At 42.1% G+C, this 57671-nt stretch carries 54 protein-coding genes, 2 pseudogenes and 1 riboswitch (1 of these 57 running past the window's edge); of the genes and pseudogenes, 41 read left to right on the top strand and 15 right to left on the bottom strand.

Features of this window, described 5'->3' with window-relative positions; genetic code table 11:
* Positions 1-152: 152 nt before the first annotated feature.
* The 8 genes from apf (at position 153) to KX728_RS08775 (ending at position 9952) form a co-directional block, all read left to right on the top strand.
* Complete coding sequence (gene apf / locus KX728_RS08810; protein WP_215804253.1) at positions 153-788, top strand: aggregation-promoting factor; 636 nt, start codon at positions 153-155, stop codon at positions 786-788.
* Between the two features lie 277 nt (positions 789-1065).
* Complete coding sequence (locus KX728_RS08805) at positions 1066-1872, top strand: ABC transporter substrate-binding protein (RefSeq protein WP_215804254.1); 807 nt, start codon at positions 1066-1068, stop codon at positions 1870-1872.
* A gap of 15 nt (positions 1873-1887) precedes the next feature.
* Entirely contained in the window at positions 1888-3084 is a 1197-nt protein-coding gene (locus KX728_RS08800) for an argininosuccinate synthase (RefSeq protein ID WP_215804255.1), read from the top strand.
* Between the two features lie 27 nt (positions 3085-3111).
* Complete coding sequence (gene argH, locus KX728_RS08795; protein ID WP_219108637.1) at positions 3112-4503, top strand: argininosuccinate lyase; 1392 nt, start codon at positions 3112-3114, stop codon at positions 4501-4503.
* A 159-nt stretch (positions 4504-4662) separates the two neighbouring features.
* Positions 4663-5784, top strand: coding sequence for a tRNA 2-thiouridine(34) synthase MnmA (gene mnmA / locus KX728_RS08790; protein WP_049538060.1), 1122 nt, complete (start codon positions 4663-4665; stop codon positions 5782-5784).
* A gap of 246 nt (positions 5785-6030) precedes the next feature.
* The gene (locus KX728_RS08785; RefSeq protein ID WP_215804257.1) at positions 6031-6486 is read left to right on the top strand and encodes an NUDIX hydrolase; all 456 of its coding nucleotides are present in this window, start codon (positions 6031-6033) and stop codon (positions 6484-6486) included.
* An 8-nt stretch (positions 6487-6494) separates the two neighbouring features.
* Positions 6495-8408: a tRNA uridine-5-carboxymethylaminomethyl(34) synthesis enzyme MnmG gene (mnmG, locus tag KX728_RS08780; RefSeq protein WP_215804258.1), complete on the top strand. Its 1914-nt coding sequence runs from the start codon at positions 6495-6497 to the stop codon at positions 8406-8408.
* Positions 8409-9370: 962 nt separating this feature from the next.
* On the top strand, positions 9371-9952 hold the full coding sequence (locus tag KX728_RS08775; RefSeq protein ID WP_215804259.1) for a hypothetical protein: 582 nt from the start codon (positions 9371-9373) through the stop codon (positions 9950-9952).
* A 197-nt stretch (positions 9953-10149) separates the two neighbouring features.
* Here the strand turns inward: KX728_RS08775 and rnjA are convergent, their stop codons facing one another.
* Both rnjA and KX728_RS08765 read right to left on the bottom strand, forming a co-directional pair.
* Positions 10150-11832, bottom strand: a complete 1683-nt coding sequence (gene rnjA, locus KX728_RS08770; protein ID WP_215804260.1) for a ribonuclease J1 — start codon at positions 11830-11832, stop codon at positions 10150-10152.
* A 1-nt stretch (position 11833) separates the two neighbouring features.
* Complete coding sequence (locus tag KX728_RS08765; protein WP_000639585.1) at positions 11834-12067, bottom strand: DNA-dependent RNA polymerase subunit epsilon; 234 nt, start codon at positions 12065-12067, stop codon at positions 11834-11836.
* A gap of 1004 nt (positions 12068-13071) precedes the next feature.
* On the opposite strand from KX728_RS08765, the gene KX728_RS08760 reads away from it, so the two are divergent.
* The 16 genes and pseudogenes from KX728_RS08760 to dltD all read left to right on the top strand — a co-directional run bounded on the left by KX728_RS08760 (position 13072) and on the right by dltD (position 26283).
* Entirely contained in the window at positions 13072-13287 is a 216-nt protein-coding gene (locus tag KX728_RS08760) for a hypothetical protein (protein ID WP_215804261.1), read from the top strand.
* A 254-nt stretch (positions 13288-13541) separates the two neighbouring features.
* On the top strand, positions 13542-14225 hold the full coding sequence (tsaB, locus tag KX728_RS08755) for a tRNA (adenosine(37)-N6)-threonylcarbamoyltransferase complex dimerization subunit type 1 TsaB (RefSeq protein ID WP_215804262.1): 684 nt from the start codon (positions 13542-13544) through the stop codon (positions 14223-14225).
* Positions 14222-14659, top strand: a complete 438-nt coding sequence (gene rimI / locus KX728_RS08750; RefSeq protein WP_215804263.1) for a ribosomal protein S18-alanine N-acetyltransferase — start codon at positions 14222-14224, stop codon at positions 14657-14659. The genes tsaB and rimI overlap by 4 nt, the downstream gene beginning before the upstream one ends.
* A complete protein-coding gene (gene tsaD / locus KX728_RS08745; protein WP_215804264.1) occupies positions 14649-15659 on the top strand; it encodes a tRNA (adenosine(37)-N6)-threonylcarbamoyltransferase complex transferase subunit TsaD in 1011 nt (336 codons plus the stop codon). Before rimI ends, tsaD begins: the two co-directional genes overlap by 11 nt.
* Positions 15660-15755: 96 nt before the next feature.
* Positions 15756-15893: pseudogene (locus tag KX728_RS08740) on the top strand (MutR family transcriptional regulator); the annotation flags it as partial.
* 35 nt (positions 15894-15928) lie between these two features.
* A complete protein-coding gene (locus tag KX728_RS08735) occupies positions 15929-16597 on the top strand; it encodes a CPBP family intramembrane glutamic endopeptidase (RefSeq protein WP_215804265.1) in 669 nt (222 codons plus the stop codon).
* A 203-nt stretch (positions 16598-16800) separates the two neighbouring features.
* Complete coding sequence (locus KX728_RS08730) at positions 16801-17409, top strand: hypothetical protein (protein ID WP_215804266.1); 609 nt, start codon at positions 16801-16803, stop codon at positions 17407-17409.
* Between the two features lie 137 nt (positions 17410-17546).
* Entirely contained in the window at positions 17547-18242 is a 696-nt protein-coding gene (locus KX728_RS08725; protein WP_000659754.1) for an AzlC family ABC transporter permease, read from the top strand.
* Positions 18232-18555, top strand: a complete 324-nt coding sequence (locus KX728_RS08720) for an AzlD domain-containing protein (RefSeq protein ID WP_000253936.1) — start codon at positions 18232-18234, stop codon at positions 18553-18555. The genes KX728_RS08725 and KX728_RS08720 overlap by 11 nt, the downstream gene beginning before the upstream one ends.
* Positions 18556-18657: 102 nt before the next feature.
* A complete protein-coding gene (locus tag KX728_RS08715) occupies positions 18658-19500 on the top strand; it encodes an amino acid ABC transporter substrate-binding protein (protein WP_219108634.1) in 843 nt (280 codons plus the stop codon).
* 154 nt (positions 19501-19654) lie between these two features.
* Positions 19655-20509 (top strand): MetQ/NlpA family ABC transporter substrate-binding protein, encoded by an 855-nt coding sequence (locus KX728_RS08710; RefSeq protein ID WP_061421490.1) that lies wholly within the window; start codon positions 19655-19657, stop codon positions 20507-20509.
* Between the two features lie 118 nt (positions 20510-20627).
* Positions 20628-22001, top strand: a complete 1374-nt coding sequence (locus tag KX728_RS08705) for a M20 family metallopeptidase (RefSeq protein WP_215804268.1) — start codon at positions 20628-20630, stop codon at positions 21999-22001.
* Positions 21994-23055: a methionine ABC transporter ATP-binding protein gene (locus KX728_RS08700; RefSeq protein ID WP_215804269.1), complete on the top strand. Its 1062-nt coding sequence runs from the start codon at positions 21994-21996 to the stop codon at positions 23053-23055. The genes KX728_RS08705 and KX728_RS08700 overlap by 8 nt, the downstream gene beginning before the upstream one ends.
* 1 nt (position 23056) lies before the next feature.
* Entirely contained in the window at positions 23057-23749 is a 693-nt protein-coding gene (locus KX728_RS08695; protein ID WP_000137507.1) for a methionine ABC transporter permease, read from the top strand.
* 159 nt (positions 23750-23908) lie between these two features.
* Positions 23909-25063, top strand: coding sequence for a D-alanyl-lipoteichoic acid biosynthesis protein DltB (dltB, locus tag KX728_RS08690; RefSeq protein WP_215804270.1), 1155 nt, complete (start codon positions 23909-23911; stop codon positions 25061-25063).
* Positions 25064-25110: 47 nt separating this feature from the next.
* Positions 25111-26283 carry a D-alanyl-lipoteichoic acid biosynthesis protein DltD gene (gene dltD / locus KX728_RS08685; protein WP_215804271.1) on the top strand — a complete coding sequence of 391 codons (1173 nt, stop codon included), beginning with the start codon at positions 25111-25113 and terminating at the stop codon, positions 26281-26283.
* 174 nt (positions 26284-26457) lie between these two features.
* On the opposite strand, the gene KX728_RS08680 is transcribed toward dltD, so the two are convergent.
* Positions 26458-27027, bottom strand: a complete 570-nt coding sequence (locus tag KX728_RS08680) for an MptD family putative ECF transporter S component (protein ID WP_215804272.1) — start codon at positions 27025-27027, stop codon at positions 26458-26460.
* Between the two features lie 133 nt (positions 27028-27160).
* Here KX728_RS08680 and KX728_RS08675 point away from each other — a divergent pair, with 133 nt between their 5' ends.
* From KX728_RS08675 to nrdI, 5 genes are all read left to right on the top strand, one after another.
* Positions 27161-27775 (top strand): YesL family protein, encoded by a 615-nt coding sequence (locus KX728_RS08675; RefSeq protein WP_215804273.1) that lies wholly within the window; start codon positions 27161-27163, stop codon positions 27773-27775.
* Positions 27753-29423 carry a sensor histidine kinase gene (locus tag KX728_RS08670; protein ID WP_215804274.1) on the top strand — a complete coding sequence of 557 codons (1671 nt, stop codon included), beginning with the start codon at positions 27753-27755 and terminating at the stop codon, positions 29421-29423. The genes KX728_RS08675 and KX728_RS08670 overlap by 23 nt, the downstream gene beginning before the upstream one ends.
* 11 nt (positions 29424-29434) lie before the next feature.
* A complete protein-coding gene (locus KX728_RS08665) occupies positions 29435-30721 on the top strand; it encodes a response regulator transcription factor (RefSeq protein WP_215804275.1) in 1287 nt (428 codons plus the stop codon).
* A gap of 58 nt (positions 30722-30779) precedes the next feature.
* Positions 30780-31313: an ABC transporter permease gene (locus tag KX728_RS08660; RefSeq protein ID WP_215804276.1), complete on the top strand. Its 534-nt coding sequence runs from the start codon at positions 30780-30782 to the stop codon at positions 31311-31313.
* A 77-nt stretch (positions 31314-31390) separates the two neighbouring features.
* Complete coding sequence (gene nrdI, locus KX728_RS08655; protein WP_000724244.1) at positions 31391-31861, top strand: class Ib ribonucleoside-diphosphate reductase assembly flavoprotein NrdI; 471 nt, start codon at positions 31391-31393, stop codon at positions 31859-31861.
* Positions 31862-31942: 81 nt separating this feature from the next.
* On the opposite strand, the gene KX728_RS08650 is transcribed toward nrdI, so the two are convergent.
* The 3 genes from KX728_RS08650 to argS form a co-directional block, all read right to left on the bottom strand.
* Complete coding sequence (locus KX728_RS08650; protein WP_125391887.1) at positions 31943-33205, bottom strand: NRAMP family divalent metal transporter; 1263 nt, start codon at positions 33203-33205, stop codon at positions 31943-31945.
* A 197-nt stretch (positions 33206-33402) separates the two neighbouring features.
* Positions 33403-33648 carry a hypothetical protein gene (locus KX728_RS08645; RefSeq protein WP_000084865.1) on the bottom strand — a complete coding sequence of 82 codons (246 nt, stop codon included), beginning with the start codon at positions 33646-33648 and terminating at the stop codon, positions 33403-33405.
* A 509-nt stretch (positions 33649-34157) separates the two neighbouring features.
* On the bottom strand, positions 34158-35849 hold the full coding sequence (gene argS / locus KX728_RS08640) for an arginine--tRNA ligase (RefSeq protein ID WP_215804277.1): 1692 nt from the start codon (positions 35847-35849) through the stop codon (positions 34158-34160).
* Positions 35850-36003: 154 nt separating this feature from the next.
* Between argS and argR the strand changes: the two genes are divergently transcribed.
* Positions 36004-36450: an arginine repressor gene (gene argR / locus KX728_RS08635; protein ID WP_001231483.1), complete on the top strand. Its 447-nt coding sequence runs from the start codon at positions 36004-36006 to the stop codon at positions 36448-36450.
* 50 nt (positions 36451-36500) lie between these two features.
* Positions 36501-39035 (top strand): DNA mismatch repair protein MutS, encoded by a 2535-nt coding sequence (gene mutS, locus KX728_RS08630; protein WP_215804278.1) that lies wholly within the window; start codon positions 36501-36503, stop codon positions 39033-39035.
* Between the two features lie 39 nt (positions 39036-39074).
* On the opposite strand, the gene KX728_RS08625 is transcribed toward mutS, so the two are convergent.
* Together KX728_RS08625 and KX728_RS08620 are read right to left on the bottom strand one after the other, a co-directional pair.
* Positions 39075-39533: a DUF3021 domain-containing protein gene (locus KX728_RS08625; RefSeq protein ID WP_215804279.1), complete on the bottom strand. Its 459-nt coding sequence runs from the start codon at positions 39531-39533 to the stop codon at positions 39075-39077.
* Positions 39530-39970: a LytTR family DNA-binding domain-containing protein gene (locus KX728_RS08620; protein ID WP_215804280.1), complete on the bottom strand. Its 441-nt coding sequence runs from the start codon at positions 39968-39970 to the stop codon at positions 39530-39532. The genes KX728_RS08625 and KX728_RS08620 overlap by 4 nt, the downstream gene beginning before the upstream one ends.
* A gap of 208 nt (positions 39971-40178) precedes the next feature.
* Between KX728_RS08620 and mutL the strand changes: the two are divergent.
* Positions 40179-42128: pseudogene (gene mutL, locus KX728_RS08615) on the top strand (DNA mismatch repair endonuclease MutL).
* Positions 42129-42268: 140 nt separating this feature from the next.
* On the opposite strand, the gene KX728_RS08610 reads toward mutL, so the two are convergent.
* The gene (locus KX728_RS08610) at positions 42269-42766 is read right to left on the bottom strand and encodes a helix-turn-helix domain-containing protein (RefSeq protein ID WP_084856514.1); all 498 of its coding nucleotides are present in this window, start codon (positions 42764-42766) and stop codon (positions 42269-42271) included.
* Between the two features lie 159 nt (positions 42767-42925).
* Between KX728_RS08610 and ruvA the strand changes: the two genes are divergently transcribed.
* Together ruvA and KX728_RS08600 are read left to right on the top strand one after the other, a co-directional pair.
* Positions 42926-43519, top strand: coding sequence for a Holliday junction branch migration protein RuvA (ruvA, locus tag KX728_RS08605; RefSeq protein WP_000273410.1), 594 nt, complete (start codon positions 42926-42928; stop codon positions 43517-43519).
* A gap of 9 nt (positions 43520-43528) precedes the next feature.
* Positions 43529-44092, top strand: a complete 564-nt coding sequence (locus KX728_RS08600; protein WP_215804281.1) for a DNA-3-methyladenine glycosylase I — start codon at positions 43529-43531, stop codon at positions 44090-44092.
* A gap of 82 nt (positions 44093-44174) precedes the next feature.
* On the opposite strand, the gene KX728_RS08595 is transcribed toward KX728_RS08600, so the two are convergent.
* From KX728_RS08595 to KX728_RS08575, 5 genes are all read right to left on the bottom strand, one after another.
* Positions 44175-44438 (bottom strand): SemiSWEET family transporter, encoded by a 264-nt coding sequence (locus KX728_RS08595; protein WP_000166113.1) that lies wholly within the window; start codon positions 44436-44438, stop codon positions 44175-44177.
* A 105-nt stretch (positions 44439-44543) separates the two neighbouring features.
* Complete coding sequence (locus KX728_RS08590; RefSeq protein ID WP_215804282.1) at positions 44544-45578, bottom strand: S66 family peptidase; 1035 nt, start codon at positions 45576-45578, stop codon at positions 44544-44546.
* A 313-nt stretch (positions 45579-45891) separates the two neighbouring features.
* The gene (locus tag KX728_RS08585; protein WP_000331825.1) at positions 45892-46239 is read right to left on the bottom strand and encodes a TfoX/Sxy family protein; all 348 of its coding nucleotides are present in this window, start codon (positions 46237-46239) and stop codon (positions 45892-45894) included.
* Between the two features lie 15 nt (positions 46240-46254).
* Positions 46255-46932 carry a DUF1129 domain-containing protein gene (locus KX728_RS08580; protein ID WP_215804283.1) on the bottom strand — a complete coding sequence of 226 codons (678 nt, stop codon included), beginning with the start codon at positions 46930-46932 and terminating at the stop codon, positions 46255-46257.
* 11 nt (positions 46933-46943) lie between these two features.
* Entirely contained in the window at positions 46944-47888 is a 945-nt protein-coding gene (locus tag KX728_RS08575; RefSeq protein WP_000815619.1) for a magnesium transporter CorA family protein, read from the bottom strand.
* A gap of 136 nt (positions 47889-48024) precedes the next feature.
* Here KX728_RS08575 and uvrA point away from each other — a divergent pair, with 136 nt between their 5' ends.
* On the top strand, positions 48025-50850 hold the full coding sequence (gene uvrA / locus KX728_RS08570; protein WP_215804284.1) for an excinuclease ABC subunit UvrA: 2826 nt from the start codon (positions 48025-48027) through the stop codon (positions 50848-50850).
* A gap of 37 nt (positions 50851-50887) precedes the next feature.
* Here the strand turns inward: uvrA and KX728_RS08565 are convergent, their stop codons facing one another.
* Positions 50888-51643, bottom strand: a complete 756-nt coding sequence (locus KX728_RS08565; protein WP_215804285.1) for a hypothetical protein — start codon at positions 51641-51643, stop codon at positions 50888-50890.
* Positions 51644-51790: 147 nt separating this feature from the next.
* On the opposite strand from KX728_RS08565, the gene KX728_RS08560 reads away from it, so the two are divergent.
* The 6 genes from KX728_RS08560 to ruvX form a co-directional block, all read left to right on the top strand.
* Complete coding sequence (locus KX728_RS08560) at positions 51791-52852, top strand: M24 family metallopeptidase (RefSeq protein WP_215804286.1); 1062 nt, start codon at positions 51791-51793, stop codon at positions 52850-52852.
* Positions 52853-52907: 55 nt separating this feature from the next.
* Positions 52908-53059, top strand: a riboswitch (M-box (ykoK) riboswitch).
* 195 nt (positions 53060-53254) lie between these two features.
* Complete coding sequence (mgtA, locus tag KX728_RS08555; RefSeq protein ID WP_215804287.1) at positions 53255-55915, top strand: magnesium-translocating P-type ATPase; 2661 nt, start codon at positions 53255-53257, stop codon at positions 55913-55915.
* 134 nt (positions 55916-56049) lie between these two features.
* On the top strand, positions 56050-56448 hold the full coding sequence (gene spx, locus KX728_RS08550; protein WP_000591165.1) for a transcriptional regulator Spx: 399 nt from the start codon (positions 56050-56052) through the stop codon (positions 56446-56448).
* A 66-nt stretch (positions 56449-56514) separates the two neighbouring features.
* A complete protein-coding gene (locus KX728_RS08545; RefSeq protein WP_215804288.1) occupies positions 56515-57084 on the top strand; it encodes an SP0191 family lipoprotein in 570 nt (189 codons plus the stop codon).
* 86 nt (positions 57085-57170) lie between these two features.
* On the top strand, positions 57171-57437 hold the full coding sequence (locus KX728_RS08540; RefSeq protein ID WP_000507059.1) for an IreB family regulatory phosphoprotein: 267 nt from the start codon (positions 57171-57173) through the stop codon (positions 57435-57437).
* Positions 57438-57440: 3 nt separating this feature from the next.
* Positions 57441-57671 carry the 5' portion of a Holliday junction resolvase RuvX gene (ruvX, locus tag KX728_RS08535; RefSeq protein ID WP_215804289.1) on the top strand. It continues 189 nt past the right edge of the window, so 231 of the gene's 420 nt are visible here — the first part of the coding sequence; it begins with the start codon at positions 57441-57443; the stop codon falls past the right edge of the window.

The raw sequence follows: 57671 nt of genomic DNA, 5'->3' as shown, positions 1-57671 counted from the left end.
AAGAGAGTATAAAATAAGGCCTTTTGTGACAAAAACCTCCTTAAAACGGTAAATATAAAACATTTTTGTAATATTTCTACATAAAACCGTTAAACAACGGTAACATTTAAAAGGTATCATAGATATATCCAATGGAAGGAGAATTTTTAGATATGTCATTAACAACTAAAAAAATTAAAACAACTATCGCAGGAGTAGCAGCTTTGCTTGCTTTCTTTGCTCCATCACTTGCATCTGCACAAGAAACTGTAACTTACACAGTTAAATCAGGTGACACTCTTTCAGAAATTGCTGAGAAGTACAACACAACTGTTGAAAAATTGGCAGCAAAAAACAACATCAAAGATATTCACCTTATCTATGTTGACCAAGTTTTGGTTATCGAAGGAACAGCTCCATCGACAGCAACTGCAACCGCTGCAGCTTCAACAACAACTTATGAAGCACCAGCAGCTGCGGAAGAAACTGCAGAAGAAGTAACTGAAACAACAACTTATGAAGCGCCAGCTGCACCTGCAGCTCCAGCAGCAGAAAGCAACACTGCAGCAACTTCTACTGTAAGTGGTTCTGAAGCAGAAGCCAAAGAATGGATCGCTCAAAAAGAATCAGGTGGTAGCTACACTGCTACAAACGGACGTTACATCGGACGTTACCAATTGACAGATTCATACTTGAACGGTGACTACTCAGCTGAAAACCAAGAGCGTGTAGCAGATGCCTACGTTGCAGGACGTTACGGTTCATGGACAGCTGCCAAGAACTTCTGGCTTAACAACGGTTGGTATTAAGAATACAAGAGTCCTTTAGGGCTCTTTTTTTGTTTCTCTATAACAAAAAGTGTAAGGATCTTCTCAGTAATGCTCTGTTTGTATAATTTCGACTAAATTCTTCAAATTGTTTTAAAACTCAAATAGTATAAATAAGCTTATTATGTGTAAAATATATCATATAATAAGCTTTTTCTTGATTTAAATGAAATAAAATACAGTTTTTTCTTGACAAACGAGAACGGTAAGAGTATTATTTATACAATAATAAAGTATAAAAATAAAAGGAGGCTCTTTTATGAATAAAGTGAAGAAGGTGTTGATGACGATGTTTGGTTTGCTTATGTTTCCCTTATTATTTGCTTGTAGTAACACTCAATCCCAAGGTGTTGAAGCCATTAAAGCTAAAGGAAAATTGGTGGTGGCCCTAAATCCAGAGTTTGCTCCATTTGAATATCAGAAATTGGTCGATGGGAAAAATCAGATTGTAGGTTCAGATGTTGAGCTAGCCAAAGCCATCGCAAAGGAACTGGGTGTAGAAGTGGAGTTCTCTCCAATGAGTTTTGACAATGTACTGGCTAGTCTTGATTCAGGTAAGGCCGATCTTGCCATATCAGGTGTTTCTAAAACGGAAGAGAGAAGTCAAGTTTACGACTTTTCAATTCCCTACTACACTTCGAAAAATAAGGTTATCGTAAGAAAATCTGAATTAATGAATTACCAATCAGTGAAGGATTTGGCTCAGAAAAAGGTTGGAGCGCAGAAAGGTTCTATCCAGGAAACTCTGGCTAAAGAAACCTTGCAGAATTCTTCTCTCGTTTCACTTCCTAAAAATGGAAATTTGATAACAGATTTAAAATCAGGGCAACTGGATGCGGTTATCTTTGAGGAACCAGTGGCAAAAGGATTTGTAGAGAATAATCCAGACCTAGCCATCGCTGAGTTTGATTTTGACAATGACAAAGAAGATTCCTACGCTGTTGCGATGAAAAAAGACAGTAAAGAATTAAAAGAGGCGGTTGACAAAACCATCCAGAAGTTGAAGGATTCTGGGGAATTGGACAAATTGATTGATGATGCTTTTAAAGCCTCTATCGAAAAATAGAAAGAAGGAAGAGAAATGAGTAAGGAAAAAGTCATTTTAGCCTATTCAGGTGGATTGGATACATCAGTTGCTATTACATGGTTAAAAAAAGACTATGATGTGATCGCTGTTTGTATGGATGTGGGTGAAGGAAAAGATTTGGAGTTCATCCACGATAAAGCTCTCAAGGTTGGGGCTGTAGAGTCTTATGTCATTGATGTTAAGGAAGAATTTGCTAATGACTATGTTTTAGTGGCCCTTCAGGCTCATGCCTACTATGAACAGAAGTATCCCTTGGTATCTGCTCTGAGTCGCCCTCTTATTTCAAAAAAACTCGTTGAAATAGCTCATCAGACGGGGGCAACCACAATTGCCCATGGTTGTACAGGTAAGGGAAACGACCAAGTTCGGTTTGAAGTCTCTATTGCAGCTTTGGATCCCAATCTAAAAGTAGTTGCGCCTGTTCGTGAGTGGAAATGGTCTCGTGAAGAAGAAATCCAATATGCCAAAGAAAACGGTGTTCCAGTTCCTGCTGACCTAGACAATCCTTACTCTGTCGATCAAAATCTTTGGGGACGTGCAAATGAATGTGGTGTCTTGGAAAACCCTTGGAACCAAGCGCCAGAAGAAGCATTTGGAATCACATCTTCTCCAGAAGAGGCGCCAGACAGTCCAGAATTTATTGACATTGAGTTTAGCTGCGGGGTGCCCATCTCCCTCAATGGTGAGAAGATGAAAGTGGCGGATTTGATTCAAAAACTCAATGAAATTGCGGGCAAACACGGTGTCGGTCGTATTGACCATGTGGAAAATCGCCTAGTCGGTATTAAGTCAAGAGAGATTTATGAGTGCCCAGGTGCTGTGACTTTATTGGCAGCTCATAAGGAGATTGAAGACTTGGCTCTTGTGAGAGAAGTGGCTCATTTCAAACCTATTATCGAAAATGAGTTGTCCAATCTCATCTATAATGCCTTGTGGTTTAGCCCAGCAACTCAGGCTTTGATTGCCTATATCAAGGAGACACAGAAAGTTGTCAATGGAACTGCAAAAGTTAAACTTTATAAGGGGAACGCCCAGGTAGTGGCTCGGAAATCACCAAATTCTCTTTACGATGAAAACTTGGCGACTTATACCAGTGCGGATACCTTTGACCAAGATGCGGCTGTCGGATTTATCAAGCTTTGGGGGCTTCCGACTAAGGTTTATTCAGAAGTTCAGAAAAATGTTGAGTAGTGACGCGATAGAAAGGGACGACAGGATATGTCGAAAAATACAAAATTATGGGGTGGTCGATTTGAAGGCACTGTGGAAGATTGGGTAGAGCGGTTCGGTGCGAGTATTTCCTTTGACCACCAGCTGGCAAAATTTGATTTGATGGGCTCCTTAGCTCATGTTCAAATGCTAGGACAGACTGGCATTTTGAGTTTGGAAGAGGCAGAGCAGATCCAAGATGGTCTGAAAGCTTTGTTGCGAGATTTAGAGGCAGGAGAGCTTCATTTTGATATTGCAAATGAAGATATTCATATGAATATGGAAGTGTTGCTGACAGAGAAAATCGGTCCTCTGGCTGGGAAACTACACACAGCTCGTTCTCGGAATGACCAAGTCGCAACGCATATGCACTTATATCTAAAGGAGCAGCTTGGCCATGTCTTGGATAAGTTGGCGAATCTGAACAGTGTTTTGCTGGACTTGGCTGAAAAACATGTGGAAACCATCATGCCAGGCTATACTCATTTGCAACACGCCCAACCGATTAGTTTTGCCCACCATCTCATGGCTTATTACAATATGTTTCAAAGGGATAGCGAGCGATTCGCATTTAACTTGAAACATACGGACCTATCTCCACTGGGTGCGGCTGCCTTAGCGGGGACAACTTTTCCAATCAATCGTCAATTATCGAGTGATTTACTGGGCTTCCAACACCCCTATACCAATTCCTTGGATGCTGTGAGTGACCGTGATTTTATCTTGGAATTCCTGTCAAATGCCAGCATTTTGATGATGCATATGAGTCGTTTTTGTGAAGAAATCATCAATTGGTGCAGTTTTGAGTATCAGTACATTAGCTTGTCTGATAGCTTTTCAACGGGTTCGTCTATCATGCCCCAGAAGAAAAATCCTGATATGGCGGAATTGATTCGAGGGAAGTCAGGACGGGTTTACGGGCACTTGCTTGGGCTATTGACCGTCATGAAGTCTTTGCCTCTGGCCTACAATAAGGATTTGCAAGAGGACAAGGAAGGCATGTTTGATACAGTAGACACGATTTTGAATTCTCTGGATGTGTTGGCAGGTATGCTATCGAGCATGCAGGTTAATAAGGCCAAAATGCAGCAATCTACAGAGAATGATTTTTCGAATGCAACCGAACTGGCAGATTATTTGGCTGAAAAAGGCCTCCCTTTTAGAGAAGCTCATGAAATAGTAGGGAAATTGGTTCTAGACTCTATCAAGCATAGTAAAAATATCCAAGATTGGGATTTGGAGGAGTTGCAAGTCTACCATCCCTTGATTGAAGAGGATATTTATATCTACTTGCGCCCAGAAACCGCTGTTCAGAGGCGGAATTCCTTAGGAGGAACCGGCTTTGAGCAAGTGAAATACCAGATAAAACAAGCGAAGAAAGAACTTAAAGGGGAAAATTGATTCGTTTGCAAAGAAGAAAGAGAGGTTGAGATGATTTATCAGCCTCTTTCTTGTCTTCTCTAACCAAGCGTGTTATAATGAATACTGCTCAAGCGACCTTCAATCGTGAAGCACACACGACCTTCAATCGTGAATAAACGAATAGATGGGAGACTTACCATGAGTGATAACTCTAAAACACGTGTTGTCGTGGGTATGAGTGGTGGTGTCGATTCGTCGGTGACGGCTCTCTTGCTCAAGGAGCAGGGCTACGATGTGATCGGTATCTTCATGAAGAACTGGGACGACACAGATGAAAACGGCGTCTGTACGGCGACCGAAGATTACAAGGATGTGGCTGCGGTGGCAGACCAGATTGGCATTCCCTACTACTCTGTCAATTTTGAAAAAGAGTACTGGGACCGCGTTTTTGAGTATTTCCTAGCGGAATACCGTGCAGGACGTACGCCAAATCCAGATGTTATGTGCAACAAGGAAATCAAGTTCAAGGCCTTTTTGGATTATGCTATGACCTTAGGGGCAGATTATGTTGCGACTGGGCACTATGCCCGAGTAGCGCGTGATGAGGATGGCATCGTTCATATGCTTCGTGGCGTGGACAATGGCAAGGATCAGACCTATTTCCTCAGCCAACTTTCGCAAGAACAACTCCAAAAAACCATGTTCCCATTGGGGCATTTGGAAAAGCCTGAAGTACGAAAACTAGCAGAAGAAGCAGGTCTTGCGACTGCTAAGAAGAAAGACTCGACAGGGATTTGCTTTATCGGGGAAAAGAACTTTAAAAACTTCCTCAGCAACTACCTACCAGCTCAGCCAGGTCGCATGATGACTGTGGATGGACGTGATATGGGTGAGCATGCTGGTCTGATGTATTATACGATTGGTCAGCGTGGCGGACTTGGTATCGGTGGCCAACATGGTGGTGACAATGCACCGTGGTTCGTTGTCGGAAAAGACCTAAGCAAGAATATCCTCTATGTTGGCCAAGGTTTCTACCATGACTCGCTCATGTCAACCAGCCTAGAGGCCAGTCAAGTTCACTTTACTCGTGACATGCCAGAGGAATTTACGCTAGAATGTACAGCTAAATTTCGCTACCGTCAGCCTGATTCTAAGGTGACAGTACATGTCAAAGGAGATAAGGCAGAGGTCATCTTTGCGGAACCGCAACGCGCCATCACACCAGGACAGGCAGTTGTCTTTTATGATGGTGATGAGTGTCTCGGTGGCGGTTTGATTGATAATGCTTATCGAGATGGACAAGTTTGTCAGTACATTTAGATTGACAAATTTTCTCAATTTGTTACAATAATAACAGCAATAGAAATGATGGTCAAAGCTCATGGATGTTGCAGGTCTTTTTGTCCTGCACTTCTTACGAGTTTTGACTGTTTTTGTGTCGTTTAATACTCTTCGAAAATCAAATTCAAACCACGTCAGCTTCACCTTGCCGTACTCAAGTACAGCCTGCGGCTAGCTTCCTAGTTTGCTTTTTGATTTTCATTGAGTATAAGGGAAAGGATAAAAATGAGTCAGCAAGACTTTCGGACAAAAGCAGGAAATACAGTTCTTGGTGTTCGGGCGACAGCCTTGATTGTCCAAAATGGCAAGCTCCTAGTCACCAAAGATAAGGGCAAGTATTACACTATCGGCGGTGCGATTCAAGTCAATGAAAGAACGGAGGACGCGGTAGTCCGCGAAGTGAAGGAAGAACTGGGTGTCAAAGCTCAAGCTGGGAAACTAGCTTTTGTGGTTGAAAATCGTTTTGAACAAGACGGTGTTTCCTATCACAACATCGAGTTTCATTATCTGGTTGATCTACTTGAGGATGCACCTTTGACCATGCAAGAAGATGAGAGAGAGCAACCTTGTGAGTGGATTGACTTGGATGAGTTAGAAGATTTCCAACTAGTTCCAGCCTTTTTAAAAACAGCCCTACCAGATTGGGACGGCCAGCTAAGACACATCCATCTTGAGGAATAGGAGAGAAAATGAATTATAATTTTACGGAAGAATACGATATTATTGTAATCGGTGCGGGGCACGCTGGGGTGGAGGCATCCCTAGCTGCTAGCCGTATGGGCTGCAAGGTCTTGCTTGCGACCATCAACATTGAAATGCTGGCTTTCATGCCTTGTAACCCTTCTATCGGTGGTTCTGCCAAAGGGATTGTTGTGCGTGAAGTCGATGCTCTTGGTGGTGAAATGGCTAAAACCATTGACAAGACTTACATCCAGATGAAGATGCTCAACACTGGGAAAGGTCCAGCTGTCCGTGCCCTTCGTGCGCAGGCTGACAAGGAACTTTACTCTAAGGAGATGCGCAAGACAGTTGAAAATCAAGAGAACCTGACCCTTCGTCAAACCATGATTGATGAGATTTTGGTGGAAGATGGCAAGGTTGTCGGTGTTCGTACAGCTACTCATCAAGAGTATGCTGCCAAGGCTGTTATCGTGACGACAGGGACTGCCCTCCGTGGGGAAATCATCATCGGAGACCTAAAGTACTCATCAGGACCAAACCACAGCCTAGCTTCGATCAACCTAGCTGATAATCTCAAGGAACTTGGGCTTGAAATCGGTCGTTTCAAGACAGGAACCCCTCCACGTGTCAAGGCTTCCTCTATCAACTACGATGTGACAGAGATTCAGCCAGGGGACGAAGCGCCGAATCACTTCTCATACACTTCGCGTGATGAGGACTATGTCAAAGACCAAGTGCCATGCTGGTTGACCTATACCAATGGTACCAGTCATGAGATTATCCAAAATAACCTCCACCGTGCGCCTATGTTTACAGGTGTGGTTAAGGGAGTGGGCCCTCGTTACTGTCCATCAATTGAAGACAAGATTGTGCGCTTTGCCGATAAGGAACGCCACCAGCTCTTCCTTGAGCCAGAGGGGCGTAATACAGAGGAAGTCTATGTCCAAGGCTTGTCAACCAGTCTGCCTGAGGATGTCCAACGTGAGCTGGTTCATTCCATCAAAGGTTTGGAAAATGCAGAGATGATGCGAACTGGTTATGCGATTGAGTACGACATGGTCTTGCCTCACCAGTTGCGTGCGACTCTGGAAACAAAGAAAATCTCAGGACTTTTCACAGCTGGTCAGACAAATGGAACGTCAGGTTACGAAGAAGCTGCTGGCCAAGGGATTATCGCGGGTATCAATGCGGCTCTGAAAATCCAAGGCAAGCCTGAATTGATTTTGAAGCGCAGTGACGGTTATATTGGGGTGATGATTGACGACTTGGTGACCAAGGGTACCATTGAACCCTACCGTCTCTTGACTAGTCGTGCTGAATACCGTCTCATCCTCCGTCATGACAACGCCGATATGCGTTTGACCGAGATGGGTCGTGAGATTGGTCTTGTCGATGATGAACGCTGGGCTCGTTTTGAAATCAAGAAAAATCAATTTGACAATGAGATGAAGCGCCTAGACAGTATCAAACTCAAGCCAGTCAAGGAAACTAATGCCAAGGTTGAGGAAATGGGCTTCAAGCCGTTGACAGATGCAGTGACAGCCAAAGAATTTCTCCGTCGACCAGAAGTTTCTTACCAAGATGTAGTGGCCTTTATCGGACCAGCTGCTGAGGATTTGGATGACAAGATTATCGAATTAATTGAAACAGAAATCAAGTACGAAGGTTATATTTCCAAAGCCATGGACCAGGTTGCCAAGATGAAACGCATGGAAGAAAAACGCATTCCAGCCAATATTGATTGGGATGATATTGACTCGATTGCGACAGAAGCCCGCCAGAAGTTCAAGCTCATCAATCCAGAAACCATCGGCCAAGCCAGCCGTATTTCGGGAGTAAACCCAGCAGATATTTCTATTTTGATGGTGTATCTTGAAGGTAAAAACCGTAGTATTTCTAAAAATCAAGAAAAAAAAGCATAGAGAAAAACAGCTCCGAAGACGGGGCTGTTTTTTTGACGGACTCTGGATTTATATTGCACATTTAAATATTAAATTAAAAGAAATCTTTTATGCCACTGATAAAACATTATTAAAATATTCAAAGTAATGATTAAATATACTATTGGTGGAAGAAATACTGATCTGAGATTGGCCGTTGTAAAAGCAATGATACTAATATTGAATATTGAATACAAGAGAATAAGGGTTTTAGAAACATAAGTGATAAATATTCTAAAAGTTTTTTGCTTTTAATTTCTAGGACATTTGTTACTTATTATAATTTATAGAGCTATATTCATAAATAAATTTGACATTGAAATTATTTTATGATAAAATGAAAGCGTTAACAAAAGTATTTAGCTAAACTAGAAGGGAGGGGTCTGTCAGTAGTTGTTTTGCTGAATACACTATTCGTCTTTTAGTTTATATTTTATACTTTCAAAATTGGGAGATATATACAAATTTCAAATGTAGGTGCGGAGGTTGACCAGAGAATAGTACCTATCACTTGGTAGCTGAAACGATTGTCTCGCCTAAGATTCTTTGAGCGGATTTTAGGCGAGACATCGTTACACTAACCCTAGTCCTTGCATTTTATCACGAATAAAAAGACACTTCTCTCTATAAGAAGTTCCCATTTTTTGAAAAAATAAAGTATTGTGGAAGGGGATGATTAAAATTAGAAAAATAAATCCAGATATCTTATTTCTATGTGGTGTTTTGGTCATATGTTGCTGTCTTTTGCTTTTTCATATAAATCCTTACCATGTAGTTGATGATGAACCAATGTTAAAAATACAATCTATATTTTGGAGTTTGTTGTGGCGTCCAGTTCCATCTTTAGGAATGATGGTAGGGGTAATCATGATTTTTAAGAGTTTGAAAAAATAATATCATTTTATTTTTCGTCTTCGATTTTCTAGTTAGAATGGAGATTGGATATGAACAGACTTAAGTTGATATTCTTATTGTTGTTTAGCTTGCTCACTTTTGGAATATTTTTAGATGTCAAAGCAGATACTATTCCAGGTTCTGATTTTGAAGTGGTATCAGAGTTGGTATTAAAAGAAAATAAAACTGGGGTAATTTATGAGTTTGAAAATTTAGAAACTAGAGAACAATTTTTAAAATCTAGAAACACAACGCCTTCTAGTGCAAGTTCATTCCGTTCTTATGGAGTGAGTAGTGTCCGTAGAACATACCTCAGCTCTTACCGTGATACAGCGGTTTCTGGACGAGTTTCTTATACTGTTTATGGGGGGAGCTCAGGAGCTAGTGTGTCAATATCATCAGGACAAAGTTTTTCTTCTTCTGAGTATGGAATAGGTTTTACTTATGGAAGCGCAGCCACTCATTTTGTTCCGCCTTATAAATATGGTTATATAGTTTTGAAAGCTTCTTTTACAGTTAATATTTATAAATTAGAGGTTAAATATCAAGGAACTAATGAATGGCGTCCAGCTGGACGAATTAAGACATTTAGTAATAAAAATGTTTGGACCGAGTTGAGAACTTACAGTTAACTACTTTATAAAAATAAAAGAAAAAATATAACAGACTAGAATAACGAAGATGTGGTGCATAAGCACATCAAATTCCTGAGGAACTGATAGTCCTCAGGAATTTTTACTTAAATAAAGCTCACACAATAATGAAGCACACCCCAAAAGTTGGATTTTACTCTTACTTTTTGGGGTGTGCTTCATGGGTGAGGGATGATTTATTCTTCTTCATCTGGTGTGAGGATCATCGGGATGATGATTGGTTCACGTTCTGTATTTTCATAGAGGAAAGGACGAATGGCGTTGACAATAGCACCATTGACGGATTGTATGCTGGCGTCCTTATTTTTCAATGCGATACGAATTGCATTGAAGAGGATGCGCTGGCTTTGGCGAATCAAGTCTCCAGATTCCCTCATGTAGACAAAGCCTCGGCTGAGAATATCTGGACCAGACAAGATCATTTTAGACTTGAAGTCAACAGTTGCGACTGCTAGAACGACACCATCTTCAGATAAATCTCTACGGTCTTTGAGGACAGCCGCACCGATTTCACCGATACGATTTCCATCGACATAGATGTCTTGGGCGTTGAAATGACCTGCGATACGAGCTGAGTTAGCAGTAAGGGCAAGCACATCACCATTGCTCATGATAAAGATATTATCCTTCTCGACACCTGTATCCACCGCTAGTCCAGCGTGGACTTTCTGCATACGATATTCACCGTGGACAGGCATGAAGTATTTCGGCTTAATCAAGCGGAGCATGAGTTTTTGCTCTTGCTGACCACCGTGTCCAGATGTATGGATATTGTTCACCTTACCGTGGATAACTTCGACACCAGCTTCAGAAATGATGTTAATTAACTTGTTGACGCTAGTGGTGTTTCCAGGGATTGGGCTAGAAGAGAAGATGACCGTATCGCCGGGTTGGAGTTGCACCTGACGGTGGGTTCCATTAGCGATACGAGAGAGGGCTGCCATTGGCTCGCCCTGACTACCTGTACAGAGGATAAGAACCTCGCCTGCAGGATAGTCTTTGATTTCATTTGGCTCGATAAAGGTTCCCTTAGGAGCTTTTATGTAGCCAAGCTCGATCCCGTTGACAATGGCCTTTTCCATCGAACGTCCAAAGATAGTAATCTTGCGTCCCGTCTTAACAGCAGCATCCGTTGCTTGCTGGAGACGGAAGATATTTGAAGCAAAGGATGCAAAGATGATGCGTCCTTCGATGCCTTGGATGATTTTCATGATGGACTGACCAACGACTTTTTCAGAGTTGGTAAAGGTTGGTACTTCTGCATTCGTCGAGTCAGACAGGAGACAGAGTACGCCTTCTTCACCAAGGGCTGCCATCCGGTGCAAGTCCGCTGGTTCACCAACTGGTGTAAAGTCAAACTTGAAGTCACCTGTACAGACGATTTTTCCTTGAGGAGTATGAATAACAATCCCCAAAGGCTCTGGAATAGAGTGAGTCGTTCTAAAGAAAGTTGCCTTGAGATTTTTAAAGGTCAACTCAGTGTTGTGATTGATTTCGTAAAGTTTGGCGTTGCGCAAGAGGCCGTGTTCTTCGAGTTTTCCACGGATCAAAGCTAAGGCAAGCGGTCCAGCGTAGATAGGGACATTTGCTTGCTTGAGCAGGAAGGGAATCCCACCAATGTGGTCCTCGTGTCCGTGTGTAATCAAAACAGCCTTGACGCGGTCGATATTGTCCACGATGTAAGAGTAATCAGGAATGACATAGTCGATACCTAGCAAGTCATCTTCCGGGAATTTAATCCCAGCATCGACGATGATAATCTCGTCTTGGTATTCAATTCCGTAAGTGTTTTTCCCGATTTCTCCCAGACCACCGATGGCAAAAACGCCGACTTCTTCAGGTTTAAGAGTATAGGCCATATTAGAACTCCGTAATCTCGAAAGCGCCAGTTTCTTTTTCGTAATCTAGCAATTTGTCAGACAAGAGTTCGATAAATTCGATGTTGTACTCTGGGCGGTTTTCTTCGACAAGTTGGCGAGCAGCGATACGGCCTTCAAGTTCTGAGCTGGCATCGATGTCTAGGTAAAGTGAGCGTGTTGTTTCACGACGTGGGCTACGTTCTTTTGTTTCTTGATAAAAAACTTTGTAAATCATATAGTTCCTTTCTATTTACAGGTCAGCTTATTCCAAACTTTTAGCAGAGATTTGCTTGATTTCATTCCATTTTGTGTCTAGATTGACCTTGATTCGTTACAATTATTTCAATTATACCACAAAATGAAAAATTAGTAAAAGACGGAAATGGAGAAAGTCGGGAGGGGAAGAAGGAGTAAAAAGACAGGTAGGATTTGGTCGGAGAGCGCTTAGGTGTTATAATGAAAGGGGGAATCTAAAGAGATAGTAGATTTAAGGAAGAATACAGTTTTAGTTTCATTAATCGTTGGAGTGGATGGTTGGGACAGAATGATATCTTTGAAAAAAGAAAAAGCTCTTGAGAAATCTCGAGAGCAAACAAAAAGGCTGAGACAAAATTAAGGGATCTTTCTGAGCAAGCTCAAGGGGCAACACCATTACCTGAAGTGATTGAATCACAACCTTTGAAAGACTTGTCACCAAGTCAGACCAAATCTCAACCTTTACTCTATTTTATCATCTATGAGGCTAAGAAGTCAATCTATAAGTATAACGATGTAGAAATAGCAAGATGGAGTGGAGTGCTTACTAAACAGGCAAAGAAAAGCCCTTAATTTAAGAGTAAGCAAAAAGAGAGGACCAATGGTAGTCAGGGGTCTTTACAACTCAAAGCTGAAGGCAGTCCCACACCCGTACCAGAAGTTGGTATCTTTGAACGCTCTGTCACCAGTCGCCCTATGTTATCCTCTCGATATCTATACTTTACTATAACTTACTGAGGGAATCAACTTTAAAAGCATCAAAAAGCTCCTGACCGAAGTCAAGAGCCGTCAAACACTGGGGGCGAACTAATCAATCGCAATTTCAGTTCTTTAGAAACCAAAGTTTCAGGGATAGCACTGCAACCCGAAGAGTCAACGACTCAACCTGATTTTCCTACCAGTGTTGAATTACATTTTAACATTGATAGACCGATACTGTCAACAGTTTATATAAAAATAGGAATACCAAAAGGAGGATCAAGAATGTTTAGTTTGTTTGAATTTGCAGTAGGGGTTCGCCTCTTGATGTTTGTAGTCTTTGTAGCTTTTGTTTATGGGGGGAATGCCCTGTTTGTGCATCTGGAACACCGCAAAACAAAATTCCTTTGGAAGCTTGCTTTTGTGACTCTCTATTCAATTTTTCTCCTCCTTGTAACCTATGTTGTCTGGCTCGTTTTCTACTTTGGTTTAAATGCCTAAAGTCAATTATTCCTCTAGATATACAGAAAATCCACCTCGTCTTGATAGATGGGATGGATTTTTCTATTTTTAGGTGCTATCTTTATTGTTATGACGATGATTTCTAACGTCGAAAATCGAGTTAAGGCATATATGACTTATTTACACTTCTTTTTGTCTAAGTGGCAGGCCTCTTTTGTTTCAAAACAAAGAAAATTCCCATGCGCTGGCTTTTGTAGTATAATAGTAAACAGACAAAAAGATAGGAATGTGTTATGAAAGTATTAGCTTTTGATACGTCTAGCAAGGCTCTTTCTCTAGCCATTTTAGAGGACAAGCAAGTTCTTGCCGAGACTATGATCAATATCAAGAAAAATCACAGTATTACCCTCATGCCTGCCATCGATTTTTTGATGTCGAGTTTGGACCTGACGCCCATGGACTTGGATCGCATCGTGGTGGCAGAGGGACCAGGTAGCTACACAGGTTTACGAATTGCGGTAGCAACTGCCAAGACCTTGGCTCATACTCTGAACATTGAGTTAGTTGGGATGTCTAGTCTATTGGCTCTGGTGCCACGCCAAAAAGAAGGCTTGGTGGTTCCTATCATGGATGCGCGTCGTAACAATGTCTATGCAGGCTTTTATGAAAATGCCAAGCCAGTCTTGCCTGAAGCGCACCTGTCTTTTGCGGAAGTGCTAGAGCAGGTCAAGGATGCTGAACAGGTAACCTTTGTCGGAGAAGTTGGAGCCTTTGTGGAACAAATACATGAACAACAACCACAAGCTAGCTACCAAGAAACCTTGCCAAATGCAGCCAATCTAGCCCTTTGGGCCTGGGACAAGGAAGCAGACTCCTTGCACGACTTTGTGCCAAATTACCTCAAACGAGTTGAGGCTGAGGAAAACTGGCTCAAGAATCACACCGAGTCTGGCGAGTCCTACATTAAACGCTTATGATAAAGATCAAACGAATCCAACAGCAGCCTGACATGGCTCAAGCTATCTACACAGTCATGACAGATGTTTATCCGGTCAGTCCTTGGACGTTGGAACAAATCCAAGCAGACCTGTCCCAAGACCAAACTTGGTATGCAGTAGCTTATGATGGGACAGAAGTAATTGGCTTTCTAGCTGTGCAGGAGAATCTCTTTGAAGCAGAAGTCCTGCAAATCGCTGTCAAACAAACTTATCAGGGTCAGGGAAATGCGTCAGCCTTGTTTGCAACATTGCCGACAGATAAGGAGATTTTCCTAGAAGTCAGAAAGTCAAACCAACGAGCGCAAGCATTTTACAAGAAAGAAAAGATGGCGGTCATCGCTGAGAGAAAGGTCTACTACCATGACCCAGTCGAGGACGCCATTATCATGAAGAGAGAAATAGATGAAGGATAGATATATTTTAGCATTTGAGACATCCTGTGATGAGACCAGTGTCGCTGTCTTAAAAAACGACGACCAGCTCTTGTCCAATGTCATTGCGAGTCAAATTGAGAGTCACAAACGTTTTGGGGGCGTAGTGCCAGAAGTAGCTAGTCGTCACCATGTCGAGGTCATTACAGCCTGCATCGAGGAGGCGCTAGCAGAAGCAGGGATTACCGAAGAGGACATAACAGCTGTGGCGGTTACCTATGGACCAGGATTGGTCGGAGCTCTGCTAGTTGGTTTGTCAGCTGCCAAGGCCTTTGCTTGGGCTCATGGACTTCCGCTGATCCCCGTGAATCACATGGCTGGTCACCTCATGGCAGCTCAGAGCGTGGAGCATTTGGAATTCCCCTTGCTAGCCCTCTTGGTCAGCGGTGGACACACCGAGTTGGTCTATGTGTCAGAGGCTGGCGATTACAAGATTGTTGGGGAGACACGAGACGATGCAGTTGGGGAGGCCTATGACAAGGTCGGTCGTGCCATGGGCTTGACTTATCCAGCAGGTCGTGAGATTGACGAGTTGGCCCATCAAGGTCAGGATGTTTATGACTTCCCTCGTGCGATGATAAAAGAAGACAATCTGGAGTTTTCATTCTCAGGTTTGAAGTCTGCCTTTATCAATCTTCACCACAATGCCGAGCAAAAGGGAGAAAGCTTGTCTACAGAGGACTTGTGTGCTTCCTTCCAAGTAGCTGTCATGGATATTCTCATGGCAAAAACCAAGAAGGCTTTAGAAAAATACCCTGTTAAAACCCTTGTCGTGGCAGGTGGCGTGGCAGCCAATAAAGGTCTTAGAGAACGCTTGGCAGTCGAAATCACTGATGTCAAGGTCATTATCCCACCCCTGCGTCTCTGTGGAGACAATGCAGGTATGATTGCCTATGCCAGTGTCAGCGAGTGGAACAAAGAAAACTTCGCAGGCCTGGACCTCAATGCCAAACCAAGTCTCGCCTTTGATACCATGGAATAAAGAGTCAGCTTGAAGCTGGCTTTTTTGCTAAAATATTTTATAATATGTTAAAAAAGGAAAAGTTTTTACGAATAGAATAGTAAAGGGAGTTTGGCTATGATTGAAAAAATGGAATTGGGAGAATTTTACAAGGAATTGCGTCTGGCGAGAAAACTCAAGCAGTCAGATGTTGCTTGTGATGGACTGACAGCATCCCAGCTATCCAAGTTTGAACTGGGACAGTCTATGCTGTCCTTATTTCATACTTTCATAGTATAGGAGAAAATAGAATGAAAAAAATAATCTCACTCTACTACTTTATTATAGCAGTTTTGCTTGTCATTGCTGACCAGTTCTTGATTCGTCTGATTTTACACAGCGACCTTGCTACGGGTCTATGTGACTTTTCCTATTATTTGTCGGATATGATGTTGAATTTTCTTGTGGTTCTGCTTGCTATTATTGTTATGGTTTGGTCAGGGAAATGGCAGAAAATCAATAGTAGAAAATTTAAGGGATCCTATCTTTTTTATTCCTTCCTAGCCCTCCTAGCTTTTGTTATTTGGAATTTTGTAACCTTTTTTATTTTCCCCCCTACCAAAAATGAAATTGCTTATCAACTCGCCATTCCGACTTTTACAGGGGCTACAGCATTTTTGATGTATTTTTTCTATCCTGTAATTGCAGGTCCCATTTTTGAAGAGATAATTTATCGTGGATTGGTGATGACCGCTCTGGAAAAAGGGAAGAAATGGGGACTGGATGTGCTTGGATCTGCTGCTTTGTTTGGAATCTTGCACATTAGTAATCATGGTTGGGTTTTGACAGACTTTTTCTCATATATGGGTGGTGGTCTCATATTTGCAGTCTTATTTAGAGTAACCAAGTCCATTTATTGGCCTATTGGACTGCATATAGTCTACAATGGTATTGGTCAAATTCTGTCCTTGTTGTTTTAGAGTTTCTGCCAATCATAAAAACAAAAGAACTGACTAGCTAAGTATTATAAATAAGACTGTTTTTTCAGTCTTTTTTATTTTGACTGTCTGTTACTAATTTTTGATTAGTCCTTTGTTTCCTCATAATTCAGAGAACAAATCTCAAAATGTAATCGGAAAATCCAAAGTTTGTCAGTCTGAGACTTTTTTTGTATAGTAGAAATATGAAATCTACAAAAATAATCAGTAGTCTGCTTGCTCTTGGAGCTTTACTCATGCTTTTATCAGCTTGCCAGAATATCAAAAAGACACAACTGGTCTTGTTTGAATCCCTTTCTTTCGGTATGCCTGTTAAATCTTTTGAAGAAGTATTGGGAGAGGCTAGCCAAGTGGTGGAAGAAGAGGAAATGGCTTATCGCGATACTTGGCGTGCAGAAGATCCTTATTTCTATAAAACAGGCCGCCTTTTCTATCACTATGAGCAGATTACTTTGAAAGGCTATACTGGTCGAGCGACCTTTACATTTTCAAAATTGCATCACTTGGAAACAGTAGCGGCTTATTTTCCTGTTACCTCAAAAGCTGAGCAGCAAGCATTGCTCGATACCTTATCCCAGACTGTAAAAAAAGAACTAGAAGCTCTTCCAGATTACCAGTCTATGACCACTGATCCGGTAGGACTATATGATGACGGTTATCGCTACAAGGTCAAGTTGAAGGGACAACAGTGGGAACTCTGGGTCGATGTCTATCCGACAGAAAATAAATATGCTACAGACACAGAAACCGATAAGTATACTATCCGAGTGGATCAATTTCTCATGTATCCATAATACATCCTATTCAGTACTTTTTGCTAGCTACTAGTTTCAAACTCTAAACTTTTTTCTCTTCTTTGAATATGTTATAATAGTCCGTGCTGTGGCTGTGATGATGAACAGCCTCAATTGGAGAAAATATGAGGAGAAGGATGAAAGAAAAAGGATTTTGGGAAGGTGTACAGGCGGCTATGCCGACTGCCCTTGGCTATGTCAGCATTGGCCTGGCTTGCGGGATTATTGGCGCGCCCTATGTGACGCCTGTTGAGATGGGCTTGATGAGCCTCTTTGTTTATGCTGGGAGCGCCCAGTTTGCCATGTTGGCACTGATTGCGGTACAAGCGCCTGTGGCAGCTATTGCTATGACGGTCTTTTTGATCAACTTGCGACTCTTTTTGCTGAGCTTGCATGCATCGACTTATTTCCGTCATACTAGTCTCTGGCAAAATATCGGCATGTCTAGTCTCCTGACAGATGAGACCTACGGGGTTTTGATGGGAGAGTTAGCCCATACAGACAAGGTCCATCCTATGTGGATGCACGGGAATAATCTCAACAGTTATGTAGCCTGGTTTATTGGGACAGTTGCGGGGACAGCTTTAGGTGGGCTTCTTCCAAATCCTGAAGTCTTTGGCTTGGACTTTGCCCTTGTCGGAATGTTTATCGGGATTTTTACTTCTCAATTTCAGATTATGCAAAGACGGGTTCCTGTCCGCAATCTGCTGCGGATCCTAGCCGTTGTTGCGGTGTCTTTCTTTTTGCTCTTGACAGTAGTGTCTCAGTCGCTAGCTGTTTTGTTTGCGACCTTGCTAGGTTGTACTATGGGGGTTGTCTTAGATGGTCAGTAAATATCTTTTGTTAGCCGTTATCTTTTCAGGCCTTGTGACTTGGATTCCCCGTATGATTCCCTTCATCTTGGTCAAGTATAAGGGATTGCCAGCTATCGTCGAGCGTTTTTTGAAGTTTTTGCCTGTTTCCATTATCTTTGCCTTGATCCTTTCAAGCGTAGTGACTGGCAAGGTTGGGAGCCTTCCTCAGATCAAATGGCTGGACTTTTTAGCAGTCTTTCCAACGGCTTGGGTAGCCTTTCGCTACCGCAATCTAGTGGGTACGGTTCTTTTTGGAGTGGTCTTGATTGCAGTCTTGCGTCTGGTCTTTTAGTCAGTCATAAAAAAAACCTATCACCGAGATAGATATCATATAATGGCAAAAAAAAATATTTTCTGTTAAGATAGTAAAGTATTCTATTTTGGAGGAAATGACATGAAAAAAATCGTCAAATATTCATCTCTTGCTGCTCTAGGACTTGTTGCCGCAGGTGTACTAGCAGCTTGCTCAGGCGGAGATAAGAAAGATACTGCAAATAGCGAAGCAGCATCTGGCAAGAAAGAAATTATCGTTGCAACCAATGCTTCACCAAAACCATTCAACTACGAAGAAAATGGCGAGTTGACTGGTTATGAGATTGAAGTAGTCCGTGCTATCTTTAAAGACTCTGACAAATACGATGTCAAGTTTGAAAAGACAGAGTGGTCAGGTGTCTTTGCAGGTCTTGATAGCGACCGTTATCAAATGGCTGTGAACAATATCAGCTATACCAAAGAACGCGCTGAAAAGTACCTTTATGCAGCTCCAACTGCTAAAAACCCTAACGTTCTCGTTGTGAAGAAAGACGACGACAGCATCAAATCACTTGATGATATCGGAGGCAAGTCTACTGAGGTCGTTCAAGGGACAACATCAGCTAAACAGCTAGAAGATTATAACAAACAACACGCAGATAATCCAACGGTTCTTAACTACACCAAGGCTGATTTCCAACAAATCATGTCTCGTTTGAGCGATGGTCAGTTTGACTACAAGATCTTTGATAAAATCGGTGTTGAAATAGTTATCAAGAACCAAGGTTTGGACAACTTGAAAGTCATTGAACTTCCAAGCGACCAACAACCTTACGTTTACCCACTTCTTGCTAAAGGTCAAGATGAGTTGAAATCATTTGTAGACAAACGTATCCAAGAACTCTACAAAGACGGAACTCTTGAAAAATTGTCTAAACAGTTCTTCGGAGACACTTATCTCCCAGCAGAAGCTGATATTAAATAGTCGTATGAAATCATCCAGTCTGAGAAAGGCGGATGATTTCTCAATTTTTAGGTATATAGTTTCAAACTATATGTCTGCCTATCTAATAACAATTTGCTAAATCAAATAAAGTATGAGATACTATTACGGTATTATTTTTAAAGGAGATAGAATCATGAAAATTAAAAAATGGCTCGGTGTAGCAGCGCTTGCTACAGTCGCAGGCTTGGCTCTTGCCGCTTGCGGAAATTCAGAAAAGAAAGCAGACAACGAAACAGTTGTCAAAATTGCAACAGTTAACCGTAGCGGTTCTGAAGAAGCGCGTTGGGATAAAATCCAAGAATTGGTTGAAAAAGATGGAATTAAATTGGAATTCACAGAGTTCACAGACTATTCACAACCAAACAAGGCAACTGCTGATGGCGAAGTAGACTTGAATGCTTTCCAACACTACAACTTCTTGAACAACTGGAACAAAGAAAACGGGAAAGACCTTGTAGCGATTGCAGATACATATATCTCACCAATCCGCCTTTACTCAGGTAAAAATGGGGAAGAAAACAAGTATACCAAAGTGGAAGAAATCCCAGATAAGGGTGAAATCGCCGTACCAAACGATGCAACAAACGAAAGCCGTGCGCTTTACTTGCTTCAATCAGCTGGTTTGATCAAATTGGATGTTTCTGGAACTGCACTTGCAACAGTTGCTAACATCACAGAAAATCCAAAGAACTTGAAGATTACTGAATTGGACGCTAGCCAAACAGCTCGTTCATTGTCATCAGTTGATGCTGCCGTTGTAAACAATACCTTCGTTACAGAAGCAAAATTGGACTACAAGAAAGCACTCTTCAAAGAACAAGCTGATGAAAACTCAAAACAATGGTACAACATCATTGTTGCGAAAAAAGATTGGGAATCATCACCTAAGGCTGATGCCATCAAGAAAATTATCGCAGCTTACCACACTGATGAAGTGAAAAAAGTTATCGAAGAAACATCAGACGGTTTGGACCAACCAGTTTGGTAATAAGACACAGGGAGGTGGGAGAGAGTTTCCACCTCTTGCTTTTGTATAGAGAGTTGATTTTAAAGAGGCACTTGTGGTCTTTCCAGGGACGCAAGTACGTAGTAGAAAGAGAGAGAAAATGGTTTTTCCTAGCGAACAAGAGCAGATTGAAAAATTTGAGAAGGATCATGTGGCCCAACATTATTTTGAAGTCTTGCGCACCTTGATTTCCAAGAAATCAGTCTTTGCCCAGCAGGTTGGGCTCAAGGAGGTCGCAAACTATCTGGGTGAGATTTTCAAGCGTGTAGGGGCTGAAGTGGAGATTGATGAGAGCTATACGGCTCCCTTTGTCATGGCGCATTTCAAGAGTTCGCGTCCGGATGCCAAGACCTTGATCTTCTATAATCACTATGACACCGTGCCAGCGGATGGCGATCAGATCTGGACAGAGAATCCTTTTACCCTTTCTGTGCGAAATGGCTTTATGTATGGGCGTGGGGTTGACGACGACAAAGGCCACATCACAGCTCGTTTGAGTGCTTTGAGAAAGTATATGCAGCACCATGATGACCTGCCTGTCAATATCAGCTTTATCATGGAGGGAGCAGAGGAGTCTGCTTCCATGGATCTAGATAAGTATTTAGAGAAACACGCAGACAAACTTCGTGGGGCGGACTTGCTAGTCTGGGAGCAAGGGACCAAGAACGCCTTGGAACAGCTGGAAATCTCTGGCGGAAACAAAGGGATTGTGACTTTTGATGCTAAGGTGAAAAGTGCGGATGTGGATATCCACTCGAGTTATGGTGGTGTCGTGGAGTCAGCGCCGTGGTATCTTATCCAGGCCTTAAGTAGTCTGCGAGCTGCTGATGGACGTATCTTGGTAGAAGGCTTGTACGAGAATGTTCAAGAACCAAATGAACGAGAACTAGCCTTGGTAGATACCTACGCCCAACGCAATCCTGAGGAAATCAGTCGCATTTATGGCTTGGAATTGCCTCTCTTACAAGAGGAACGTGCAGCCTTTCTAAAACGTTTCTTTTTTGAGCCAGCCCTTAATATCGAAGGGATTCAGTCAGGTTATCAAGGGCAAGGGGTTAAAACGATTTTGCCAGCAGAAGCCAGTGCTAAGCTTGAGGTTCGTTTGATTCCTGGCTTAGAACCGCATGATGTTCTGGAAAAAATTCGGAAACAGCTAGACAAAAATGGCTTTGATAAGGTAGAATTATACTATACCTTGGGAGAGATGAGCTATCGAAGCGATATGAGCGCGCCAGCTATTCTCAACGTAATCGAGTTGGCCAAGAAATTCTATCCACAGGGAGTATCGGTCTTGCCGACCACAGCGGGGACAGGGCCTATGCATACGGTCTTTGACGCCCTGGAGGTGCCAATGGTGGCTTTCGGTCTAGGAAATGCCAATAGCCGAGACCACGGTGGAGATGAAAACGTGCGAATCGCCGATTACTACACCCATATTGAATTAGTAGAGGAGCTGATTAGAAGCTATGAGTAGAGATATTATCAAGTTAGATCAGATCGATGTGACTTTTCACCAAAAGAAAAGAACCATCACAGCGGTCAAGGATGTGACCATTCACATCCAAGAAGGGGATATCTACGGAATCGTTGGATATTCTGGAGCAGGGAAATCAACCCTTGTACGGGTGATTAATCTCTTGCAAAAGCCATCTGTAGGGAAAATTACCATTGACGACGATGTGATTTTTGATGGTAAGGTGACCTTGACAGCAGAGCAGTTGCGCCGCAAACGTCAAGACATTGGAATGATTTTCCAGCATTTCAACCTCATGAGTCAAAAGACAGCGGAGGAAAATGTGGCCTTTGCCCTCAAACACTCTGGACTCAGCAAGGAAGAAAAGAAAGCCAAAGTAGCTAAGTTGTTGGACTTGGTTGGCTTGGCGGATCGTGCTGAAAACTACCCTTCACAACTATCAGGAGGGCAAAAACAGCGTGTGGCCATTGCGCGTGCCTTGGCCAATGATCCAAAAATCTTGATTTCAGACGAGTCAACGTCTGCCCTTGACCCTAAGACAACCAAGCAGATTTTGGCCTTGTTGCAAGATCTAAACCAAAAATTAGGTTTGACGGTTGTCTTGATTACGCATGAAATGCAGATTGTCAAAGATATTGCCAACCGTGTGGCGGTCATGCAGGATGGTCGTTTGATTGAAGAGGGTAGTGTTCTTGAAATTTTCTCAGACCCTAAACAGCCTTTGACCCAAGACTTCATTTCAACTGCCACAGGTATTGATGAAGCCATGGTTAAGATTGAGAAGCAAGAAATCGTAGAGCACTTGTCTGAGAACAGTATCTTAGTGCAGCTCAAGTATGCAGGGGCTTCGACAGATGAACCACTTTTGAATGAATTGTACAAACATTACCAAGTAACGGCCAATATCCTCTATGGAAATATCGAAATTCTCGATGGCACTCCTGTTGGAGAATTGGTTGTGGTCTTGTCAGGTGAAAAGGCAGCACTGGCAGGTGCTCAAGAAGCCATCCGTCAGGCTGGTGTCCAGTTAAAAGTATTGAAGGGAGGACAGTAAAATGACAGAGTTGATTCAAACTTACTTACCAAATGTCTACAAGATGGGCTGGGCTGGTCAGGCAGGCTGGGGAACGGCTATCTACCTAACTCTTTATATGACAGTTCTTTCCTTCATCATCGGAGGATTCTTGGGGCTGGTGGCAGGTCTTTTCCTCGTCTTGACAGCGCCAGGTGGTGTTTTGGAAAATAAGGTTATCTTTTGGATTTTAGACAAGATTACCTCCATTTTCCGCGCGGTTCCTTTCATCATCCTCTTGGCAATCATGTCGCCACTGTCTCACTTAATCGTCAAGACGAGCATCGGGCCAAATGCAGCCCTTGTCCCACTTTCTTTTGCGGTCTTTGCCTTCTTTGCCCGTCAGGTGCAGGTGGTCTTGGCTGAGCTAGATGGTGGTGTCATTGAGGCGGCGCAGGCTAGTGGAGCGACCTTCTGGGACATCGTGGGTGTTTATCTATCAGAAGGTCTTCCAGATTTGATTCGTGTGACGACAGTGACCTTGATTTCCCTTGTTGGAGAAACAGCTATGGCGGGAGCAGTTGGAGCTGGTGGTATCGGTAACGTAGCCATCGCTTATGGATTTAACCGCTACAATCACGATGTGACTATCTTGGCAACCATCATTATCATTTTGATTATATTTACAATCCAGTTCTTGGGAGATTTCTTGACTAAGAAACTAAGTCATAAATAATGGACGGAGTTCAACGGGACTCCTTTTTGTTTTCTCACCGAAATGCAAGAAGGATAAAGCTTCTTTTTAGAAATATGCTATAATAAATAAAGGTCCCTCAATCAGCAAATCAGAAAGTTTGCTGTAGAAGGGATGATAATGTAAAGGAGTTTGGCTGGTATGAATTATTTCGAGGGGAATGAGTTTTTCCTTCTCTTATCTGTAGTTTTACTGATTGGTTTTGTGGTAAACTTTTTTGAAAAACGTAAAGACTACTATATTTTGGCGCTCTCCCTCTTATTTGCAGGAGCTATCTATGGTAAGAGTCGAGCGATGATTGTCTATTTGCTCGCCTTTATCGTTTACCAGTATTTTCTGGTTTTTCTAGCACAGCGGATAGAGGCAAAGTGGCTGAAACCACTGGTTTTCCTTTCCATTCTTCCTTTGGTGATCAATAAAGTCTTTGCCCTGACTTCTCTGCATTTGTTGGCCTTTATTGGAATTTCTTACATGTCCTTTAAGACCATTCAGATCATGCTAGAGATATCGGATGGCTTAATCAAAGAAAATATCAGTGTAAAAGATTATCTACAGTTTTTGCTCTTTTTCCCAACAGTTAGTGCTGGTCCAATTGATCGGAGTAGGAGATTTTTAAAAGAGATAAATGAGGTCATGCCCCGGAAAGAGTATCTAGAGTTAGCAGGGGACGGTGTGTATCGTATCGTTCTAGGCCTCCTTTACAAGATTGTTTTATCAACCTATGTTTACCAGATGTTACTCGCTCTAAATAATACTGGCACAGTCGTTTACTCAATCAAGTATATGTACCTCTATACCTTGTATCTGTTCTTTGACTTTGCAGGCTATAGTCTAATGGCCGTTGGAAGTAGTAATATTCTAGGTATTCAGACACCAATGAACTTTAACAAACCTTTCTTGAGTGTCGATATCAAAGATTTCTGGACCAGATGGCATATCACCTTGTCGACCTGGTTGAGAGATTTTGTATTTTCAAGAGTATTGATGCAGGTTATCAGGAAAAAATGGTTTAAAAATAGACTACACAATGCAACCTATGCCTATATGGTCAATATGTTGGTCATGGGTTTTTGGCATGGTCTTAGTGTTAGTTACATTGTCTATGGTTTTTATCATGGTGTCTTGATGGCTGGATTTGAAGTGTATCAAAAGAAAAGCAATTTTTATAAGAAAAATAAAAACAAAAACTGGTATAAGCTACTAAGTTGGTTTGTGACCATGAATTTGGTTATGATTGGTTTCTTTATCTTTTCAGGTGAACCCTATAAAATCTTACTGACGATTTTAAAGAGATAAGAGATTGAAAAGAAATCGGCTAGATCGAAGGGATAGGATAAAACGAGATGATTAAATTAAAAGCATTTTTACTATCGCTTGTGCTCGTAATTGCGACGCTTGCCCTTTTAAATGTGACGTATGTCAAGAAGATTGATGGTTATTATAAAGTCAAGGATAACAGTATTCGATACAGCACCTCATATGAAAAGTATAAAAGTAGAGATATTCTGACAAGCAATATTACTCCCAAGACACTGGTTCTAATGGGTTCCTCAGAGTTGGTTGCGACGATAAATGAAGACTATCATCCAAATAAAATTTTTAACTACAACGATTTTAATATCATGCAGATTGGGACCAGTTATTCTCAAAACATCATTCAGGCTACGACCTTGGGCTCTATTGAAGGATCTATGAGTAAGCGAAAAGTAGCTATAGTAGAGTCTGTTCAGTGGTTTGAAAAAGATGGGACCCATCAAGATGCCTTTTTGAACAAGGCTTCTCAGGAACATATTTTCCACATGCTAGATAATGACAAGATTAGTAAAGAAACGAAAGAAAAACTAATCAATCGCATTATCGAGATTACCAAAGGAAACAAGCAACAAAACGACATCTACAAAAAATACAAAAGTTATTTCATAGATGGAAAAGGAACCATTGTTGATAAAAAACTATTAGAGTTAGATAACGCGATGTATTCCTTTAAGCTCAAACGAAAATTTTATGAAAATCATGAGAAATCAGATTATCCTTCACTAGGAGACAAAACCCCAGACTATGATTGGGAGAAAATGACGGCTCAGTTTGTGGAAGAGGTCAAAAAGAAAACAGACAATAATGACTATGCTGTTGATAATAACTACTACAATACTTACTTAAAAGATCGCTATGCATCGCTAAAAGATTCTAATAAAGATTTGAGCTACCTAGAGTCACCAGAATATTCAGATATGGAACTTTTCTTGACGGTTGCTAAAGAATTGGGCATTGAAGTTGAGGTTATTATTTTCCCAGTAAACGGGAAATGGAATGACTACACTGGTGTCTCAAGAGAGATGCGAGAAAAAACTTATAAAAAAATAGAAGATGTCGCAAAAAGTCATGGTGCAACCGTATTAAACTATGGAAACAGAGAGTATGATGATTACTTTTTATTTGACGTGATGCACGTTGGAGTGAAAGGATGGATGGAAGTTGAAAAAGAACTTTACAAATTTGCAAACCAAGCTAACTAACACACATCGTTTAATCTTGTGGACACTATTTTTTTATACGGTTATCTTGAGCATCGTAATTTACTGTTTTGTGACCGATTTTTCGAATATTCAAGAATTTATCTATAGTGAATTTTAGGATTGTATACAAAAAGGCCCTGGAACTAGGCATAGCTAGTCTTCAGGGCTTTTATCTTATAGTTTATCAGCTATTTTTTGACTTAGAAATTGCCCAACCACAGCACCAATCAAGGCACCTAGGAGGATGCTTGAAACAAAGAGAAGGATTTTGTCCAACTCTGGAGCGACCATGATACGGTCGATGTATTCTTGGGATTTCCCACGCGCAAGTAAGGTAGCCACGTAAGCTTTGGGACGGATCCACATGAGGAAGATAGGGCCACTTGTGCTAAAAGCAAAGACGAGGAAGGAGAGGGTGTTTTTGATTCGGTCTTTGTAGTTTCCGAGACGAGCGATGGCATCTGCTGCAAGACCACAAGCGAGTCCTGGGAGAAAGGCACCAGCGCCATGCTTGCTAGCTAGGAAGAAAAGTGCCATAAAAAGTCCTAGAGTGGTGATGGCGCCAAAACGAGGGACCTTCGTCAAAAGAAGCATGTAGACACTGCCACCGACAAGGGCAGAAAAGGCAGGTGCGTAGAACATATTGCCTGTTTGGTCGACCAGGTGTCCTAGGAAGACTCCAATCCCTACACAGAGAAAGTAGAGGACGGCGGCCAAGAGGGTGGTTAAGATATTTTTTTTCATGAGAATCTCCTTGATGCGAATTAACAAAACCAATTGTATCACGCTTTTTGAGGATTGTAAATGGGAGTTCTATATTTTTGAAAACGTTTGAAATATGATATAATAGTTACATCGTTAGTTTAAGGAGAGTAGCATGGGAAAATTTCTAGAATTCGTCTTTAATCGTATCTTTTTGGGAATGATTGCGACGGCTTATTTCTGGCTATTAACACTAGCAGGAGGAGTGATCTTTGGTTTGGCCCCAGCTAGTGCAACTCTTATGAGTTTGTATGCGGAGCATGGGTATACCTATCGAGCCTACCATTTGAAGGAAGCTTGGGAATTGTATAAGAGCAATTTTGTCAAGAGTAATCTGGCTTTCTATAGTTTTGTGTTTGTGGATCTTGTCCTAGTTTATGGTTTATACCTTCTAGTTCAATTGCCCCACCAGACGATTTTCCACCTCTTGGCGACCTTTCTCAATGTCCTTGTAGTTGCTCTTGTCTTTCTAGCCTATACTGTGTCCTTGAAACTTCAGGTGTACTTTGATTTATCCTACCAAAATACCTTGAAACTGTCCCTTATCGGGATTTTTATGAGCCTACCTGCGATCACCAAGGTTTTACTCGGGTCCGCTCTCCTTGTAGGAGTTGGTTATTATATGCCTGCCTTGCTCTTTTTTGTAGGAATTGGAATATGGCATTTCTTTATCAGTGATATGTTGGAACCTATTTATGAAAGTATTCATGAAAAATTGGCGACAAAATAGAATGAAGCAGTTTTGGCTTCACTCTCTTTTGCAGATTTATAGTTTGGTTATGATCGTGGTCATTGCTAGTTTTGCGATTATGCTATCGTATGCTGACTGGGACTCGCGTGAGAAAGAGGCCCAACGGGTTGCAGAACGTGTGACCACTCGGACAGTGAGTGAAGTGGAATATTATCACAGAGAGTCAACCCGACTTGCTCAGTCTTTGGTTGAAATTCAGGCCCGCATCGAAGGGATTTACAAGTATTTCAGTCTCAGCACACCAGACTATTTCTATTGGCAATTAGAGCGTAAAACTTCGCCTTATATCTCGGTTTCCCTGTATGAAAATATTGATGACCTCTATGTTCGGAATGATTTTGTGACTGGAGTGGCTATTGTTCTTCAGGACTACAAGGAAGTATATGTTTCGACTAGAGAAAAACGCAGTGGAGAGAAAGTTCCTGCGGAGGATTTTAAGCCAACAGCCAATAGTTTTGCCATTCCTGTTTCCGATCCTGTGTCTGACAAGGATTTAGGAGTGATTTATATCTCCCTATCCCCAGATGTTTTACATGGCGCTATTGACAATACTCGGGGTCATATCCCAATGGCTGTAACAGTAACTTCGCCTTTTGAGACCGAGATGTTCCATATTGGGGAGAAGGTATCAGCCGAGCGAGAAAACTGGTTTGTAGGTGTCACCTCTCACGGTTATCAGGTTCGAGTTGCTGTTCCTAAAAATTTTGTTCTTACAGGAACTTTGACGAGTTCAGCTGTCATTATTGGGCTAAGTATTCTCTTTATCATCATTTTGTACGTGACCCTTAGACAGACTTTTTCAAATTACCAAAAGCAGGTCGTAGACCTAGTAGATTCGATCGAGGTGATTGCTCAAGGAGAAGAAGGCCTTCGAATCGATACCTCTGAAAAAGACCAAGAGTTGCTTCTCATTGCAGAAACAACCAATGATATGTTGGATCGCCTGGAAAAAAATATCCACGATATCTATCAGCTAGAGCTCAGTCAAAAAGATGCCAATATGCGAGCCCTACAGGCTCAAATCAATCCTCACTTTATGTACAATACTCTAGAGTTTTTACGGATGTATACCGTCATGCAAAGTCAGGATGAACTGGCAGATATTATCTATGAATTTAGCAGCTTGTTACGCAACAATATCTCTGACGAGAGGGAAACGACCTTGAAGCAAGAGTTGGAATTTTGCCGAAAATATAGCTATCTCTGTATGGTACGTTATCCTAAATCCATTGCCTATGGTTTCAAGATTGCACCAGAATTGGAAGAAATGAGGATTCCAAAATTTACACTCCAACCATTAGTAGAAAACTACTTTGCCCATGGTGTTGACCATCGCAGAACGGATAATGTCATCAGTATCAAAGCTTTGAAGGGCCAAGGCTTCGTTGAAATCCTAGTGGAAGACAATGGTCGGGGAATGCCCGCTGAGAAACTAGCTAGCTTGCAAGAAAAATTAGCTCAGCGAAGTTTTGAACACGAGGCAAGCTATAGTGGGGAGCGGCAATCAATTGGAATAGTAAATGTACACGAACGCTTTGTTCTCTACTTTGGGGATCGCTACCAAATCAGTGTAGAGTCAGCTGAGCAAGAAGGTGTTCGTTACCATATCACTATCCAGGATGAATAGAAAGGGTAGAAATGTATAAAGTTTTATTAGTAGACGATGAGTACATGGTGACAGAGGGGCTCAAGCGATTAATCCCCTTTGAAAAATGGGATATGCAAGTCGTCGCAACAGCTAATCACGCAGATGATGCTTTGGACTATATTAAGAAAAATCCAGTAGATGTGGTCATTTCCGATGTCAACATGCCAGATAAGACCGGACTTGAGATGATTAGGGAAATGAAAGAGCTACTTCCAGATACCTATTATATCTTGCTGTCTGGTTATCAGGAGTTTGAGTACGTTAAAAAAGCCATGAACCTTAGTGTCGTGGATTATCTGGTCAAGCCAGTAGACAAGGTGGAGTTGGGCAATTTATTAGAAAAAATTGCGCAGCAGCTTCAGGAAAAGGTGGAACAAAGTCAGACCCTCAGTCAAGAATTAGATGAAGAAGCCTTTATCAGTTTCTTAGCAGGTAGAGAAAACTGGTGGATAGGACTTTCAAAGGAAAAGCAAGGCTCTTTTACCATTCCTTACTATGTTTTGGGGCAAGACTGGCAGATTTTTATCTCTGATCAACCACTAGATGGAATCGTAGTAACGCCTTTTGGAGCACCCTACCAACAAGCCTTTGAAAAATGGAAAATCAACGCAGAAAAAGCCCTTTTCTACGGTTCAGTCAATCTAGAAAAATCCGAGAGTTTGTTTGCTTATTACGAGCCGATTTATCGGGTGATTATCCAAGGGAATATCAATCAAATCATCGAAGAATTAACCCTGCTAGAGAAGCTCGTCTTGGAAAATACCCCGCGCGTGGCCATCACGAAGCAGCTCTTCACCCAGTTTGTCATGGATGTCTTTCATTTGTTTGAACACCTAAAAGCAGATGATATGACCGAGATTGTAAAAGCTATTCATGCCATTAACACCTTTGAAGAATTGGTTGCCTATATCAAGGACACCTTGACCAAGTTCTTTGGCCAGTACCGCATGAATGAAAATGTAGTGAGCGTTCTGGAGGTGATTGGGCGTGATTATCAGAAAGAGCTCTCGCTTAAGGATATTAGCAAGGATCTCTTTATCAATCCTGTCTATCTCGGTCAGCTGATCAAGAGGGAAACCAACTCGACTTTTGCGGAATTGCTCAATAAACAGCGAATTAAGGCGGCGCAACAACTCTTGCTTTCGACCAGTGATAGTATCGAAGATATTTGCTATGCAGTTGGCTACAGTAATGTTGGATATTTCTACAAGGTTTTCCGTAAATTGTGCGGAAAATCACCGAAAGCTTATCGGAAACAGGTTGAAACCAGCTTGTAAAAGTTGTATTCCTGTACAAAAAATGCTATAATGTTCAAAATATCTTATGGAGGAAAACATGAAAAAGAATCCTATTTATCTTTGGGTATTGTTAGTCCTATCAGCCCTTATTTCATCTATGTCATTATTTGGAATCTTGAGTCCATTGCCAAGTAAAGATGTGCTTCGTGCTAGCTTGGCGAATAGCGGGTCCCTTACTGCCCAGCAATTAGAAGACACAGTCAACTATACTTACCAAGTAACAGCGTCATCGCACTCTATTTTTAATACGTTGTTGATTGTCTTATCTGCAGTTCTAGTTGTAGTAGCTTTTGTATTTCTCGTACGTAAAAATGTGCAATTTGCAAACTATGCTTATATCGGCTATGTTCTACTAGCGATTGTTGGTTTGGTTTATAGCTATATGAACGTTCAAGATGCGGTTCAATTAATCAAAGATTCTACCCTCGGCCTAGGAATGGGAGCACTAGCACAAGGAACGAATATTTTGTTCATCATTATCAATGTTCTCTTTTTAGCCTTAGTCTTTTACAAGATGTGGCGCCAACAAAAAGATTTGGCCGAAGAAGTCGAAGCAGAAGAAGTTGTCTAAGTATTGACAAAAAAGAACTATCAAGTTACAATCTTGGTAGTTCTTTTTTAAATCGTAAACAAAAAATCGAGGTCAACATGAAAAAAATATCCCTAGTGTATATCAGTCTGAGTGGGAATACAGAGAGTTTTGTAACCCGACTCAAGGACTATCTCTTGTCTCAGTATGAGGGAATTGAGGTCCAAAAAATCCATATCAAGGATTTGGTTAAGGAAGGCCAAGAATTCTTTGAAATGGAACATCCCTATGTCGCTTTCTTGCCGACCTATCTGGAAGGTGGAAATGGTGTCGATAACGGCGATGTTGAGATTCTAACGACTCCAGTGGGCGACTTTATCGCTTATGGAGACAATGCTAGTAAGTGTTTTGGGGTAGTGGGATCTGGTAATCGCAATTTTAACAATCAATACTGCCTAACAGCCAAGCAGTATAGCCAGCGTTTTGGCTTCCCGGTCCTAGCAGACTTTGAAATGCGTGGCATGCTGGGAGATATTAAAAAGGTCGCAGCGATCATTGCAGATTTGTATGAGTTAGAAACAGAAAAATAAAGTCGTACTGAGGGGCAGTTGAGATTTTCAACTGCTTTTTGCGTATACAAAAAGCACCCCGTAAGGGTGCCATTTTATAAACTATCCTGCTTTTCCGATGGCAAGTGCATAGATAAAGAAAATAGCAAAGCCAAAGAGGAAAATCAATCCTGCGATAGCAAGGAGTTTTAGCCAAGAAGGAAGATTTTTATTTTCACGCGTCACCAAAACATAGTTCAAGAGAGCGAAGAATGGTGTTGTCAGGAAAGAACCGATCATGGCAAAGCGAAGCATGGTGGAAACTTGACCAGCAAAGAATTTAATAATTACGATACCGATGATGGCGGTAATGGTCATCCAGATGTTCAAAGATTTGCGAGAATCCTCTTTTTGACGAATTAAGAGTCGTAGCGATTCCTGATTGACACGAGAGTAACCATCGATAACGGTGATGACTGTTCCAAAGATACAAAGAAAGGCGATAAAGGTAATCAAATAACGGGACCATTCTCCAAGAACAGAGGCATACATACCTACAAATTGAGAAATGTACTTGGCTGAAGCGGCTTCAACTGCTTGTCCTGTAGGATACTGAATCAGTGCTCCTAGTGCCACGAAGAATACAGCTAGGATAGCAGTTCCAATGTAACCAACGTTAAAGTCGAAAAGAGCGTCCGCTGTATTAAAGTTGACGGTCTTTTTCTTTTCAGCAGACCAGAGTGAATTGATGGCTGAAATTTCAATAGGGGCAGGCATCCATCCTAAGAGGGAAACGATGAAAGGGAGGGCCGCCATTTGCCAAGGTGTCTTTTCGACAAAATCAGAGCTGTATTCTGGATGCTTAATTGCTGCAATGATAACTGCAAGAACTGTTGCAATGGTCAAAGCAGACATGATCCATTTTGCCATACCGTCCAATAGTTTGTAGCCACCAAAGAGTAACATAGCCCAAATGACTGCAACAAGGATAAGGGACCATTGAGTGATGCTAAGACCGATCATTGGGAAGGCACTGGCGATGATAGCTGAGCACAGAATGGCAACACCAGCTGTGTTGACCATAGCTGAAAAGACATTGAGGATAAAGAAAATCCAGAGATAGAGTTTTCCTTTTTCAGCATAGCCTTCCACCAAGGTTTTGCCAGTGTCGGCAGTATATTCGGCACCAAAACGGAAAAATGGATATTTAAAAACATTGGCCAAGATAACCAAGAGGAGTAGTGACCAACCATAAGAACCACCAGCTTGAGTAGAGGATACAATGTGAGAACCTCCAACGGCAGCAGAAGCCATGAGGATTCCTGGTCCCATTGCCTTTAGTTTGCTTGCCCAGGTTGACTGGTTTGATAACGTAACTTGTGACATAATAAACGCTCCTATTTTTGAATTTTCAGAATAATCTGAATAGATAGCTACTATTCTACAAAAAACTTAAAAGAAATGCAAGAATATTTTGAAAAAATACAGAAAATTACAGAAAACTTTACATGCATTAATGAAATTTCTCCAAGGAGAATATGGTAAGTCTAAAAAATCCGAGAAGAAAGCTTCTCGGATTTTGATTATTTCAATTGATCTGTGACGTCTTTTGAGAGCAACATTCCCAGATGGTAAGTTTTATTGATATGTGCAATGACATCATTGATATTTTCAGTCGTGTGAATTTTCTCTTTGATGTCAGACCTAAATGTCTCGTCCTTCAAGAGTTGCTCTTGGTAGAGTCTTTGAAGTCTTTCCTTCTCGTACTTATTGAGCAGAAAAAGGAAAACCAAGCTAAGTACAACGAGGATATAAGCATATTGGCTCATAGGAAATCTCCCAGTGTGATAAAGAAATAGTAAAAGTGAATAAAGTGTTTCATTGAATAGCTGCAAGGCCGAACAAAATATAAATGTTATTTTGCCTCAATCTTTCAGACTGCTTTACAATCAAGTGATTAAAAGATTACGACATGAGCCTAACCAAATCGATATTATTTGGTTAGGTGAATTAGTGAAGCGCCAAGTCAAATCACTATAGTTACGACGTCATGGCCTCTAAATCGATTAAGTGAAGCGACTAATCAAATCCATGATAGGCTTTGACATTCGTTGCTTAGATTGCTTTGCAATCAAGTGATCTAAAGGATTACATACAATCAATATGATTTGATTGACCAATTTATTGAGGTGTTTAGGCAAGTGTCTCTGGTTACGACGTAAAGAAACATAAATCGACAATATTTATGTTTCTTTACTAGTGAAGCGCCTAGCCAAATCCCTGATAGGATTTGGCGTTAGTTACTTAGATTGCTTTGCAATCAAGTAACTTTGGCGATTTACATCTTCTCCGGCGCTTCTACCCCGAGCAAACGAAGAGCTTCTTTGAGGACGACTGCGGTTGCGTAGCTGAGGGCCAGACGACTGTCGCGCTCAGGACTTTCATCTAGGATACGTGTATGTGCATAGTACTTGTTGAAAGCTTGAGCCAAACTAATCGCAAATTTCGCAATGATAGAAGGTTCAAAATTATCTGCTGCACGATTGATAATACGTGGGAAGTCTTGGAGTAGCTTAATGATTTCCCAGCTTTCAGCATCATTCAGGCTGTAGTTGCTAGCTGTACCTGGTTTGAAATCGGCTTTGCGCAAGATAGATTGGATACGAGCGTAGGCGTATTGAACGTAAGGTCCAGTTTCTCCTTCAAAGGATACCATAGCTTCAAGGTCGAAGTCATATCCATTTGTACGGTCGGTCTTAAGATCATAGAACTTGATAGCCCCAACTCCAACAGCGTGGGCAACCTGGTCTTTATCTTCTAACTCAGGATTTTTCGCTTCGATTTGGGCCTTGGCACGACTAACAGCCTCTGCAATAGTAGGCTCTAGCAAGATGACATTTCCCTTACGAGTAGAGAGTTTTTTCCCTTCTTTTGTTACCAATCCAAACGGAACATGGACAATGTCTTGGCTCCAATCATAGCCCATCTCTTGTAGTACTGCCTTGAGTTGTTTGAAGTGGGCAGATTGCTCTTGACCAACAACATAGATGGATTTGGCAAATTGGTATTCATTTTTACGGTAAAGGGCTGCAGCCAAGTCACGTGTGATATAGAGAGTTGCACCATCAGATTTTTTGATAAGGGCTGGATGTTTAATTCCATATTTCTCAAGATTGACAACTTGGGCTCCCTCTGACTCCACAAGAAGTCCTTTTTCAGCGAGGATGTCTACAACAGCATCCATCTTATCATTGTAGAAGGCTTCTCCGTTGTAGCTGTCAAATTCGACTTGCAATTCATTGTAAAGGCGGTTGAATTCCACTAAACTTTCATCACGGAACCATTGCCAGAGAGCGAGGGCTTCCTCGTCACCATTCTCCAGTTTACGGAACCATTCGCGTGCTTCTTCATCCAAGCTAGGGTCTTTTTCAGCTTCAGCATTGATGCGAACGTAGAGTTTAAGAAGTTCATCGATTGGATGCGCTTTAACCGCTTCCTCATTTCCCCATTTCTTGTAGGCAACGATCAGCATTCCAAACTGTTTGCCCCAGTCTCCTAGGTGGTTGACCTTGACCGTTTGATAGCCGATTTTTTGGAAAATATGTGACAAGCTATCCCCGATAACGGTTGAACGCAAGTGCCCAATAGAGAATGGTTTAGCGATGTTGGGACTAGACATATCGATAACGATATTTTCTTGCTTGCCAATGGTTTGGTCGGCATAGTGCTCTTTTTCAGTGATAACATTTTGCAACACTTGAGCCGAAATAGCACTTTTATCAAGGAAAAAGTTGACGTAAGGTCCAGTAGCAACAACCTTTTCAAAGGCTTGACTATTGATTTTTTCAGCAATATCTGTTGCAATCATTTGAGGAGCTTTACGCTCGACCTTTGCTAGAGAAAAGGCAGGGAAGGCGATGTCTCCCATTTCTGAGTTTTTAGGTGTTTCCAGTAAATTTAAAATAGCCTCTTGATTCAGGCTATCAATGACGCTAGCCAACTCGCTAGCAATCAATTCTTTTGTATTCATAAGGGCTCCTTTTGGGCTTTTTTACTATTTTAACACAATTTACTACATTTTTTGAGAAAGAAAAGAATTTTTTTGAATTATCTATTTTTTTTGGTATAATGTAGTTATAAAATAAATGTAAAACTTGTTATAAATATTCACTTAAGAGGATAATATGAGAAAAAGAGAACGGCATCAATTGATTAAAAAGATGATCACCGAAGAAAAACTTGGGACACAAAAAGAGATTCAAGATCGTTTAGAAGCTCGTAATGTTTATGTGACACAAACGACTTTGTCACGTGATTTGCGTGAAATCGGCTTGACCAAGGTTAAGAAAAATGATATGGTGTATTATGTACTAGCAAATGAGACAGATAAGATTGATTTAGTTGAGTTTTTGTCTCATCATTTAGAAGGAGTTGCAAGAGCAGAGTTCACCTTGGTACTTCATACCAAACTTGGGGAAGCTGCAGTCTTAGCAAACATTGTAGATGCAAACAAGGATGAATGGATTTTAGGAACGGTTGCTGGTGCTAATACCTTATTGGTTATTTGTCGAGACCAGCACGTTGCCAAGCTGATGGAAGATCGTTTGCTAGATTTGATGAAAGATAAATAAGGTCTTGGGAGTTGCTCTCAAGACTTATTTTTAGCAAGGAGAGACGGAAAATGGCAATAGAAAAGCTATCACCCGGCATGCAACAGTATGTGGATATTAAAAAACAATACCCAGATGCTTTTTTGCTTTTTCGGATGGGTGATTTTTACGAGTTGTTCTATGAAGATGCAATTAATGCAGCGCAAATTTTAGAAATTTCCTTAACAAGTCGGAATAAAAATGCAGAAAATCCGATACCCATGGCAGGTGTCCCCTATCATTCTGCCCAGCAGTATATCGATGTTCTGATTGAACAGGGCTATAAGGTAGCCATAGCCGAGCAGATGGAAGATCCCAAACAAGCAGTTGGTGTTGTCAAGCGAGAGGTGGTCCAGGTCATCACACCTGGAACGGTCGTTGATAGCAGTAAGCCGGATAGTCAGAATAATTTCTTGGTTGCCTTAGATCGTGATGGCAATCAATTTGGTCTAGCTTATATGGATCTGGTGACGGGTGACTTTTATGTGACAGGTTTATTGGATTTTACTCTCGTTTGTGGGGAAATTCGTAACCTCAAGGCTCGTGAAGTGGTGCTGGGTTATGACTTGTCTGAGGAAGAAGAACAAATTCTCAGCCGTCAGATGAATCTTGTGCTTTCCCATGAGAAGGAAGGCTTTGAGGATATTCATTTACTAGATTCACGACTGGCATCTGTGGAGCAAGCGGCGGCTAGTAAGCTACTCCAGTATGTTCATCGGACCCAGATGCGGGAATTGAACCACCTCAAACAAGTTATCCGCTATGAAATCAAAGATTTCTTGCAGATGGATTATGCGACCAAGGCTAGCCTGGATTTGGTTGAGAATGCCCGTTCAGGTAAGAAACAAGGCAGTCTTTTCTGGCTTTTGGATAAAACCAAAACGGCTATGGGTATGCGGCTCTTACGTTCTTGGATTCATCGTCCTTTAATTGATAAGGAGCGAATTGTCCAACGTCAAGAGGTGGTGCAGGTCTTTCTTGACCACTTCTTTGAGCGTAGTGATTTAACGGACAGTCTCAAGGGTGTTTATGATATCGAACGCTTGGCTAGTCGGGTTTCTTTTGGCAAGACCAATCCCAAGGATCTCTTGCAATTGGCGACTACCTTATCTAGTGTGCCACGTATTCGAGCGATTTTGGAAGGCATGGAGCAGCCTGCTTTAGCTTATCTCATCGCACAGTTGGATGCCATTCCAGAGTTAGAGAGTTTGATTAGCGCAGCGATTGCCCCTGAAGCCCCTCATGTGATTACGGAAGGTGGCATTATTCGGACTGGATTTGATGAGACCTTGGATAAATACCGCCGAGTACTCAGAGAAGGTACGAGCTGGATTGCAGAGATTGAGGCTAAGGAGAGAGAAAACTCTGGTATCAGCACGCTCAAGATTGACTACAATAAAAAAGATGGCTATTATTTCCATGTGACTAATTCGCAACTGGGAAATGTGCCAGCCCACTTTTTCCGCAAGGCGACGCTGAAAAACTCAGAACGTTTTGGGACTGAGGAGTTGCCCCGTATCGAGGGAGATATGCTGGAGGCGCGTGAGAAGTCAGCCAACCTAGAGTACGAAATCTTTATGCGTATCCGAGAGGAAGTCAGCAAGTACATCCAGCGTTTGCAGGCTTTAGCCCAAGGAATTGCGACGGTTGATGTTTTGCAAAGTCTGGCGGTTGTGGCTGAAACCCAGCATTTGATTCGACCTGAGTTCGGTGACGACTCACAAATCGCTATCCAGAAAGGGCGTCATGCTGTCGTCGAAAAGGTCATGGGAGCCCAGACCTATATTCCAAATAGTATCCAGATGTCAGAAGATACCAGCATTCAATTGATTACAGGGCCCAACATGAGCGGGAAGTCTACCTACATGCGCCAGCTAGCCATGACTGCGGTTATGGCCCAGATGGGTTCCTATGTTCCTGCTGAGAGCGCCTACTTGCCTATCTTCGATGCTATCTTTACTCGCATCGGAGCGGCAGATGACTTGGTTTCAGGTCAATCAACCTTTATGGTGGAGATGATGGAGGCTAACAATGCCATTTCGCATGCGACCAAGGACTCACTCATTCTCTTCGATGAATTGGGACGGGGAACGGCAACCTATGATGGCATGGCTCTTGCCCAGTCCATTATCGAATACATTCATGAACATATCGGAGCCAAGACCCTCTTTGCGACCCATTATCATGAGTTGACTAGTCTGGAGTCTAGCTTGGAACACTTGGTCAATGTCCACGTGGCAACCTTAGAACAGGATGGACAGGTTACCTTCCTTCACAAGATTGAACCAGGTCCAGCTGACAAATCCTACGGTATCCACGTTGCTAAGATTGCTGGTTTACCAGCAGAACTTTTAGCAAGGGCGGATAAGATATTGACTCAACTGGAGAATCAAGAGACGGAAAGCCCTGCTCCAATGAGAGAAACAAGTGCTGTTACTGAACAGATGTCACTCTTTGACGCGCCTGCAGAGCATCCTATCCTAGCAGAATTAGCTAAACTGGATGTGTACAATATGACACCTATGCAGGCTATGAATGTCTTGGTCGAGCTCAAACAAAAGTTATAAAAAGATCCCACTCACATTTTTGTGAGTGGGATTTCTCTATTACTTTTTATGGGCCAAGAGTTGATTGATGTGGTCTACTTTTTTAGCTTCTCTTTTATAGAGAATAACCCAGATGATAAGGTAGACGATCGCAAACTCTGGAATGAGCTGGAGATAGAAGGTCCAGTGGAAGGGGAACCAACCAGCCAGAGTCGCTAGTGGGACAAAGCCAGCCAGCATGAGGAAGAAATGGGAAAGTGTGGCACGGAGCAAGCTCCAGTCACGATTGAATAAACGCCTGCCAAAGCTAAAGAGAACTCCGATAGCTGACCAGATGATCATACAGTAGAGCAAGATCAAGGCACCATGAACCTGATGTTCCACCATCACTTGTCCGACTAGAGAATCGGGACTAAGTGGAGCGTAGGTATTTGGTGCATAAATGAGTGAAAAGATGATAGAGAGGATGAGACCGATAAGAACACCAGCGGCTGCATCGTGAAAGATTTGTTTTTTCATAGTTCTAATTTCTCCTTGATGGTTTTTAGGTAACGGCGTGAAGAGTAGGTGAAGCTTTCGTTTTTGAGAAAGATTTCGACCAGGCCGTTGGGGGTTAGTTTGAGATGAGAGATAGCGTCAATATTAACGATTTCTGATTGGGAAATTTGGATGAAAGTGGTCGGCAGAATGTCAAGAACTTGATAGAGACGCAAATCAATGGTATAGGTCTGAGATGCAGTTTCTGCTAGAACCTTGCGATTCTCGATATAGAAGCGTTGTATCTTACAAATCTTAACTAGGTAGACCTGATCATCAATCTTTCCTTTGATTGTTTCTTTTTGGTCAAGATTTTCTGCGAACTCGATGACTTTCTGGACTTTTTCGGTCGTCTGAGGAGTTTGGACAATCAGCTTTTCCTCCTCGTAAGTCTCCTTAATCTGTAGTTCTACTTTCATAAATTTCTCTCCTTTTCAGTTATACAAGGTTGTGATCACTTCCTGTACACCTTTATTAAACACTATTTTACGCCCCATGGCAAGAGCTTTTGTCTATGTGGAGAGATTTGGAGTCTATGTGGTATTTGCTTTTTCTGATAGTATCTGAAATATGGTATAATAGCACTAATCAATTTCTAGGAAAATAGATACAGAAAGGGGCTGAAAGATGTCTCGTATTATTGAATTGCCAGAGGTGCTGGCAAACCAGATCGCGGCAGGAGAGGTCATTGAACGTCCTGCCAGTGTAGTCAAAGAGTTGGTAGAAAATGCTATTGACGCGGGCTCTAGCCAGATTATCATTGAGATTGAGGAATCAGGTCTAAAGAAGATTCAAATCACAGATAATGGTCATGGAATTGCCCACGATGAGGTGGAATTGGCCCTGCGTCGCCATGCGACCAGTAAGATAAAAAATCAAGCAGACCTTTTTCGGATTCGGACGCTCGGTTTTCGTGGTGAGGCCCTACCCTCTATCGCTTCTGTCAGTGTTCTGACTCTGTTGACGGCGGTGGATGGTGCGAGTCATGGGACCAAGCTCGTTGCGCGTGGGGGTGAAGTCGAAGCAATCACTCCTGCGACAAGTCCAGTGGGGACCAAGGTTTGTGTAGAGGACCTCTTTTTCAACACGCCTGCACGTCTCAAGTATATGAAGAGCCAGCAGGCGGAGCTGTCTCATATCATTGATATTGTCAACCGTCTGGGCCTTGCTCATCCTGAGATTTCTTTTAGTTTGATTAGTGATGGCAAGGAAATGACACGAACAGCTGGTACGGGTCAACTACGCCAAGCTATTGCTGGAATTTATGGCTTGGCGAGTGCCAAGAAGATGATAGCCATTGAGAATTCGGATCTAGACTTTGAAATTACAGGTTTTGTGTCCTTGCCTGAGTTGACTCGAGCTAATCGCAACTATATCAGCCTCTTCATCAATGGTCGATATATCAAGAACTTCTTGCTCAATCGTGCAATTTTGGATGGCTATGGCAGCAAGCTCATGGTGGGCCGTTTTCCACTGGCTGTCATTCACATCCATATCGACCCTTATCTAGCGGATGTCAATGTGCATCCGACCAAGCAAGAAGTGCGGATTTCTAAGGAAAAAGAACTGATGGCGTTAGTCTCAGAAGCTATTTCTAACAGTCTCAAAGAGCAAGCCTTGATCCCTGATGCCTTGGAAAATCTTGCCAAGTCGACTGTGCGCAATCGTCAAAAGGTGGAGCAGACCATTCTCCCACTCAAAGAAAATACGCTCTACTATGAAAAAACATAACTCTCAAAACCTAATCAAGCTGAGGTGGCTGATCATCAGGTTGAATTAACTGAGGAAGGTAGGGACCTAACCCTGTTTGCCAAGGAAACCTTGGACCAGCTGACCAAGCCAGCAAAACTCCATTTTGCAGAGAGAAAGCCTGTCAGCTATGACCGACTAGACCACCCAGAGTTAGACTTAGCTAGTTTGGACAAAGCCTATGATAAGCTGGAGCGAGAAGAAGCATCCAGCTTCCCAGAGTTGGAATTTTTCGGGCAAATGCACGGGACTTATCTCTTTGCCCAAGGTCGAGATGGACTCTATATCATTGACCAGCATGCGGCTCAGGAACGGGTTAAGTACGAGGAATACCGTGAAAGCATTGGCAATGTTGACCAGAGCCAGCAACAACTCCTAGTGCCCTATATCTTTGAATTTCCTGCGGATGATGCCCTTCGTCTCAGGGAAAGAATGTCTCTTTTGGAGGAAGTGGGCGTACTTCTAGCAGAGTACGGAGAAAATCAATTTATCCTGCGTGAACATCCTATTTGGATGGCAGAAGAAGAAATCGAGTCTGGCATCTATGAAATGTGTGACATGCTCCTTTTGACCAAGGAAGTTTCGGTCAAGAAATACCGAGCAGAGCTGGCTATCATGATGTCCTGCAAGCGGTCTATCAAGGCCAACCATCGTATTGATGACCATTCAGCTCGACAGCTCCTTTATCAGCTTTCTCAATGTGACAATCCCTATAACTGTCCCCACGGACGTCCTGTTTTGGTGCATTTTACCAAGTCGGATATGGAAAAAATGTTCCGACGCATTCAGGAAAATCATACTAGCCTGCGGGAGTTGGGGAAATATTAAGAACACAAAAAGCCTTTGTTTTTTCCAAACAAGGCTTTTTAGCTTTTCTATGGTGGGAATTTTGAATGGACATGGCAACTTGCCATGAGGTTTACACTTGCTTGACAAGAAAAAGTAATGAGAAATATGATTCAATTGACTCAAGGTTTCATAGAGTCGTCTTGGTTTGAGGGATTCTCAAGACCAATCACTTTATCAAGATAACGTTGTTTGGTTTTGAGAGTCTTGCTGATAGCAATCGCTGAAGCAATCAAAAGAACGAAGGTCAGCCAAATCCAGGCGGTGAACTCGGCTGGAAAACTAGAACCAGCTAAAAAGAGATAGATAGCCAGAGCTAAGACGAAAATATAAATCACTTGCCAGAGGCCAAAAGATTTAACTTCTTTATAGTATTTGTCCTTATCTTCCTCCAAAATCACTTCTGTAGAAGTTTTTTCAGAGTTTTCATCTAGTAGTAGATAGTCAGTTGTCACTTGAAAAATCTTGCTTAATTCAATGATTTTTTCGATTTCTGGAAGAACTTGACCAGACTCCCACTTGGAGATACTTTGCCGAGAGACATTGATTTGTTCTGCTAGCTTTTCCTGGGACCAACCTTTTTCCTTTCGGAGCTCAAATAGTTTTTCTGCGAGTTTCATGATTCTATCCTCCTTTTTCTACCTCTATCCTAACAATTTTTACTTATAATGAGAATACAATCTCTTGTACTATTTGTCAACCAGAGGTTGCACCTTTTGTTGCAGTCTGTCTTGGGGAAATATGGTATACTAGATAGGCAAAATAATGGAGAAAAAATTATGTACGAATATTTAAAAGGAATCATTACTAAAATCACTGCCAAATACATCGTCCTAGAGGCAAATGGTATAGGTTATATTTTGCATGTAGCCAATCCCTATGCTTACTCAGGTCAGGTCAATCAAGAAACTCAAATTTATGTGCACCAAGTTGTCCGTGAGGACGCCCATCTGCTCTATGGTTTTCGATCAGAAGATGAGAAGAAACTCTTTCTTAGTCTGATTTCGGTATCAGGGATTGGTCCGGTATCAGCTCTTGCTATCATCGCAGCTGATGACAATGCTGGCTTGGTTCAGGCGATTGAAACTAAGAACATCACCTACTTGACTAAGTTCCCTAAAATTGGCAAGAAAACAGCCCAGCAGATGGTGCTAGACTTGGAAGGTAAGGTAGTTGTGGCTAGCGATGACCTTCCTGCCAAGGTGGCAGTGCAAACCAGCGCTGAAAACCAAGAACTGGAAGAAGCCATGGAAGCCATGTTGGCACTGGGCTACAAGGCGACTGAGCTCAAGAAAATCAAGAAATTCTTTGAAGGAACGACAGATACAGCTGAGAACTATATCAAATCGGCCCTTAAGATGTTGGTAAAATAGGAGAATAATATGACAAAACGCTGTGGTTGGGTTAAAATGAACAATCCTTTATATGTGGCCTATCATGATGAAGAGTGGGGTCAACCCCTTCATGATGACCGTGCTCTTTTTGAGTTGTTGTGTTTGGAAACTTACCAGTCGGGTCTATCTTGGGAAACGGTACTCAACAAACGCCAAGGATTCCGAGAAGCATTTCATGGCTATCAAATTCAAGCGGTCGCGGAAATGACAGATGGGGAGTTGGAAGCCTTGTTAGAGAATCCAGCCATTATCCGAAATCGTGCCAAGCTCTTTGCGACGCGTGCCAACGCCCAAGCATTTTTACAAATCCAGAAAACCTTTGGCTCTTTTGACGCTTATCTCTGGTCCTTTGTTGATGGGCAAACCATCATCAATGATGTTCCTGACTATCACCAAGCACCTGCTAAAACAGCCTTGTCTGAAAAGTTGTCTCAAGATCTCAAAAAACAAGGCTTCAAATTTACAGGTCCAGTCGCAGTTTTGTCTTTTCTACAGGCGGCAGGCCTGGTTGATGACCACGAGAATGATTGCGAGTGGAAAAACGGAAATTAGTGAGTCCAAGCGTCTAACTATCTGAGAAAATAGAAAAAGCTGAGAAAATTATCTCAGCTTTTTGATTATATGCTAGTAACTTTTATAGTGCAGTAAGAAATGTCAGTCCACCTAAGACAACGCCAGCTGAGTTTGGAATAATTAGTATCCAATCCTTCTTAGGCTCTTTTGTCCATCCGTAAATAACCCAAATTAAACAAGATACTGCTGCGGATAAAGGCTGGAATGGTTGAGCTTTGTTGCCTTGTAAATTGGCAAAAATTTGTGGGATGTAGGCGATAAATACAACAATCCCGATAAAGGCTCCAATTGAACCGACAATTTGATTTATTTTTTGTTTAGTCATATACACCTCCTTTAAAAAGATATCATAGAAATAAGCAAAATGCAATAAATTCAGACACAAATTGTAACGAAAATCAATACCAAAGCACAAAAATGGAGAAATTGTTTATTTTTTGTTATAGTCAAAGCGAATGACTTGCTTCTGTGTATCCACATAAGCGTGAACGCCAAAGGGCACAATGGCTCTTGGAGTTGCGTGACCGACATTCAGATTATAGACAATCGGGATATTGTTATCAATGATATCCAATAGTGCTTCCTTATAGTCGTCATAGAAGGTTTCATCCATTGGCTTTCCGACCAAGAGTCCACTGATAACCCCAAATATCCCCGTGTCCTTTAAAGTCCGCAACATTTTTTTGAAATCATCAGGTTCAGGCTTTTCTTCGCTTGTTTCTAGCAAGAGAATCTTTCCTTCCCAGTCACATAAGTCAGGGAAGAGTCGGTACTCTTGGCAGAGGTCCGTGCTGTCTGCGTATCGAGAATTGTCAAAGATATCATAGAGGGACTCAAGGCAACCACCGAGAATTTCTCCCTCAAACTGAGCATTTCCTTGCAACAAATCAAAGCCTGTATTTACATGACTGATACGAGCTGTTCCCAGAGCCTTGGGACTAAAATCAGTCCGTTCCTCATACCAAAGGTCGCTAGGGCGGATTTCTGAGATTCTTCCTGTCTTGATCAATTCTTTAAAGTAGTGAAAGCTATAGGGTAACATCTCATTGTCTAATTCACAAATGTCTGCTAGAAAGGATTGCCCATAAAAAGTCTTGATCCCTAGTTTGTGCAACATAAGGTGGTTCATGGTTGTATCCGAGAAGCCAAGAAAAATCTTTTGTTGGATAACCTTTTGGAGCTGGTCGTTTTCAAAAAGGTAGGGTAGCAAGCGATAGGTATCATCCCCACCGATGGCGCATAGGATCATGTCGATGCTATCATCAGAAAAGGCCTGCATCAAATCCTCTGCACGTGCCTCCGGATGGTCCTTGATAAAGTCTAACCCTTTTAGCGAATGGGGCAGAAAGACAGGATTGAGTCCCAAATCCTTGAGACGTTGAATACCCAAATCGACTTCGTGTTTGACAAAATCCTCTCCGATAACACCACTAGACAAACTAACAATACCAATAGTAGAAATCATATCTCATCCTCCTAGAAATAGATTGATACTCTTCGAAAATTAAATTCAAACCACGTCAGCTTTGCCTTGCCGTATATATGTTACTGACCTCGTCAGTTCTATCTACAACCTCAAAGCAGTGCTTTGAGCAACCTGCGGCTAGCTTCCTAGTTTGCTCTTTGATTTTCATTGAGTATGAGCCTATTCTATCACAAAAGATGAGAGAAAACTACAAGAATGAGACTCAGAAGTGCTATTGAATCTCAAGAAAGCAAGTGAAAAAGCAACCGCCTATGCAGTTGCTTTTCGTTTTTCTAATCTCGCTGGATATGAGTTACTTGGTCAACTCTTGATTATAGGAGAGGGCTAAATCAATCCAGTAAGGCAGTTCTTTTTGACCTTCGATATCTAGGTCTATATAGCCATGATAAGGTCGCCCTCTCATCAATGTAGTATGAGCTCCTGTTCGGGGTAGAACTTGCTTTTCCATTTCTTTGCCAATTCTCACCATAACCAGCTCGTCCTTTCTGGAACTGACTGTAAGGACCATTTTCCCACGAATCATAAAGGCAAGGCCACCAAACAGTTTCTTTTCTTCTAGCTCTTCTTCGAAAATTTGGGGAGGAAGTTTAAGTGCTAAAATTTTGCGAATCTGCTGGGCTAAAGATTGACTATATGCCATAGCTTTTCACTTTTCTTAATAACGTGATGGACCCGCGCTAGCACTTCGGATATTGAAACGTTTCTTGAGATAGAAGCGAAGGACGAGAAGAGCAGCTCCCAGGATAGCCAAAGGCAATGGAGCAAGGATTGGATTGAGAGCTGCTGGAAGGAAGCTTGTTGCGAAGAAGACAGCCAACCAGAGAAGCATAGCAGCGAGGATGACGAGGATTGATTTCCAGAAAGGAGGGCGCTGGCTACGATCTGTGTCTGGTCCATAGTACTGGTAGACAAAGTAGTACATCAAGTAGAAGGCAAGTCCTCCTACAAGTCCAACCAACAAGAGGGTAATCAACCCATAGCCAATAGCCTGATCTGTAGAGAAGAAGGTAGTCAGAGCGCTAACCAATGCAAAGAGACTGGTGATAAAAAGGGCTGAGTCCATAATCATGAGTTTTGGATCATCATTTTCTTTTGGATGCTCTTTTTCATATTGCTCTTTGACAGTGAAGCTATGAGCCCAGTGGGTTGGAGCCCCGTAGAGGGAACGTGCAGTCGTTCCTTTGGCTTGCTCTTCAAGGATTTTAGGAATGACTTCCTCAAAGATAGCCTTGATTTCAGCGTCTGTTTTACCATCTTTGATAAATTGCTGGGTAGCAATATGGATAAACTCTTGGTTTTTCTTAGTTAATTTTTGTAGATCAATCTGAGACATGGGAATTCCTTTTAGAACCATTTTTTATGGATGAGATAGAGAGTGAGTGAAACACTCATAGCAAAGGCGATAAAGACGATTAACCAGAAGGCGTGAGGTTCACCATTTAGAGGGATTTCATTATCCTTAAAGTTCATCCCGTAGGCTGAGAAGATCATGGTTGGGATAGACATGACGATGGTCACGAGAGCTAGGGTCTTCATGATGTTGTTCTGGTTATTGGAAATGATAGAGGCAAAGGTCTCTGTCATAGAGTGAAGGACGTTTCCATAGATATCTGCCATCTCAATGGCCTGTTGGGTTTCAATCAGAGTGTCTTCGAGTAGGTCTTCGTCTTCTAGGTATTTCTTGATATTGCTAGTTGCGCTGGTCAATTTCTTAATCACGCGCTCGTTCGTCTTAAGTGAGGCCTTGAAATAGACGATGGTCTTTTCCAATTCCATGAGCTCGATCAGCTCTTCGTTTCGAGTAGATTTGTGAAGTTGACTTTCGATTTGTTCACTCTTACGGTCAATCGAACGAAGGGCCGTAAGGTAAAGTTCGGCGTTGCGGTAGAGAATCTGGAAGATAAAGCGTGAACGCATGAAGGTGTAAAAGTTGCGCAGTCTACGGTTGATAAAGACATCGAGAACGGGGAGGGATTCCAAGCAGGTGGTGATAATGGTTTCCTCGGTGATGATAATCCCCAGCGGAATCGTTACGTAGTAGGTACGATTGTTTCTTTCCTCTGTGATGGGAACGTCCACGATGATCAAAGTATACTCGTCTTCGATGGTAATACGGGACATTTCTTCCGCATCGAGCGGTGCTCGAAGGTCGGCAATATCAATGTCGAAGGCGTTAGCGATTTCCAACGATTCATTTTGTGTAGGATTGACGAGGTTGATCCAAGTACCCGGTTCAAGCGTGTCGATCTCTTTAAATTCAGTTGTTGTTGAGAGAAAAACTTGTTTCATATCCCCTATCCTTTCCTACTATTCAGTGATTCATTTTTTGCACCGTACTATTATACTATAAAAACAGCTTTTTGGGTAATAGAATTTCACATTTTTTGGTATAATGGAAAGCAATAATGGACTAGAAAGAACAAAGATGCAAGATAAAATTGTGATTCATGGGGCGCGTGCCCATAACTTAAAAAATATTGATGTGGAGATTCCAAGAGACAAGCTGGTTGTTGTGACTGGTTTGTCAGGGTCTGGGAAATCCAGTCTGGCCTTTGATACCCTCTATGCTGAGGGCCAACGTCGTTATGTGGAGAGTTTGTCAGCCTACGCTCGCCAGTTTTTGGGCAATATGGAAAAACCAGATGTGGATGCTATTGATGGTCTCAGCCCAGCTATTTCCATCGACCAAAAAACGACTAGCAAAAACCCACGCTCGACTGTTGGGACAACTACTGAAATCAATGATTATCTGCGTCTCCTCTATGCACGTGTGGGGACGCCTTACTGTATCAACGGGCATGGGGCTATCAAGGCCTCTTCTGTAGAGCAAATCGTGGATAAGGTTTTGGAATTGCCGGAACGCCAACGTCTGCAAATTTTAGCTCCGGTCATTCGTAAGAAAAAAGGGCAACATAAGAGTGTCATTGAAAAGGTTCAGAAAGACGGCTATGTCCGCGTCCGAGTGGATGGGGAAGTTTATGATGTGACCGAAGTGCCAGAGTTGTCTAAGAGCAAGCAACACAATATCGATGTTGTGGTAGACCGTATTGTTATCAAGGAGGGCATTCGTAGCCGTCTCTTTGACTCCATAGAGGCTGCCCTTCGTATCGCAGAAGGTTATGTCATTATCGACACTATGGACGATTCTGAGTTGCTCTTCTCTGAGCATTATGCCTGCCCGGTTTGTGGTTTTACCGTACCAGAGTTAGAGCCACGTCTCTTCTCCTTCAATGCTCCTTTTGGATCTTGTAGTGAGTGTGACGGTTTGGGTATCAAGTTGGAGGTGGATGTTGACTTGGTGGTTCCTGATACCAGCAAAACTTTGCGTGAGGGAGCCTTGGCACCTTGGAATCCTATCTCATCCAACTACTATCCAAACATGCTAGAACAAGCTATGACAGCCTTTGGAGTGGATATGGATAAGCCATTTGAAGACTTGTCAGAAGAAGATAAAAACTTGATTCTTTACGGGTCTGATGGCAAGGAATTCCATTTCCACTATGAAAATGAATTTGGCGGTGTGCGCGATATTGACATTCCTTTTGAGGGAGTTGTCAATAATATCAAGCGTCGTTACCATGAGACTAACAGTGACTACACCCGTACCCAGATGCGACTCTACATGAATGAGCTGACCTGCGGAACTTGCCACGGCTACCGTCTCAATGACCAGGCCTTGTCTGTTCGTGTGGGTGGTGAGCAAGGGCTACATATCGGTGAAATCTCAGATTTGTCTATCGCAGACCATTTGGAGTTGGTGAGCCAGTTGACCTTGTCTGAAAATGAAGCCATTATTGCTCGTCCCATTCTCAAGGAAATCAAGGATCGCTTGACCTTCCTCAATAACGTGGGGCTTAACTATTTGACGCTGTCACGTTCGGCAGGAACCCTTTCAGGCGGGGAGAGCCAGCGTATTCGCTTAGCAACCCAGATTGGGTCCAACCTATCAGGTGTCCTTTATATCCTGGATGAGCCGTCCATTGGTCTTCACCAGAGGGATAATGACCGCCTGATTGCAAGTTTGAAAAAGATGCGTGACTTGGGTAATACCCTGATCGTGGTGGAACATGACGAAGATACTATGCGTGAGGCAGATTATCTGATTGACGTTGGTCCGGGTGCCGGTGTTTTTGGTGGAGAGATTGTTGCTGCAGGAACACCCAAGCAGGTGGCCCGTAACAGCAAGTCTATCACAGGTCAGTATTTGTCAGGGAAACGTGCCATTCCAGTGCCAGCAGAGCGTCGTGCCGGAAATGGACGTTTTATCGAGGTGACAGGAGCGCGTGAGAACAACTTGCAAAATATCACTGCTCGCTTCCCATTGGGAAAATTCATCGCAGTGACAGGGGTGTCAGGTTCAGGGAAGTCGACCTTGATCAACAGCATCCTCAAAAAAGCCATTGCCCAGAAGCTCAACCGCAATTCAGATAAACCTGGTAAGTTTAAGACGATTACAGGGATTGAGCATGTAGACCGCTTGATTGACATTGACCAGAGCCCGATCGGACGGACGCCGAGGTCCAACCCAGCTACCTATACGGGAGTTTTTGACGATATACGTGACCTCTTTGCCCAGACAAATGAAGCTAAGATACGAGGCTACAAGAAGGGCCGTTTCAGTTTCAACGTCAAGGGAGGCCGTTGTGAAGCCTGCTCGGGTGACGGGATCATCAAGATTGAGATGCACTTCTTGCCAGATGTTTATGTGGCCTGTGAAGTTTGCCATGGGACTCGCTACAACAGTGAAACCCTAGAAGTCCACTATAAGGAAAAGAATATCTCGCAGGTCTTGGACATGACCGTCAACGATGCGGTGGAATTCTTCCAACACATTCCTAAGATTCAACGCAAACTTCAGACCATCAAGGATGTAGGGCTGGGCTATGTAACGTTAGGACAACCAGCTACCACCCTTTCAGGTGGAGAAGCCCAGCGTATGAAGTTAGCTAGTGAACTCCACAAACGCTCAACAGGTAAATCCTTCTACATTCTGGATGAGCCGACGACAGGACTTCATACGGAGGACATCGCTCGTCTGCTCAAGGTTTTAGCTCGCTTTGTAGACGATGGCAATACAGTCCTCGTTATCGAGCACAATCTAGATGTTATTAAAACAGCAGACCATATCATCGACTTGGGACCTGAAGGCGGTGTTGGTGGAGGAACCATCATTGCAACAGGAACTCCAGAAGAAGTAGCGGCCAATGAAGCCAGCTACACAGGACACTATTTGAAAGGAAAGTTACAATAAGATTTAAAAGGCTCTGCTTTTTTAGGCAGAGTCTTTTTTATAATAAATTACGAATTTTTTCTTTTATAAATGGGTTAAGAGAATAGTGTTTATTCAGATATTCTAGGAGTTCTTGAGCAGACTCAGAAATACGTTCGTAACCTTGCAAAAAGTGAGGCAATTGCTTGGCTTCCTTTGGATAACCTTCTTCAAATCGTCTGTTGGTATTAAAGATATCTATAAAATTAGATTTAGAAGTTGTTTCCAAACTGATTAGTTCAGTCCAAAGCTTGACGGCTCTGTTTTGTATTAAATCATAAGCAGCTAATTTTTCGCCTCGCTGATAGCGACCTAGCCCTAAATATAGATTACATAAAATTTCTCCCAACAGCCATTCACGGTCTCTGTTTTCTTTTGATGGCAGTCTTTGTGGCTGACAGATTGTTTCATCAAAACCGACCTCCTTCCAGATAATCTTGCCTTCAGAGAAGGGAATGTTTACCAGTTCGTGAGCTTCAAAGACAGCAAATTCACAAAAAACATCATCTTCAAATAGAACTTTATGTCCGTCCACTGTATTTTGGTAGTGAAATGCAATTGGTTCTAGCTTACTTAACCAGGTTAGGTCTTGGATATAAGTCTGCTTGTAGCCATCTTTTACAATAACAAAGAAGTCTAAATCTGAGTACTGATCCAATCGTTCTCTTTCTGTTCCGCAAGAACCAAGTGCCAGCAAAGCTAGTGCTTGGTTCGAATCTTTTAGAGACTGACCAATCTCATCTAGTCTTTGTAACAGTAATTCTGTTTTATTCATATTGCTACCTCATTCTTTCTTGTCTAACAGAAATTATACATTAAGCGCTTTCAAATGTCAATTTTATCTAATCCTAGCTATATAGATTGTATTATTTTCGATATTTTTTTGCTATAATAAATTAAATCATTTTACGGAGGTTTTCTCATGTTATCAAGAGTTGAAAAATTTGAAGTAGCCTTAAAACAGACAGAGTGTGATGCTGTCTTAGTAACCAATCTGAAGAATATTTACTATCTGACTGGTTTCAGCGGGACAGAAGCGACGGTTTTCATCAGTAAAAATCGCCGAATTTTCCTGACGGATGCGCGCTATACCCTGATTGCTAAAGGAGTGGTTCAGGGCTTTGATATTGTTGAAACGCGAGATGCGGTTGGTGAAATTGCTAAAATTATAGCGGACGACAAACTGGAAAAAATTGGCTTTGATGACGAGATTTCCTATGCTTACTTCAAGATGCTGGAAAGTGTGTTTGCTGGTCATGAGCTGGTTCCAATGACTGGTTTTATTGAAAATCTGCGGATGATCAAGGATGAGCAAGAAATCGCAACCATTCGTAGGGCCTGCCAGATTTCGGATCAAGCCTTCCTAGATGTACTGGATTTTATCAAGCCTGGTGAGACGACAGAGCTGGCTGTTATGAACTTTTTGGATGCCCGCATGCGCCAGCTAGGTGCTTCAGGCGCGTCCTTTGACTTTATCATCGCTTCGGGCTACCGCTCTGCTATGCCACATGGAGTGGCTAGTGACAAGGTCATTCAAAATGGTGAAACCCTGACCATGGACTTTGGTTGCTACTACAATCACTATGTCAGCGATATGACACGGACTGTTCATGTGGGACAGGTGACAGATGAGGAGCGGGAGATTTATGATATTGTCCTGCGTAGCAATCAAGCTCTGATAGAAGCAGCCAAGGCTGGTCTCAGTCGGATCGATTTTGACAGGATTCCTCGTCAAATTATCAACGATGCAGGCTACGGTCCTTACTTTAGCCACGGGATTGGACATGGGATTGGTCTGGATATCCATGAAATTCCTTACTTTGGCAAGTCAGAAGAGCCAATCAAGGCTGGTATGGTCTTGACCGATGAGCCGGGCATCTATCTGGATGGAAAATACGGGGTGCGTATCGAGGATGATATCTTGATTACGGATACAGGTTGCAAATTATTGACCCTTGCTCCGAAAGAATTGATTGTTATCTAAGAAAATTAAGATAAATCATTGACTTTTATATTTTAAAGGTTTATACTGATAGACGAAAACGGTAGGTGAGGCTACCATAGGGATACGGATGACTACCGCAAAGCAGTGGAGACACTACTCGTTGGTCAACAGTCCTGGTCGCGAAGGCCAAGACTAAGCTCATTACATCGCCCTATGGAGTTAAAGCTTGAACGAAAAAACAGATAGTTAGTTTTTTAATCCTGCCATTTTATGGTGGGATTTTCTACTGTTTTAGAACAAGGAAAGGAGACAAACGATGCAAATTGACGATCATCCAGAACCGCACATACACAGCCAATCGCTGATTTGTGTCGTTCTGCCCTTATAAAGTGATTGGTCTCTGTGTATGAAACATATCATTCATACAGATAGGAGAAACCAATGAAAACTACAAAAGAAAGATTAGCAACAGCTATTCACACACCTTTAAACGAAACTCTATCTTTTTATAAGACAAGTCTAACAGGCTTGACTGAGGAGCAGGTGGAGAAAAATCGTGACCTATATGGCGAAAACACCATCACCAAGGGTCAAGAAGACAGTATCCTCAAAAAGATTTACGAATCTATTATCAATCCATTTACAATCATCCTGCTGGTCATCGCTATGATTTCCATGGTGACCAATGTCTGGTTGGCGAAGCCTGGACAAGAAGATCCGACGACCTCTATCATCATCGTCGTTCTCGTTCTAATCTCTGGTGGCATACGCTTTGTCCAAGAACTGCGGAGTGACAAGGCTGCGACCAATCTATCAAAAATGATTGTGAATACAGCCACAGTTATCCGCGAAGGCCAGAGTTTAGAGGTCGCAATTGAAGATTTGGTCGTTGGAGATATAGTCAAATTAAGTGCTGGGGATATGATTCCAGCAGACCTCATTTTAATTGAATCACGTGATTTCTTTGTTCAACAGTCTGGTTTGACAGGTGAAAGTGACTCGGTTGAAAAACTAGCCTTGTCAAAAATGAGTCAGTCAAATTTTGATAGTCTGCTAGAAGCAGAAGCGCTCGCTTTTATGGGAACCAATGTGATATCAGGAAGCGCTAAGGCTTTGATTCTAGCGGTCGGTGATGACACCATGATGGGAGAAATCGAGCAGACTCTCAATACCTATGACGAACCGACCTCTTTTGAACGGGAGATGAACAGCATCTCTTGGCTCTTAATCCGTTTGATGTTAGTCATGGTTCCCATCGTGTTTCTCTCCAATGGCTTGACAGATGGCGACTGGCTGGAAGCAGGTGTGTTTGCACTGAGTGTTGGTGTTGGATTGACACCTGAGATGCTTCCTATGATCATCACGGCCAGTCTAGCAAAAGGCTCCATTATCATGGCCAAGGAAAAAGTGGTTATCAAGAAACTCAATGCCATACAAGATTTAGGTGCTATTGATATCCTATGCACGGATAAAACCGGAACCCTTACCCAAGACGAAATTGTCCTGGAATATCCTTTGGATATACATGGAGATTTGGATTTGTCTGTGTTGAGACGGGCTTATCTCAATTCCTATTTTCAAACCGGTTTGAAAAACTTGATGGACCGTGCCATCATCAGTAGAACTGAAAAAGAAGCTAAAGAACACGCTATTCTACAAAATTTGGATACTAGCTTCCAAAAAATAGACGAATTGCCCTTTGATTTTGAACGCAGACGGATGAGTGTCATCGTCAAGGATGAGAACGAAGTTGTTAGTTTGGTAACCAAGGGTGCCCTAGAGGAAATGCTTGCGATTTCAACCCATGTGGAATATCAAGGTCAGATTAGCCCTCTGACGGATGATATCCGAGTGGAAATCTTAAAAGAAGTAGATCAACTTAATCAACAGGGATTGCGAGTCTTGGGAGTTGCCTATAAAACAGGCCTAAAAGAAGGTTTTGCTTACTCCGTTGAAGATGAAAAAGAGATGATTCTAACAGGCTATCTTGCCTTTCTAGATCCACCAAAACCATCTGCAGCACCTGCTATCCAAGCTTTGTTAGAACACGGTGTTCAAACAAAGATCTTGACGGGAGACAATGAGAAGGTAACTCAAGCAGTTTGCGAAAAAGTTGGTTTAGACGTTGATCAAATCTTGTTGGGTTCTGATATTGATGCCATGACGGACGAGGAATTGGCTCAAGCAGTTGAGAAGGTGACTGTCTTTGCCAAACTCTCTCCTGACCAAAAAGCTCGCATCATTCTACAGCTAAAAAGAAATGGTCATGGTGTCGGCTATATGGGAGATGGGATCAATGATGCCCCTTCTATGAAAGTGGCAGATGTGGGGATTTCTGTTGATACAGCAGTAGATATTGCCAAAGAAACGGCTGATGTCATTTTGCTAGATAAGGATTTGATGGTGCTTGAAAAAGGGCTAGTTGAAGGACGCAAAGTCTATGCCAACATGACCAAATATATCAAGATGACGGTCAGCTCTAATTTCGGGAACATTTTCTCTCTGTTAGTGTCTGGTATCTTTTTACCTTTCCTTCCTATGGCTCCGATTCACTTGATTGTGTTAAACCTCGTCTATGATCTTTCTTGCATTTCCTTGCCATTTGATAATGTAGATGAAGACTTTTTGAAACATCCTCATAAGTGGGAAGCCAAGTCTATTACTCGCTTTATGATTTGGATGGGTCCGATTTCTTCTGCCTTTGATATTTTGACCTTTATCTTGCTCTATTTTATCATTGTCCCAATGGCGACAGGCCAAGCCTATGCTCACGGAGCAGAGTCTGCAACGGGCTTTATCATCTTGTTCCAGACAGGTTGGTTCATTGAATCCATGTGGTCCCAAACCATGGTTATCCATATGCTTCGTTCAGCAAAACTTCCTTTCTTACAAAGTCGTCCATCATGGTTTGTTCTTGGGACAACCTTGCTAGCAGCTAGTTTTGTGACCTTCCTTCCCTACTCTTCAATTGCTAGCCTGCTTCATTTAACCCCTCTGGAACCAATTTATTTCCTCTTTTTGCTTTTGATTATCGTTCTCTATATGATAAGTGTTACAGTTGTAAAACGATTGTATATCAAAAAATTTAAAAGTTGGTTATAAATTGATTTTGTCAAGAAAAAAGTACGAAAATCGCGAAAAAAGTTAATTTTTTTTAAAAATAGGTCGCAAGTCGGATGTTTTTTATGGTATAATAGACTAAACTGATAGTAACATGTAGCGAAAGGGGTAGGTACATGATCAAAATTTATACAGTCTCAAGTTGTACTAGCTGTAAAAAAGCGAAAACCTGGCTCAATGCCCACCAGTTAAGTTATAAAGAACAAAATCTCGGTAAAGAAGGAATTACAAGAGAAGAGTTATTAGATATTCTCACGAAAACAGATAATGGAATTGCCAGTATCGTTTCGTCAAAAAACCGCTACGCTAAGGCACTTGGAGTTGACATCGAGGATTTGAGTGTCAATGAAGTGCTCAACTTAATCATGGAAACACCACGGATCTTAAAGAGTCCGATTCTCGTTGATGAGAAGCGCCTGCAAGTCGGCTATAAAGAAGATGATATCCGTGCCTTCTTGCCACGCTCTGTCCGTAATGTAGAAAATGCAGAAGCACGTCTACGTGCAGCTCTATAAAACATCAAGGCTGGGAGTGACTCCTGGCCTTGTTTGCTCTTTTGTTTTAAAATCAAGTGAGGAATTATGAAAAAGTTACTAATTGCTAGTTTTGCTCTCCTCTTTTTGCTTGCGGGATGTGGGCAAAAAAAGGAAACTCCTGCTGCTTCCACAACAACATCTGAACCTCTCCAATCCAACCTTCCCGTTTTGGACAATGCCGAAAAGAATACGGTTGTCACCAAGACCTTGCTGATGCCGAAGTCAGAAAATGGGACGCAACAGATTCAGACCATTACTTATAAAGGCAGTCAGTTTTTGACCTTGACCATCCAGCAAAAACGACCTGTCGGGGATGAACTCAAGACCTTTATCTCTGAAAATGGCCTAGAGGAAACGCAAAAAGCGCTTCTTGAAGCAGAAGAAAAGGATGAGACTATCCAAGAGGCGCGCAAACTGGCAGGATTTACACTGGAAACCAAGCTACTCAGCGAGACAGAAATCCAGACCACAACGACTTATGATTTTCAAGTTTTGGATGTCAAAAAGGCATCTCAACTAGAATATTTAAAAAATATCGGCCTTGAAAATCTCTTAAAAAACGAACCTAGCCAGTATATTGCTGACAGAGTGGCAAATGGGGCGACAGAACAATAGAAAATCCAAATTAATAGACTGACTTATTTGTAGAACGTAAGGAAATATGCTATAATAGTAATATTCTAAGGAAAGAGGGTGTTAGAATGGGATTTACTGAAGAAACTGTACGGTTTAAATTGGATGATTCCAATAAGAAAGAAATTAGCGAAACGTTGACAGATGTCTATGCTTCTTTGAACGACAAGGGCTACAATCCAATTAACCAGATCGTCGGTTATGTATTGAGTGGTGACCCTGCCTACGTTCCTCGTTATAACAATGCACGAAATCAAATCCGTAAGTATGAGCGTGATGAAATTGTTGAAGAATTGGTACGCTACTACCTTAAGGGACAAGGAGTCGATCTATAATCTATGAGAATTATGGGATTGGACGTCGGTTCAAAAACAGTAGGGGTGGCGATTAGCGATCCCCTAGGCTTCACTGCTCAAGGACTTGAAATCATTCAGATTAATGAGGATCAGGGCCAGTTTGGTTTTGACCGTATCAAGGAATTGGTTGACAGCTATAAGGTGGAACGCTTTGTAGTAGGTCTGCCAAAAAATATGAACAATACCAGCGGTCCACGAGTAGATGCCAGTCAA

It is taken from the genome of Streptococcus oralis, assembly GCF_019334565.1.
Taxonomy (GTDB): Bacteria; Bacillota; Bacilli; order Lactobacillales; family Streptococcaceae; genus Streptococcus; species Streptococcus oralis_CR.
This window is presented reverse-complemented; position numbering and strand designations above follow the sequence as displayed.

Excerpts from the sequence above, each read along its gene's own strand:
- KX728_RS08560 (WP_215804286.1), top strand. The coding sequence starts at position 51,791 with ATGTTATCAAGAGTTGAAAAATTTGAAGTAGCCTTAAAACAGACAGAG.
- KX728_RS08620 (WP_215804280.1), bottom strand. The coding sequence starts at position 39,970 with ATGAAAGTAGAACTACAGATTAAGGAGACTTACGAGGAGGAAAAGCTG.
- KX728_RS08805 (WP_215804254.1), top strand. The coding sequence starts at position 1,066 with ATGAATAAAGTGAAGAAGGTGTTGATGACGATGTTTGGTTTGCTTATG.
- KX728_RS08625 (WP_215804279.1), bottom strand. The coding sequence starts at position 39,533 with ATGAAAAAACAAATCTTTCACGATGCAGCCGCTGGTGTTCTTATCGGT.
- KX728_RS08540 (WP_000507059.1), top strand. The coding sequence starts at position 57,171 with ATGGGATTTACTGAAGAAACTGTACGGTTTAAATTGGATGATTCCAAT.
- KX728_RS08700 (WP_215804269.1), top strand. The coding sequence starts at position 21,994 with ATGAGTAGAGATATTATCAAGTTAGATCAGATCGATGTGACTTTTCAC.
- tsaD (WP_215804264.1), top strand. The coding sequence starts at position 14,649 with ATGAAGGATAGATATATTTTAGCATTTGAGACATCCTGTGATGAGACC.
- KX728_RS08705 (WP_215804268.1), top strand. The coding sequence starts at position 20,628 with ATGGTTTTTCCTAGCGAACAAGAGCAGATTGAAAAATTTGAGAAGGAT.
- tsaB (WP_215804262.1), top strand. The coding sequence starts at position 13,542 with ATGAAAGTATTAGCTTTTGATACGTCTAGCAAGGCTCTTTCTCTAGCC.
- KX728_RS08600 (WP_215804281.1), top strand. The coding sequence starts at position 43,529 with ATGACAAAACGCTGTGGTTGGGTTAAAATGAACAATCCTTTATATGTG.
- dltD (WP_215804271.1), top strand. The coding sequence starts at position 25,111 with ATGATTAAATTAAAAGCATTTTTACTATCGCTTGTGCTCGTAATTGCG.
- KX728_RS08575 (WP_000815619.1), bottom strand. The coding sequence starts at position 47,888 with ATGAAACAAGTTTTTCTCTCAACAACAACTGAATTTAAAGAGATCGAC.
- ruvA (WP_000273410.1), top strand. The coding sequence starts at position 42,926 with ATGTACGAATATTTAAAAGGAATCATTACTAAAATCACTGCCAAATAC.
- nrdI (WP_000724244.1), top strand. The coding sequence starts at position 31,391 with ATGAAAAAAATATCCCTAGTGTATATCAGTCTGAGTGGGAATACAGAG.
- KX728_RS08650 (WP_125391887.1), bottom strand. The coding sequence starts at position 33,205 with ATGTCACAAGTTACGTTATCAAACCAGTCAACCTGGGCAAGCAAACTA.
- mnmG (WP_215804258.1), top strand. The coding sequence starts at position 6,495 with ATGAATTATAATTTTACGGAAGAATACGATATTATTGTAATCGGTGCG.
- KX728_RS08680 (WP_215804272.1), bottom strand. The coding sequence starts at position 27,027 with ATGAAAAAAAATATCTTAACCACCCTCTTGGCCGCCGTCCTCTACTTT.
- KX728_RS08760 (WP_215804261.1), top strand. The coding sequence starts at position 13,072 with ATGTTTAGTTTGTTTGAATTTGCAGTAGGGGTTCGCCTCTTGATGTTT.
- KX728_RS08660 (WP_215804276.1), top strand. The coding sequence starts at position 30,780 with ATGAAAAAGAATCCTATTTATCTTTGGGTATTGTTAGTCCTATCAGCC.
- uvrA (WP_215804284.1), top strand. The coding sequence starts at position 48,025 with ATGCAAGATAAAATTGTGATTCATGGGGCGCGTGCCCATAACTTAAAA.
- mutS (WP_215804278.1), top strand. The coding sequence starts at position 36,501 with ATGGCAATAGAAAAGCTATCACCCGGCATGCAACAGTATGTGGATATT.
- spx (WP_000591165.1), top strand. The coding sequence starts at position 56,050 with ATGATCAAAATTTATACAGTCTCAAGTTGTACTAGCTGTAAAAAAGCG.
- KX728_RS08715 (WP_219108634.1), top strand. The coding sequence starts at position 18,658 with ATGAAAAAAATCGTCAAATATTCATCTCTTGCTGCTCTAGGACTTGTT.
- KX728_RS08695 (WP_000137507.1), top strand. The coding sequence starts at position 23,057 with ATGACAGAGTTGATTCAAACTTACTTACCAAATGTCTACAAGATGGGC.
- KX728_RS08590 (WP_215804282.1), bottom strand. The coding sequence starts at position 45,578 with ATGATTTCTACTATTGGTATTGTTAGTTTGTCTAGTGGTGTTATCGGA.
- KX728_RS08710 (WP_061421490.1), top strand. The coding sequence starts at position 19,655 with ATGAAAATTAAAAAATGGCTCGGTGTAGCAGCGCTTGCTACAGTCGCA.
- argH (WP_219108637.1), top strand. The coding sequence starts at position 3,112 with ATGTCGAAAAATACAAAATTATGGGGTGGTCGATTTGAAGGCACTGTG.
- KX728_RS08785 (WP_215804257.1), top strand. The coding sequence starts at position 6,031 with ATGAGTCAGCAAGACTTTCGGACAAAAGCAGGAAATACAGTTCTTGGT.
- KX728_RS08545 (WP_215804288.1), top strand. The coding sequence starts at position 56,515 with ATGAAAAAGTTACTAATTGCTAGTTTTGCTCTCCTCTTTTTGCTTGCG.
- KX728_RS08725 (WP_000659754.1), top strand. The coding sequence starts at position 17,547 with ATGAAAGAAAAAGGATTTTGGGAAGGTGTACAGGCGGCTATGCCGACT.
- KX728_RS08800 (WP_215804255.1), top strand. The coding sequence starts at position 1,888 with ATGAGTAAGGAAAAAGTCATTTTAGCCTATTCAGGTGGATTGGATACA.
- KX728_RS08645 (WP_000084865.1), bottom strand. The coding sequence starts at position 33,648 with ATGAGCCAATATGCTTATATCCTCGTTGTACTTAGCTTGGTTTTCCTT.
- KX728_RS08675 (WP_215804273.1), top strand. The coding sequence starts at position 27,161 with ATGGGAAAATTTCTAGAATTCGTCTTTAATCGTATCTTTTTGGGAATG.
- KX728_RS08610 (WP_084856514.1), bottom strand. The coding sequence starts at position 42,766 with ATGAAACTCGCAGAAAAACTATTTGAGCTCCGAAAGGAAAAAGGTTGG.
- KX728_RS08730 (WP_215804266.1), top strand. The coding sequence starts at position 16,801 with ATGAAATCTACAAAAATAATCAGTAGTCTGCTTGCTCTTGGAGCTTTA.
- mgtA (WP_215804287.1), top strand. The coding sequence starts at position 53,255 with ATGAAAACTACAAAAGAAAGATTAGCAACAGCTATTCACACACCTTTA.
- KX728_RS08670 (WP_215804274.1), top strand. The coding sequence starts at position 27,753 with ATGAAAAATTGGCGACAAAATAGAATGAAGCAGTTTTGGCTTCACTCT.
- argS (WP_215804277.1), bottom strand. The coding sequence starts at position 35,849 with ATGAATACAAAAGAATTGATTGCTAGCGAGTTGGCTAGCGTCATTGAT.
- KX728_RS08565 (WP_215804285.1), bottom strand. The coding sequence starts at position 51,643 with ATGAATAAAACAGAATTACTGTTACAAAGACTAGATGAGATTGGTCAG.
- rnjA (WP_215804260.1), bottom strand. The coding sequence starts at position 11,832 with ATGGCCTATACTCTTAAACCTGAAGAAGTCGGCGTTTTTGCCATCGGT.
- KX728_RS08720 (WP_000253936.1), top strand. The coding sequence starts at position 18,232 with ATGGTCAGTAAATATCTTTTGTTAGCCGTTATCTTTTCAGGCCTTGTG.
- KX728_RS08775 (WP_215804259.1), top strand. The coding sequence starts at position 9,371 with ATGAACAGACTTAAGTTGATATTCTTATTGTTGTTTAGCTTGCTCACT.
- KX728_RS08595 (WP_000166113.1), bottom strand. The coding sequence starts at position 44,438 with ATGACTAAACAAAAAATAAATCAAATTGTCGGTTCAATTGGAGCCTTT.
- mnmA (WP_049538060.1), top strand. The coding sequence starts at position 4,663 with ATGAGTGATAACTCTAAAACACGTGTTGTCGTGGGTATGAGTGGTGGT.
- KX728_RS08580 (WP_215804283.1), bottom strand. The coding sequence starts at position 46,932 with ATGTCTCAGATTGATCTACAAAAATTAACTAAGAAAAACCAAGAGTTT.
- KX728_RS08765 (WP_000639585.1), bottom strand. The coding sequence starts at position 12,067 with ATGATTTACAAAGTTTTTTATCAAGAAACAAAAGAACGTAGCCCACGT.
- KX728_RS08665 (WP_215804275.1), top strand. The coding sequence starts at position 29,435 with ATGTATAAAGTTTTATTAGTAGACGATGAGTACATGGTGACAGAGGGG.
- KX728_RS08585 (WP_000331825.1), bottom strand. The coding sequence starts at position 46,239 with ATGGCATATAGTCAATCTTTAGCCCAGCAGATTCGCAAAATTTTAGCA.
- rimI (WP_215804263.1), top strand. The coding sequence starts at position 14,222 with ATGATAAAGATCAAACGAATCCAACAGCAGCCTGACATGGCTCAAGCT.
- argR (WP_001231483.1), top strand. The coding sequence starts at position 36,004 with ATGAGAAAAAGAGAACGGCATCAATTGATTAAAAAGATGATCACCGAA.
- apf (WP_215804253.1), top strand. The coding sequence starts at position 153 with ATGTCATTAACAACTAAAAAAATTAAAACAACTATCGCAGGAGTAGCA.
- dltB (WP_215804270.1), top strand. The coding sequence starts at position 23,909 with ATGAATTATTTCGAGGGGAATGAGTTTTTCCTTCTCTTATCTGTAGTT.
- KX728_RS08735 (WP_215804265.1), top strand. The coding sequence starts at position 15,929 with ATGAAAAAAATAATCTCACTCTACTACTTTATTATAGCAGTTTTGCTT.